This window comes from Rhodobacter sp. SY28-1, assembly GCF_005222785.1.
In the GTDB taxonomy this organism is placed as follows: Bacteria; Pseudomonadota; Alphaproteobacteria; order Rhodobacterales; family Rhodobacteraceae; genus Tabrizicola.
The window spans coordinates 1-54,152 of sequence record NZ_STGH01000005.1 but is presented as its reverse complement, the minus strand read 5'-3'; the positions used below and the strand labels follow the sequence as shown (position 1 = coordinate 54,152).

General features: G+C 65.3%; 57 protein-coding genes and 1 tRNA gene. 31 read left to right on the top strand and 27 right to left on the bottom strand.

The annotated features are described in order from the left end of the window. The first annotated feature begins 30 nt into the window (after nucleotides 1-30). The gene (locus tag E8M84_RS20290; RefSeq protein ID WP_137113074.1) at nucleotides 31-852 is read left to right on the top strand and encodes an LOG family protein; all 822 of its coding nucleotides are present in this window, start codon (nucleotides 31-33) and stop codon (nucleotides 850-852) included. Nucleotides 853-869: 17 nt separating this feature from the next. On the opposite strand, the gene E8M84_RS20285 is transcribed toward E8M84_RS20290, so the two are convergent. Both E8M84_RS20285 and E8M84_RS20280 read right to left on the bottom strand, forming a co-directional pair. Further along, entirely contained in the window at nucleotides 870-1,517 is a 648-nt protein-coding gene (locus E8M84_RS20285; protein ID WP_240790473.1) for a hypothetical protein, read from the bottom strand. A gap of 250 nt (nucleotides 1,518-1,767) precedes the next feature. Continuing rightward, the gene (locus tag E8M84_RS20280) at nucleotides 1,768-2,970 is read right to left on the bottom strand and encodes a winged helix-turn-helix domain-containing protein (RefSeq protein WP_137113073.1); all 1,203 of its coding nucleotides are present in this window, start codon (nucleotides 2,968-2,970) and stop codon (nucleotides 1,768-1,770) included. A gap of 182 nt (nucleotides 2,971-3,152) precedes the next feature. Here E8M84_RS20280 and E8M84_RS20275 point away from each other — a divergent pair, with 182 nt between their 5' ends. Further along, on the top strand, nucleotides 3,153-4,517 hold the full coding sequence (locus tag E8M84_RS20275; protein ID WP_137113072.1) for a cation:proton antiporter: 1,365 nt from the start codon (nucleotides 3,153-3,155) through the stop codon (nucleotides 4,515-4,517). On the opposite strand, the gene E8M84_RS20270 is transcribed toward E8M84_RS20275, so the two are convergent. After that, nucleotides 4,453-5,682, bottom strand: a complete 1,230-nt coding sequence (locus tag E8M84_RS20270; protein ID WP_137113071.1) for an FAD-dependent monooxygenase — start codon at nucleotides 5,680-5,682, stop codon at nucleotides 4,453-4,455. The two genes, E8M84_RS20275 and E8M84_RS20270, sit on opposite strands and share 65 nt — an antisense overlap. Before the next feature lie 77 nt (nucleotides 5,683-5,759). On the opposite strand from E8M84_RS20270, the gene E8M84_RS20265 reads away from it, so the two are divergent. Next, nucleotides 5,760-7,091: an amidase gene (locus E8M84_RS20265; protein WP_137113070.1), complete on the top strand. Its 1,332-nt coding sequence runs from the start codon at nucleotides 5,760-5,762 to the stop codon at nucleotides 7,089-7,091. On the opposite strand, the gene rlmH is transcribed toward E8M84_RS20265, so the two are convergent. From rlmH to E8M84_RS20250, 3 genes are all read right to left on the bottom strand, one after another. Then, nucleotides 7,088-7,558, bottom strand: coding sequence for a 23S rRNA (pseudouridine(1915)-N(3))-methyltransferase RlmH (gene rlmH, locus E8M84_RS20260; RefSeq protein ID WP_137113069.1), 471 nt, complete (start codon nucleotides 7,556-7,558; stop codon nucleotides 7,088-7,090). The two genes, E8M84_RS20265 and rlmH, sit on opposite strands and share 4 nt — an antisense overlap. Further along, nucleotides 7,558-8,013 (bottom strand): ribosome silencing factor, encoded by a 456-nt coding sequence (rsfS, locus tag E8M84_RS20255; protein WP_394347443.1) that lies wholly within the window; start codon nucleotides 8,011-8,013, stop codon nucleotides 7,558-7,560. The genes rlmH and rsfS overlap by 1 nt, the downstream gene beginning before the upstream one ends. Before the next feature lie 105 nt (nucleotides 8,014-8,118). Next, nucleotides 8,119-8,676: a hypothetical protein gene (locus E8M84_RS20250; RefSeq protein WP_137113068.1), complete on the bottom strand. Its 558-nt coding sequence runs from the start codon at nucleotides 8,674-8,676 to the stop codon at nucleotides 8,119-8,121. Between the two features lie 67 nt (nucleotides 8,677-8,743). On the opposite strand from E8M84_RS20250, the gene E8M84_RS20245 reads away from it, so the two are divergent. Both E8M84_RS20245 and E8M84_RS20240 read left to right on the top strand, forming a co-directional pair. Continuing rightward, nucleotides 8,744-9,274: a DUF2975 domain-containing protein gene (locus tag E8M84_RS20245; protein ID WP_137113067.1), complete on the top strand. Its 531-nt coding sequence runs from the start codon at nucleotides 8,744-8,746 to the stop codon at nucleotides 9,272-9,274. Then, nucleotides 9,274-9,492, top strand: a complete 219-nt coding sequence (locus E8M84_RS20240) for a helix-turn-helix transcriptional regulator (protein WP_240790471.1) — start codon at nucleotides 9,274-9,276, stop codon at nucleotides 9,490-9,492. The genes E8M84_RS20245 and E8M84_RS20240 overlap by 1 nt, the downstream gene beginning before the upstream one ends. Here the strand turns inward: E8M84_RS20240 and E8M84_RS20235 are convergent. From E8M84_RS20235 to E8M84_RS20225, 3 genes are read right to left on the bottom strand one after another with little or no spacing between them, the layout of a single operon-like run. Then, nucleotides 9,489-10,625, bottom strand: coding sequence for a CaiB/BaiF CoA-transferase family protein (locus E8M84_RS20235; RefSeq protein ID WP_137113066.1), 1,137 nt, complete (start codon nucleotides 10,623-10,625; stop codon nucleotides 9,489-9,491). The genes E8M84_RS20240 and E8M84_RS20235 overlap by 4 nt on opposite strands. A 1-nt stretch (nucleotide 10,626) precedes the next feature. Then, nucleotides 10,627-11,232 carry a DsbA family protein gene (locus tag E8M84_RS20230; protein ID WP_394347442.1) on the bottom strand — a complete coding sequence of 202 codons (606 nt, stop codon included), beginning with the start codon at nucleotides 11,230-11,232 and terminating at the stop codon, nucleotides 10,627-10,629. A 51-nt stretch (nucleotides 11,233-11,283) separates the two neighbouring features. Beyond that, nucleotides 11,284-11,808 (bottom strand): DUF721 domain-containing protein, encoded by a 525-nt coding sequence (locus E8M84_RS20225; RefSeq protein WP_240790470.1) that lies wholly within the window; start codon nucleotides 11,806-11,808, stop codon nucleotides 11,284-11,286. Between the two features lie 152 nt (nucleotides 11,809-11,960). On the opposite strand from E8M84_RS20225, the gene mutY reads away from it, so the two are divergent. From mutY to E8M84_RS20210, 3 genes are read left to right on the top strand one after another with little or no spacing between them, the layout of a single operon-like run. Next, entirely contained in the window at nucleotides 11,961-13,004 is a 1,044-nt protein-coding gene (mutY, locus tag E8M84_RS20220; RefSeq protein WP_137113064.1) for an A/G-specific adenine glycosylase, read from the top strand. A gap of 51 nt (nucleotides 13,005-13,055) precedes the next feature. Continuing rightward, nucleotides 13,056-14,189, top strand: coding sequence for an alkane 1-monooxygenase (locus E8M84_RS20215; protein ID WP_137113063.1), 1,134 nt, complete (start codon nucleotides 13,056-13,058; stop codon nucleotides 14,187-14,189). A 50-nt stretch (nucleotides 14,190-14,239) separates the two neighbouring features. Then, nucleotides 14,240-14,863: a glutathione S-transferase family protein gene (locus E8M84_RS20210; RefSeq protein ID WP_137113062.1), complete on the top strand. Its 624-nt coding sequence runs from the start codon at nucleotides 14,240-14,242 to the stop codon at nucleotides 14,861-14,863. Nucleotides 14,864-14,948: 85 nt separating this feature from the next. On the opposite strand, the gene E8M84_RS20205 is transcribed toward E8M84_RS20210, so the two are convergent. From E8M84_RS20205 to E8M84_RS20185, 5 genes are all read right to left on the bottom strand, one after another. Continuing rightward, nucleotides 14,949-15,392: a DUF3291 domain-containing protein gene (locus E8M84_RS20205; RefSeq protein ID WP_137113061.1), complete on the bottom strand. Its 444-nt coding sequence runs from the start codon at nucleotides 15,390-15,392 to the stop codon at nucleotides 14,949-14,951. 73 nt (nucleotides 15,393-15,465) lie between these two features. Beyond that, complete coding sequence (locus tag E8M84_RS20200) at nucleotides 15,466-17,010, bottom strand: acetolactate synthase large subunit (RefSeq protein ID WP_137113060.1); 1,545 nt, start codon at nucleotides 17,008-17,010, stop codon at nucleotides 15,466-15,468. Between the two features lie 231 nt (nucleotides 17,011-17,241). Further along, nucleotides 17,242-18,363 carry a site-specific DNA-methyltransferase gene (locus E8M84_RS20195; RefSeq protein WP_137113059.1) on the bottom strand — a complete coding sequence of 374 codons (1,122 nt, stop codon included), beginning with the start codon at nucleotides 18,361-18,363 and terminating at the stop codon, nucleotides 17,242-17,244. A gap of 88 nt (nucleotides 18,364-18,451) precedes the next feature. Further along, nucleotides 18,452-19,084, bottom strand: a complete 633-nt coding sequence (locus E8M84_RS20190) for a ribonuclease HII (RefSeq protein WP_137113058.1) — start codon at nucleotides 19,082-19,084, stop codon at nucleotides 18,452-18,454. A gap of 141 nt (nucleotides 19,085-19,225) precedes the next feature. Continuing rightward, complete coding sequence (locus E8M84_RS20185) at nucleotides 19,226-19,708, bottom strand: hypothetical protein (protein WP_137113057.1); 483 nt, start codon at nucleotides 19,706-19,708, stop codon at nucleotides 19,226-19,228. A gap of 249 nt (nucleotides 19,709-19,957) precedes the next feature. Between E8M84_RS20185 and E8M84_RS20180 the strand changes: the two genes are divergently transcribed. The 8 genes from E8M84_RS20180 to E8M84_RS20145 all read left to right on the top strand — a co-directional run bounded on the left by E8M84_RS20180 (nucleotide 19,958) and on the right by E8M84_RS20145 (nucleotide 27,610). Next, nucleotides 19,958-20,242 (top strand): hypothetical protein, encoded by a 285-nt coding sequence (locus tag E8M84_RS20180; protein WP_137113056.1) that lies wholly within the window; start codon nucleotides 19,958-19,960, stop codon nucleotides 20,240-20,242. Continuing rightward, nucleotides 20,214-20,918 (top strand): response regulator transcription factor, encoded by a 705-nt coding sequence (locus E8M84_RS20175; protein WP_137113055.1) that lies wholly within the window; start codon nucleotides 20,214-20,216, stop codon nucleotides 20,916-20,918. Before E8M84_RS20180 ends, E8M84_RS20175 begins: the two co-directional genes overlap by 29 nt. 227 nt (nucleotides 20,919-21,145) lie before the next feature. After that, nucleotides 21,146-22,234 (top strand): LacI family DNA-binding transcriptional regulator, encoded by a 1,089-nt coding sequence (locus tag E8M84_RS20170; protein WP_137113054.1) that lies wholly within the window; start codon nucleotides 21,146-21,148, stop codon nucleotides 22,232-22,234. Then, nucleotides 22,231-23,481 carry an extracellular solute-binding protein gene (locus E8M84_RS20165; RefSeq protein WP_137113053.1) on the top strand — a complete coding sequence of 417 codons (1,251 nt, stop codon included), beginning with the start codon at nucleotides 22,231-22,233 and terminating at the stop codon, nucleotides 23,479-23,481. Before E8M84_RS20170 ends, E8M84_RS20165 begins: the two co-directional genes overlap by 4 nt. A 102-nt stretch (nucleotides 23,482-23,583) precedes the next feature. Continuing rightward, nucleotides 23,584-24,657, top strand: a complete 1,074-nt coding sequence (locus tag E8M84_RS20160; RefSeq protein ID WP_137113052.1) for a carbohydrate ABC transporter permease — start codon at nucleotides 23,584-23,586, stop codon at nucleotides 24,655-24,657. Continuing rightward, nucleotides 24,657-25,535: a carbohydrate ABC transporter permease gene (locus E8M84_RS20155; protein ID WP_137113051.1), complete on the top strand. Its 879-nt coding sequence runs from the start codon at nucleotides 24,657-24,659 to the stop codon at nucleotides 25,533-25,535. The genes E8M84_RS20160 and E8M84_RS20155 overlap by 1 nt, the downstream gene beginning before the upstream one ends. An 11-nt stretch (nucleotides 25,536-25,546) precedes the next feature. Beyond that, entirely contained in the window at nucleotides 25,547-26,542 is a 996-nt protein-coding gene (locus E8M84_RS20150) for a levansucrase (protein ID WP_137113050.1), read from the top strand. Nucleotides 26,543-26,545: 3 nt separating this feature from the next. Then, nucleotides 26,546-27,610, top strand: coding sequence for an ABC transporter ATP-binding protein (locus E8M84_RS20145; protein WP_137113049.1), 1,065 nt, complete (start codon nucleotides 26,546-26,548; stop codon nucleotides 27,608-27,610). Between the two features lie 33 nt (nucleotides 27,611-27,643). On the opposite strand, the gene E8M84_RS20140 is transcribed toward E8M84_RS20145, so the two are convergent. Next, a complete protein-coding gene (locus E8M84_RS20140) occupies nucleotides 27,644-28,270 on the bottom strand; it encodes a TetR/AcrR family transcriptional regulator (protein ID WP_137113048.1) in 627 nt (208 codons plus the stop codon). A gap of 107 nt (nucleotides 28,271-28,377) precedes the next feature. Here E8M84_RS20140 and E8M84_RS20135 point away from each other — a divergent pair, with 107 nt between their 5' ends. From E8M84_RS20135 to E8M84_RS20115, 5 genes are all read left to right on the top strand, one after another. Then, on the top strand, nucleotides 28,378-29,427 hold the full coding sequence (locus E8M84_RS20135) for a spermidine/putrescine ABC transporter substrate-binding protein (protein WP_240790469.1): 1,050 nt from the start codon (nucleotides 28,378-28,380) through the stop codon (nucleotides 29,425-29,427). Nucleotide 29,428: 1 nt separating this feature from the next. Beyond that, nucleotides 29,429-30,283 carry an ABC transporter permease gene (locus tag E8M84_RS20130; protein ID WP_240790468.1) on the top strand — a complete coding sequence of 285 codons (855 nt, stop codon included), beginning with the start codon at nucleotides 29,429-29,431 and terminating at the stop codon, nucleotides 30,281-30,283. A gap of 82 nt (nucleotides 30,284-30,365) precedes the next feature. Next, a complete protein-coding gene (locus E8M84_RS20125; protein WP_137113045.1) occupies nucleotides 30,366-31,136 on the top strand; it encodes an ABC transporter permease in 771 nt (256 codons plus the stop codon). Then, a complete protein-coding gene (locus E8M84_RS21900) occupies nucleotides 31,133-32,131 on the top strand; it encodes an ABC transporter ATP-binding protein (protein WP_137113044.1) in 999 nt (332 codons plus the stop codon). Before E8M84_RS20125 ends, E8M84_RS21900 begins: the two co-directional genes overlap by 4 nt. Then, nucleotides 32,128-32,853: an MBL fold metallo-hydrolase gene (locus E8M84_RS20115; RefSeq protein ID WP_137113043.1), complete on the top strand. Its 726-nt coding sequence runs from the start codon at nucleotides 32,128-32,130 to the stop codon at nucleotides 32,851-32,853. The genes E8M84_RS21900 and E8M84_RS20115 overlap by 4 nt, the downstream gene beginning before the upstream one ends. 94 nt (nucleotides 32,854-32,947) lie before the next feature. On the opposite strand, the gene E8M84_RS20110 is transcribed toward E8M84_RS20115, so the two are convergent. After that, nucleotides 32,948-33,023, bottom strand: a tRNA-Lys gene (locus E8M84_RS20110). Nucleotides 33,024-33,118: 95 nt separating this feature from the next. Between E8M84_RS20110 and dapF the strand changes: the two genes are divergently transcribed. Both dapF and mtaB read left to right on the top strand, forming a co-directional pair. Then, nucleotides 33,119-33,958 carry a diaminopimelate epimerase gene (gene dapF / locus E8M84_RS20105; protein ID WP_137113042.1) on the top strand — a complete coding sequence of 280 codons (840 nt, stop codon included), beginning with the start codon at nucleotides 33,119-33,121 and terminating at the stop codon, nucleotides 33,956-33,958. Further along, complete coding sequence (gene mtaB, locus E8M84_RS20100) at nucleotides 33,955-35,217, top strand: tRNA (N(6)-L-threonylcarbamoyladenosine(37)-C(2))-methylthiotransferase MtaB (RefSeq protein ID WP_137113041.1); 1,263 nt, start codon at nucleotides 33,955-33,957, stop codon at nucleotides 35,215-35,217. The genes dapF and mtaB overlap by 4 nt, the downstream gene beginning before the upstream one ends. Nucleotides 35,218-35,461: 244 nt before the next feature. Here the strand turns inward: mtaB and E8M84_RS20095 are convergent, their stop codons facing one another. From E8M84_RS20095 to pyrF, 8 genes are all read right to left on the bottom strand, one after another. Further along, nucleotides 35,462-36,511 carry a DUF1513 domain-containing protein gene (locus E8M84_RS20095; RefSeq protein ID WP_137113040.1) on the bottom strand — a complete coding sequence of 350 codons (1,050 nt, stop codon included), beginning with the start codon at nucleotides 36,509-36,511 and terminating at the stop codon, nucleotides 35,462-35,464. Then, a complete protein-coding gene (locus E8M84_RS20090) occupies nucleotides 36,508-37,545 on the bottom strand; it encodes an imelysin family protein (protein WP_137113039.1) in 1,038 nt (345 codons plus the stop codon). Before E8M84_RS20090 ends, E8M84_RS20095 begins: the two co-directional genes overlap by 4 nt. Continuing rightward, nucleotides 37,545-39,050, bottom strand: a complete 1,506-nt coding sequence (locus tag E8M84_RS20085; protein ID WP_137113038.1) for a di-heme oxidoredictase family protein — start codon at nucleotides 39,048-39,050, stop codon at nucleotides 37,545-37,547. Before E8M84_RS20085 ends, E8M84_RS20090 begins: the two co-directional genes overlap by 1 nt. 297 nt (nucleotides 39,051-39,347) lie before the next feature. Continuing rightward, nucleotides 39,348-40,364 carry a LacI family DNA-binding transcriptional regulator gene (locus E8M84_RS20080; RefSeq protein ID WP_137113037.1) on the bottom strand — a complete coding sequence of 339 codons (1,017 nt, stop codon included), beginning with the start codon at nucleotides 40,362-40,364 and terminating at the stop codon, nucleotides 39,348-39,350. A 151-nt stretch (nucleotides 40,365-40,515) separates the two neighbouring features. Next, complete coding sequence (bfr, locus tag E8M84_RS20075; RefSeq protein WP_137113036.1) at nucleotides 40,516-41,001, bottom strand: bacterioferritin; 486 nt, start codon at nucleotides 40,999-41,001, stop codon at nucleotides 40,516-40,518. Nucleotides 41,002-41,058: 57 nt separating this feature from the next. Beyond that, nucleotides 41,059-41,286 (bottom strand): bacterioferritin-associated ferredoxin, encoded by a 228-nt coding sequence (locus tag E8M84_RS20070; RefSeq protein ID WP_137113035.1) that lies wholly within the window; start codon nucleotides 41,284-41,286, stop codon nucleotides 41,059-41,061. Nucleotides 41,287-41,290: 4 nt separating this feature from the next. Next, on the bottom strand, nucleotides 41,291-42,541 hold the full coding sequence (locus E8M84_RS20065; RefSeq protein ID WP_137113034.1) for an imelysin family protein: 1,251 nt from the start codon (nucleotides 42,539-42,541) through the stop codon (nucleotides 41,291-41,293). A 71-nt stretch (nucleotides 42,542-42,612) separates the two neighbouring features. Next, complete coding sequence (gene pyrF / locus E8M84_RS20060) at nucleotides 42,613-43,350, bottom strand: orotidine-5'-phosphate decarboxylase (protein WP_137113033.1); 738 nt, start codon at nucleotides 43,348-43,350, stop codon at nucleotides 42,613-42,615. A gap of 88 nt (nucleotides 43,351-43,438) precedes the next feature. Between pyrF and E8M84_RS20055 the strand changes: the two genes are divergently transcribed. From E8M84_RS20055 to E8M84_RS20040, 4 genes are all read left to right on the top strand, one after another. Continuing rightward, nucleotides 43,439-44,308 (top strand): ROK family protein, encoded by an 870-nt coding sequence (locus E8M84_RS20055; protein ID WP_137113032.1) that lies wholly within the window; start codon nucleotides 43,439-43,441, stop codon nucleotides 44,306-44,308. Beyond that, nucleotides 44,299-45,009 (top strand): copper homeostasis protein CutC, encoded by a 711-nt coding sequence (locus E8M84_RS20050; RefSeq protein ID WP_137113031.1) that lies wholly within the window; start codon nucleotides 44,299-44,301, stop codon nucleotides 45,007-45,009. The genes E8M84_RS20055 and E8M84_RS20050 overlap by 10 nt, the downstream gene beginning before the upstream one ends. Before the next feature lie 9 nt (nucleotides 45,010-45,018). Next, a complete protein-coding gene (locus E8M84_RS20045) occupies nucleotides 45,019-45,792 on the top strand; it encodes a hypothetical protein (protein ID WP_137113030.1) in 774 nt (257 codons plus the stop codon). Nucleotides 45,793-45,910: 118 nt separating this feature from the next. Next, nucleotides 45,911-46,735 carry a TolB family protein gene (locus E8M84_RS20040; RefSeq protein ID WP_137113029.1) on the top strand — a complete coding sequence of 275 codons (825 nt, stop codon included), beginning with the start codon at nucleotides 45,911-45,913 and terminating at the stop codon, nucleotides 46,733-46,735. Here E8M84_RS20040 and E8M84_RS20035 read toward each other — a convergent pair. Continuing rightward, entirely contained in the window at nucleotides 46,732-47,172 is a 441-nt protein-coding gene (locus tag E8M84_RS20035; RefSeq protein WP_137113028.1) for a hypothetical protein, read from the bottom strand. The genes E8M84_RS20040 and E8M84_RS20035 overlap by 4 nt on opposite strands. 295 nt (nucleotides 47,173-47,467) lie before the next feature. Between E8M84_RS20035 and clpB the strand changes: the two genes are divergently transcribed. Then, complete coding sequence (clpB, locus tag E8M84_RS20030; RefSeq protein WP_137113027.1) at nucleotides 47,468-50,083, top strand: ATP-dependent chaperone ClpB; 2,616 nt, start codon at nucleotides 47,468-47,470, stop codon at nucleotides 50,081-50,083. A 205-nt stretch (nucleotides 50,084-50,288) separates the two neighbouring features. Beyond that, nucleotides 50,289-50,819, top strand: coding sequence for a pyridoxamine 5'-phosphate oxidase family protein (locus E8M84_RS20025; RefSeq protein WP_137113026.1), 531 nt, complete (start codon nucleotides 50,289-50,291; stop codon nucleotides 50,817-50,819). A gap of 78 nt (nucleotides 50,820-50,897) precedes the next feature. Here the strand turns inward: E8M84_RS20025 and E8M84_RS20020 are convergent, their stop codons facing one another. Together E8M84_RS20020 and E8M84_RS20015 are read right to left on the bottom strand one after the other, a co-directional pair. Continuing rightward, nucleotides 50,898-51,389, bottom strand: a complete 492-nt coding sequence (locus E8M84_RS20020; RefSeq protein ID WP_137113025.1) for a fasciclin domain-containing protein — start codon at nucleotides 51,387-51,389, stop codon at nucleotides 50,898-50,900. 64 nt (nucleotides 51,390-51,453) lie between these two features. Then, nucleotides 51,454-51,933: a fasciclin domain-containing protein gene (locus tag E8M84_RS20015; protein ID WP_137113024.1), complete on the bottom strand. Its 480-nt coding sequence runs from the start codon at nucleotides 51,931-51,933 to the stop codon at nucleotides 51,454-51,456. Nucleotides 51,934-52,218: 285 nt separating this feature from the next. Here E8M84_RS20015 and msrP point away from each other — a divergent pair, with 285 nt between their 5' ends. Both msrP and msrQ read left to right on the top strand, forming a co-directional pair. After that, nucleotides 52,219-53,118: a protein-methionine-sulfoxide reductase catalytic subunit MsrP gene (msrP, locus tag E8M84_RS20010; RefSeq protein WP_137113023.1), complete on the top strand. Its 900-nt coding sequence runs from the start codon at nucleotides 52,219-52,221 to the stop codon at nucleotides 53,116-53,118. After that, nucleotides 53,118-53,726, top strand: coding sequence for a protein-methionine-sulfoxide reductase heme-binding subunit MsrQ (gene msrQ / locus E8M84_RS20005; protein ID WP_137113022.1), 609 nt, complete (start codon nucleotides 53,118-53,120; stop codon nucleotides 53,724-53,726). Before msrP ends, msrQ begins: the two co-directional genes overlap by 1 nt. The last annotated feature ends 426 nt before the right edge of the window (nucleotides 53,727-54,152 follow it).

Here is a 54,152-nt window from a genome sequence, read left to right as displayed (position 1 = left end):
CCAAGACCCACGCAATTCCCGAGTGCCCCGATGAAAGACGAACCCCGCAGCCATCCCTTCCGCGATTCAGTCGAGGATATCGCCGCCGCCAAGCGCATCCCCGATACGCCGCAGACCCGTGCGCCGGCCTATCGCCTTGCCTTCGCCGACCGCGATTTCATGACCCGGGACGAACTGCGCCCTGTCCGCCTGCAGCTGGAACTTCTGAAACCCCAGCTCATCATGGACGAACGCGGCATCGAATCCACCATCGTCATGTTCGGCGGCGCCCGCATCCCCGCGCCCGAACACCGCGACACCGCCCGGACCAAGACGCTGGCCGACCTGTCGCACTACTATGACGAGGCGCGGCGCTTTGCGAAGATGATGACCGAACGGTCCCTGGCCAGCTACGGGCGCGAGGACGTGATCTGCACCGGCGGCGGCCCCGGCGTGATGGAGGCCGGCAACCGCGGCGCGGACGAGGCCGGGGGACAAAGCATCGGTCTCAACATCGTCCTGCCGCATGAACAGGCCCCGAACGCCTATGTCACCCCGGACCTGTCGTTCAACTTCCACTACTTCGCGATCCGCAAAATGCACTTCCTGATGCGCGCCAAGGCCGTCTGCGTCTTCCCCGGCGGTTTCGGCACGATGGACGAGATGTTTGAATCGCTCACCCTGATCCAGACCGGCCGGATGAAGCAGATTCCCTTCCTCCTCTTCGGGCGGGACTGGTGGGAAAAGGTGGTGAACTGGAACCATCTGGCAGAGGCCGGGGTCATCAGCCCCGAGGACCTGTCCCTGTTCGCAATGGTCGAAACGGCGGAAGAGGCGGTGTCGGTGATCGACGGCTGGACAGTCCCCGCCTGACGCTGGCGCAGGGTGTGTTACAGCGCACCATCCTTCGCCGTCATGCCCTTCAACCACACCCTGCCGTCCCGCATCTCGCCCGTGACCAGCTTGTCAGGCGTTGCCACGTCGGGAAACTGGTCGGTCCAGTCACGAAAGCGGTCATTCGTGACGATGCGCGCCTTCAAATCGCGCGCGGTCTCCAGCAGGAAAGGGTCAGCTTGCTTGCCCGTCGGCACGACCAGGATCTGATCCAGGGGCAGGGACAACAGCCGCGACAGGTCCCGTTCGCCCATGAACTTGCCCATAAGCTTGTAGCCGACATTGGCATCGAAGACGACGCCGGGCTTCATCCCGCGCCGCGACAGGTCATGCACGACCTGCAACAGCGGGTTCAACTGCGGCGTGTTGTCCATCCAGTGCATCACGTTCGACCCGTCGATCAACACGATCTGCCGGTCGTCACCCGCCTGCGGCGCAGCCAAGGCCCGCCGCTGTCGATTCCCGCCACGCTTGCCGCGCGGGGGCGTGCGGGGCGGTTGCCTCAGTACTATGACACCAAGCACCAGAAGGCCCAGCACCAGCAGCGCTACAACGATGCCGATCGACATGGAGTCCACCATCAGCTCCTGCGCCGGGGCTTTCGGTGCTGAAATGAACTGTTGCAAAAGCGGAAGACCGAACATGCGGCCAGTTTTCCCGAAACTTTGCGCGAAGGCAAAGCCGATTTGCGAAGGGTTGAAAACATCGCCTCACCCCCCGCCGAACACCTCCGCCGCCGAAACCAGCGCGATCTCACGCATCACGTGCCCCCGATTCGCACCCTTTGGTTAACGCCACCCGAGCCATCCCGACGTCGGGACAGATACCTGACGCATGCCCGACGGATGCCATACCGTTAACCTGTTCGAAATGTCCTGAATTAGCCCAGCGTTCTCAGGGGTTTGCGGTCTCCCGCTCCCATCCGTCCAGGAACTCCACCCTGTCACACCCGGCAAACACCGCCAGACGCCCCAACTCCGCCTCCAGCTTTGCCCGTCTGCCCTTGGTCAGTTTCACCCCAACCTCCGGCCAGAACCCCTTGACCCGAAGCGCACCCACATCGCGGAAGGCCTTCACGTCAATGCGGCCCACCAGCCGGTCCCCCTCCATCACCGGGAAGACATAGTAGCCCCAGACCCGTTTCGGTTCAGGCACGAAGACCTCGATCCGGTAGAAGAAGCCGAACAGGAATTCCGCCCGGTTCCGGTCGCGCAGCGCAGGATCGAAGGGCGACAGGATGCGCAGGCGGGGGGTCGGCTCGGGCGGCTCCTCCTCCAGAATTTCGGGGAAGATGAAGACCTTGCGGCGCTGGCCCAGCACGCCTTCGACCTCGGCTTCGATAATCTCTCCCCGCGCCAAAGCCGTCCGGCACCAGTCCTTCGCCGCTTCCGGCCCGACCGCCTTCCAATAGGCTGCGATCTCGCCCGAGGTTCCGAAACCCAGATGCCGCAGGGCCGTGCGGCAAGCCCAGTCGCTGACCTCAGCCTCCGGCACGGGCGCCCGGTGAACCTCGGGGATCACCCGTTCTGTCAAGTCGTAGATCTTGGCGAACCCGTCCCGCCGCGTGATGGCCAGCTTGCCCGTCCGCCACAGCCATTCCAGCGCGGTCTTCGACGGATGCCAGTCCCACCAGCCCCCCTTGCCCCGCACCTCGCCCTCGCCGACATCTGCGGTGCCCACCGGGCCGTCCTTGGCTATCCGGTTGAGAATGCTGTCGAATTGATCGACATACCCATCCCTGAACCAGCTGCGCCAGTTCGCCTCCAACCGCACCGCGTCGCGCTGGAACCGGTGCTGCCAGACCCCGTGCAACCGCGTCGGCAGGATCGAGGCGTCATGCGTCCAATGCTCCCAAAGGCTCCGGTCCCGCTCCAGAAGCCGCTTCAGCGCCGGGGGCCGATAGGACTGCCGCCGCGACCACAGGATCATGTCATGCGCCCGGGCGACCGTGTTGATGCTGTCCACCTGCACGAAGCCGATCCGCTCGATCAGGTCGTGCAAGGCCTGCCCCGAGGCCGGGCCGACCGGGGCTTCGGCAAGGGCGTGGCGGTCAAGAAACAGGCGGCGGGCGCGGGGGTTCGGGATCAGCGGAAGCATCCCCAACCCCTAACATTGCAAAGTATTTCGGCAAATGGAGGATTTGTGACCACAGAACGCCGCTGCGGCGATTGCAGCGGGCGAATCGGTGAATACTATCGTTCAGTCTCCTCACAGATGACACCGAAACACCTTGGCGACGCCCGGACCTCCGGACGTGTGCCGGAAAGGACTGTAGAGCATTGGTTCACGACACGCCCCTGATCACCACGCTGGTAACCGGCTTCGGGCTTGCCTTCGTCTTCGGACTTCTGGCGCAGCGCCTGAAGCTGCCGCTGATTGCCGGTTACCTACTTGCCGGTGTGGTGATCGGTCCGTTCACCCCGGGCTATGTCGCGGACATGGGGCTGGCCACCGAACTGGCCGAACTCGGCGTGATCCTCCTGATGTTCGGCGTCGGGCTGCATTTCTCGCCGCGCGATCTGATGGCCGTCAAGGCGATCGCGGTGCCCGGGGCGATTGGCCAGATAGCGGTTGCGACCCTTTTCGGGACGGCGATGGGCTGGGCCATGAGCTGGGGCCTCGGTGCCTCCTTGATCTTCGGTCTGGCGCTGTCGGTCGCCTCCACCGTCGTGCTGCTGCGCGCGCTGCAGGACCGCGATCTTGTCACCACCGACAAGGGCAAGGTTGCCGTCGGCTGGCTGATTGTCGAGGACCTGGTGATGGTCATCTCGCTGGTTCTGATACCGCCGCTCGCTGGCCTGCTTGGTGGCACAGCAATGCCGGTGGCCGAAGAGGCCGAGGCGGTTGCCGAAGTGACCCGCAACATCGGCATCGGTCCGATTGCGGCCACCGTGCTGATAACGCTGGCAAAAGCTGCCGCCTTCGTGGCGCTGATGCTGGTCGTCGGACAAAGGGTGGTGCCCTGGATCCTGCACTTCGTGGCGCAGACGAAATCGCGCGAACTGTTCCGGTTGTCTGTGCTCGCCATCGCGCTGGGCGTCGCCTACGGGGCGACCTATTTCTTCGGCGTCTCCTTCGCGCTGGGCGCGTTTTTCGCCGGAATGGTGATGTCGTCCTCGACGCTTTCGCAGCAGGCCATGCGCGAGACACTGCCCCTGCGCGACGCCTTTGCCGTGCTGTTCTTCGTGTCGGTCGGCATGCTGTTCAACCCGGGTGTCATCCTGGCCTCGCCGTTGGCCCTGATCGGAACCGTCGTCATCATCGTCATCGTCAAATCGGTGGCCGCCTATTACATCGTGCGCGGGTTCGGGCACGGCCACGACAAGGCCCTGACCATCGCGGCCAGCCTTGCGCAGATCGGGGAATTCTCGTTCATCCTGATCAGTATGGGCGTCACGCTCGACATCGTCCCGACCGAGGCGCGCGATCTGGTGGTGGCAGGCGCGATGATCTCGATCCTCGCCAACCCGCTGTTGTTCCACCTTCTCGACCGGCGCGATGCGCGCAAGGCCGCCGCTCCGGTGGCACCCGCCAGCGAGGCAGGTCCGTCGAGCGACGCCAGCACAGGCGAGCCGTCGGTCAGATCGCCCGACCCTGCAGCAGTTTCGGCAGCTCTCCCGTCAAGCCCGCCGCCTGCCGGATGAAACCACGGCGCAGGCCAGGAAGGGCGTTGACCACGCCCATCCCAAGGTCGCGGCCCAGCCGGAGAATCGGGTTGTCGCTGGAAAACACCCGGTTGACCGTGTCCATCCCCAGAGCCAGCGCTGTGGCATCGAAGCGCCGCCAGCGCTGATACTCCTCAAGTGCTGTGGGGCTGCCAGGATCTTCGCCACGGCGGCGGGCCAGGATCAGCACCTCGGCAAGTGCCGCCACGTCGCGCAGACCAAGGTTCAGCCCTTGCCCGGCAATCGGGTGCACCCCATGCGCCGCATCCCCCACCAGCGCGACGCGCGGCGCGATGAACCGTTCCGCCAGCGACAGTGACAAGGGATAGGTGAACCGGTCCCCGGCCAGGGCAATCTCGCCCAGGAAATCGCCGAACCGGGGCCGCAGGGCCTCCAGATACTCGGCATCCGGCAGGGCCTGGATCGCCGCGGCGGTCTCATCCGTCTCGCTCCAGACGATGCTGGAATGGTGGCCGCCCTTCAGCGGCAGGATCGCGAGCGGCCCCGCAGGCATGAAGAACTGCTGCGCCACACCTTGGTGGTCCTTCTCATGCCGGATCGCCGTGACCAGCGCGGTCTGGCCATAACCCCAACCCACCCGCCGGATTCCGGCCCGCGCCGCCGTCGCAGACCCGCGCCCGTCGCAGCCGACAAGAAGCCCCGCCGTCAGGGTCTTGCCAGACGCCAGCGTGACCGTCACGTCCGACGGCCCGACCTCTTGCGCCACCACGGTCTCGCCGGACAGAAGCGTCACCCCCGGCGTGGCCGCCATCGCCTGCAGGAAGGCCGCATACAGGTGACGGTCCTCCAGCATGAAGCCCATCGGGCCTTCCTCGATCTCGGCATGGTCGAAATGCAGGAAGAAGGGCGCGGCCCCTTCGCCCGCCCGCCCGTCGCTGGCCTTGATCTCCAGCATCGGCTGCGCCTTGTCGGCCAGCCCGCCCCAGACCCCGATTGCGGTCAGCAGACGGACCGAGGCGATGGCCAGCGCATAGGCCCGCCCGTCGAACCCGGCCTCCGCACGCGCGGGCGCCGGTCGCGCATCCACCACCGTCACCCGGAATCCGCCCTGCGCCAGGGCCAGGGCCAGCGCGGGGCCGTTCAGCCCGCCGCCCACGATCAGAATATCCGCATCGCGTGTCATGCGCCTTACATACCCCGCGCGGGCGGATTGTCCATGCGTCGCCAAGCCGCTACCTTCCCTGCAACATGGGGGATCAGATGACCGGAACCTGGGCGCATATGACGGCCGCCGACCTTGGGCGCGAGATCGGCAAGGGCCGCATCCACCCCGTCGAACTGACCGAGTTCTTCCTGGACCGGATCGAGACGCATCCCCTCTCCCCCCGCATCTACGCGCGCGCCACCGCCGCCCGGGCGCGAGGCGAGGCGATGGCCGCCGCCGCCCGCGCCAAGGCGGGCCTGCGCAAGGGGTTGCTGGACGGGGTGCCGCTCAGCTGGAAGGACCTGTTCGACACGGCAGGCGTGGCAACCGAGGCGGGATCGGCCCTGCTGAAGGGTCGCACGCCCGACCGGGATGCGACGGTGCTGGAAACCGCGACGCTGCAGGGCCTCGTGTGCCTCGGCAAGACGCATATGTCAGAGCTGGCCTTCTCGGGCCTGGGTCTGAACCCGGTGACAGCCACCCCGCCGAACCTGAACGACGACAAGGCAGTGCCGGGCGGCTCGTCCTCAGGCGCTGCGGCCTCGGTTGCCTTCGGCCTCGCCCCTGCGGCCATCGGGTCGGATTCTGGGGGATCAGTTCGCATCCCGGCGGCATGGAACGACTTGGTCGGTCTCAAGACCACAGCGGGCAGCCTGCCTTTGACCGGCGTGGTCCCACTGTTCGAGGCGTTTGACACCATCGGGCCGCTGGCCCACTCGGTTGAGGACTGCAATCTCCTGTTTGCCGCGCTTGGCGGGCATCAGGCCGCCGACCTTGCCGGGGCCAGCCTGTCGGGTATGCGGCTAGCGATACTTGAGACGGTCGCACTGGAAGACGTTCGGGATCGGCCAGGTCAAGGCTTCGACGATTCCACCCAGCGGTTGGCACGTGCGGGGGCGCGGATTGAACGCGTTTCGGTCCCTGAAACGGCCGAGGCAGTGGCGCTTGCCGGGATCCTATGCACCGCGGAGGCCTACGGAACCTGGCGAGAAACCATTGAACGTGCGCCAGAAAAGATGTTCCCGCGTATTCTGGAGCGTTTCCGGTCAGGCGCGCAGATCAGCGCGGTGGACTATGTCGCGGGCTGGCGGCGGCTGCATGAGATTCGAGCTAACTGGGCTGATCGGGTCGCGGGCTACGATGCTGTGTTGCTGCCGACGTCACCCATTCTGCCGCCGGATGCGAACCGACTGATGACCGATGACGCCTATTACGTTTCGGAAAACCTGCTGGCGTTGCGCAATACCCGGATCGGCAACATGCTGGGGCTGTGTGCCCTGACCCTGCCGACATCGCAGCCGTCCTGCGGCATCACGCTGATGGCCCGGCCGGGCGAGGAAGCGCGGCTTCTGCGGCTGGGTGCGGCGGCGGAACGCGCGCTGCTCTAGACCCGGTGGTAGGGCAATCCTGCAAGGATCGTCGCGGCCCGGTAAAGCTGTTCGGCAAGCATCACTCGCACCAGCATGTGCGGCCAGACCATGCGGCCAAAGCTGATCGCCAGATCGGCCCGCGCGCGCAAGCTGGGGTCGATTCCGTCGGCCCCGCCGATGACAAAGGCCGCGTCCTGCCGCCCGCCATCGCGCCACTGCGCCAGGGTCTGAGCGAACTCGGGGCTGGAGAGTGTCTTGCCCCGTTCATCCAGCACGCACAGCGCGGCGCCTTCGGGAATCGCGCGGGACAGAAGCACCGCTTCCGCCACCATCCCGCCACCCTTCTTGTCCTCGACCTCATGTTCGGTCACCGGGCCAAGGCCCAAGGGTCGCCCGGTGCGGTCAAGCCGTTGCAGATAATCGTCGACCAGGTCGCGCTCGGGTCCCGCCCGCAGGCGGCCCACGGCGCAGAGGTGCAGTCGCATCAGGCCTTGGCAGTGCGGGCCGCGCCCGCCGCAGCGCCCATCGGCAGCCACATCTTTTCCAGCTGGTAGAAGTCGCGCACTTCGGGGCGGAAGACATGGACGATCACGTCGCCCGCGTCGATCAGCACCCAGTCGCCGGTCTCCTTGCCTTCCATGCGGACGGAAATCCGCATCTCCTGCTTCAGCCGGTCAGCGAGCTTTTCCGAGATGGCCGCCACCTGACGCGATGACCTGCCCGAGCAGATGACCATGTAATCGGCCACGTCCGACCGACCGCGCAGGTCGATCTCGACGATGTCCTCGGCCTTGTCGTCGTCGACCGATTTCAGGACAAGGTCCAGAACGGCTTGCGAACTGTGCGCTTCGGGACTGGCAGCGCCCTCGGCGGGCGTCGGGCGCGGACCGGTCGGCAGACCGGTGGCGGGATCAGAATGCGACAGGACCGGGTCCTCCAGAGACAAGCGCGGGCAGGAAGGCAGACGACAGGCCCCCGCGCCGGGCCATGGTCCCAGACTAGCACCCGGGCGGGGCAATCTCAACCGAAGGCGGGCGGGTACGCCTTATTCCGCGCCTTGGCAAGGCTTGATCGCGGCCAGGGTCTCGGGGCCAAGCAGGTCCGACAGCCTGCCGTCCGCGATCAAGGGCAGGAAGGGCGCATCCTTTGCCATGCGGATCAGCACCGACCCCCGCGCATCCGGTGCGGGACCCGCGCCTATGGCACAACCGCCAATGCCAAGCCCCAACGACCCCCTGGCGTTGCCCTCTTGCTTCCAGGCGGCAATCTCGGCCTGCACCTCCCGCATCCGCGCAACGTCGGGCTCGCCAAGCGCAAAATGCCGCGCCGTTGCGTCTTTGGGCAGGTCGATTCCGCTCGCCACCGGACGATCCTCAAGGCGGAAGGTCTCGCCCATTTGCTCCGCGCCCCGGCTGGCCCCCAGCTTCAGTTCCGCCTTCCCCGGGCTGATCGCAAGGCCGGGAGGCAATATCACCACCAGTTCGATCGCTGCAGGGTCGGCCGTCAGGGGGTCAAGCGTCGCCAGCCGCGCGGCTGTCGAGGGCATTATGGCGGAACAGGCGGCCAGCGCAAGGCTGGTCAGCAGGGCGGGGGTCGGGCGCATCTGATTCTCCTTTGACAACGATATTTGGCTGTAATACGATAAATTATCGTCGTGAAAAGAGGCAATCATGCAAGACCAATCCCGCCTGCAGTCCTTGTCCGGCATCCTCTACTGGGTGGCCCTTGTCCTGTCGGTCGCCCTGCCGCTTCTTGTCCTTGTCTACGCCGGGAAATGGGTGACCGACCCCGCCTCGCTCCTGCCCCGCGCGCCCGGCCTTCCGGCTGAGACAAGGGTAACCCCCACCCAGGCAGGCCTTGTTGCCGCCGTCGCCCTCGTCTCGGTCCTGCCGATGGTGTCCGCCCTGCGCGGCATGGTCCGGCTGTTCGCCCGCTATCGCGAGGGCGATGTCCTGTCCGCCGAGAACGCCGAGACGATCCTGCAGATCGGCCGCGCGCTGGTGCTGGTCGCGGTTTTCACCATCCTGACCCCCACCCTGCAGGCCCTGATCCTCAGCTGGAACGCGCCAGAACGGACCCTGTCTGTCGGCCTCGACAGCGGCACTCTCGGCTTCCTGATGGCGGCCGGGCTGATGACCGTCATCGGCTGGGCCATGCGCGAGGCCGCCGCCCTCAAGGCCGAGAACGCGGGGTTCGTCTGATGTCGACCCTGCAAATCGTGGTCCGCCTGGACGTCATGCTCGCCCGGCGCAAGATGCGGTCGCGTGAGTTGGCGGAACGGATCGGCATCACCGAACAGAACCTCAGCCTGTTGAAGTCGGGCAAGGTCAAGGGCATCCGATTCGACACCCTTGCTGCCATCTGCACCGCGCTGGACTGCCAACCCGGTGACATCCTGGAGGCGGAACCCGCCCCCTAACCCTTCGGGCCCAGAACTTCGTCCTGGTGCTGGCCCAGCCTCGGCGCGGGCCGGTCCAGCGCCAACTCGGCACCCGAGAAGGTCATCGGGCTGCGCACCCCCGGCACGCCTTCGGGCGCGATCTGCAACCCCCGCGCCACGACCTGCGGGTCGGCAAAGACCTCGGCCAGATTGTTGATCGGCCCGGCGGGAACGCCCTCGGCCTCGCAGGCCGCCAGAAGGTCCGCCTTGGCCCAGGTTTTCGTGGCCGCCGTCAGCCGTTCAGTCATCGCCGCCCGGTTCGCGATCCGGTCGGCGTTGGTCAGGAAGGCAGGCTCGGTCGCCATCGCCTCCAACCCCAGAATCTTGCACAGTCGCTGGTACTGCCCGTCATTCCCGGTGGCCAGGATCAGCCAGCCATCCTTGCAGTCGAACACCGCGTAAGGCGCCAGGTTCGGATGCGCGTTGCCCATCAGGCCAGGGGCCTTGCCCGAGGCCAGATAGTTCATCGCCTGGTTCGCCATCACGCTGGTCGCCACGTCCAGAAGCGCCATGTCGATCTGCTGGCCCTCGCCCGTCCTCCCGCGCTGCACCAGCGCCGCCAGAATCGCCGTGGCCGCATAGACCCCGGTAAAGATGTCCGTGACCGCCACGCCAACCTTCTGTGGCTGACCATCCGCAGGACCCGTGACCGACATCAAACCCGACATTCCCTGGATGATGAAGTCATACCCGGCGCGATGCGCATAAGGCCCGTCCTGCCCGAACCCTGTGATCGAACAATAGATCAGCCTGGGGTTCAGCTTGCGAAGCGACTCCCAGTCGAGACCATACTTCGCCAGCCCGCCGACCTTGAAGTTCTCGATCACCACATCGGCATCGGCCACCAGCCGTCGCACCGTCTCCTGCCCCTCGGCCGTGCGGAAATCGCAGGTGATCCCGCGCTTGCCCCGGTTCGCCGAATGGAAATAGGCGGCGGTCCGCTCGCCCCCCGCCTCGATGAACGGAGGCCCCCAGCGCCGCGTATCGTCGCCTTCGGGGGCCTCGACCTTGATCACATCGGCACCCAGATCAGCCAGCGTCTGACCGGCCCAGGGGCCCGCCAGAATCCGCGCCAGTTCGATGACGCGGATGCCGTCCAGCGGTGCAGCCATGTTACTTCGCCAGTTCGGCTTCGATGATGGTCTTCAGGTCCTCGAAGCCCATGTTGCCGTGTTTGGCCCCATTGATGAACAGGGTCGGAGTCCCCTCGACACCATCGGCTTCGAAGTTGGTCTGAAACTGCTTGATCAGCGCCTCGGCATTTGCCGTGTCGTTCAGGCAGGCATCCATCGCGGCATCCTCAAGTCCTGCCGCGCGACCGATGGTTTTCAGGTTCTCGACCACCTGTTGCGGATTCTCCGAAGCGGCCCATTCGGTCTGCTTGTCGAACAGCATGTCATGAATGCCGAAATACTTCATCTCGCCGCCGCAGCGGGCGATCAGCGCGGCCCACAGACCATAGCGGTCGAAATAGACCTCGCGCAGGGTGAAATGCACCTTGCCAGTGTCGATGTAGTCCCGCTTCAGATCCTTGAAGGTCGTGGCGTGGAAGTTCGCGCAGTGCGGGCAAGTAAAGCTTGCATACTCGACGATCTTCACCTTGGCATCGGCCGAGCCCATCGAATAGTCGGTCACCGCAGGCGCGGTCGTGGCCGTCGTGGTTTCCTGTGCCAGGGCGGGCGTCATCGCCGCAGTGGCGGCGGCGGCAAGGGCAATCATCGCCCGGCGGTTCAGTTTCATCATGGGTCGGCGTCCTTTGTCAGCCCGAATTCAAGATCGGGGGCGAGTTAAGATGTTTTGCGCCAGCTGTTCAAGCGCGCTGCGCAAGCTTGGGTCGGCCACGCTCTCGGCCACGGCCTGCGCCTTGGCGGTTGTGGCAGGATCGGGGGCCTTCGCGGCCTTGGGGGCCGGGGTGAACTCGGCCTGGCCCTCGGCAAAGCCGGTGGCCGCCGTCTGGGTCAGGTGGATATGGTTTACGGCGGCATAGCCGTAGACGGCGTTCACGCGTTCCTTCAGCACCGGCAGCGCCATCTGCACCATCGGCGCCTCACTGGCCTTGACCAGCAGCGTCAGCGTCGCGCCCATGCCGCCCTTGCCATAGCCGATCTTCACTGGCCGGGTCTTGCGGGCCATCTCCTCACCCGCGACTTCGGCCCAATGGGTCAAGAGCCGCGTCACGGCAAAGCCACGCGATTCCCCGGCGGTGCGGACCGCGTCCTTCATCAACCCGAACGCCGGTTCGAATCCGCGCATGCGGTGCTCGGCATTGGGTGAGGGAAGGGGTTTGCGCGCCATTTGCTCCTGTCCTTGCCGCTTATTCTATCGCAAGGGGCCGCACCCGCCAGTGGCTAGGCTGAAACAGGAATAAACATTGTGTTATGCCCTGGTTACCGGGTCATTTCTGCATTCTGCTGGCCACCGGCGGTGTGCCCGCTATCTTCGCCGCGATGCTGGACCCCGAATCCCTCTGTGCGCAGCTCTTGTTCTGGTATGACCGCCACGCCCGCGTCATGCCCTGGCGCGTGTCGCCGCAGGACCGGGTCGAGGGCGTCCGCCCCGACCCCTACCGCGTCTGGCTGTCCGAGGTGATGCTGCAGCAGACAACCGTGGCCGCCGTGAGGGACTACTTCCACCGCTTCACGGCCCGCTGGCCGACGGTTGCCGACCTCGCCGCCGCCGAGGACGCGCAAGTGATGGGCGAATGGGCGGGCCTCGGCTACTACGCCCGCGCCCGGAACCTGCTGAAATGCGCCCGCGCCGTTGTCGCCGACCATGGCGGCAAGTTCCCGACCAGCCGAGAGGGCCTCCTGACCCTCCCCGGCATTGGCCCCTACACTGCCAGCGCCATCGCCGCTATCGCCTTCGACGAACCCGCCACCGTGGTTGACGGCAACGTGGAGCGGGTGATCTCCCGCCTCCGCCTGGTCGAAACGCCCTTACCCGCTGCCAAGGCAGAGTTGACCGCGCTGGCCGCAGAACTGACCCCCACCCAGCGCCCCGGCGACTACGCCCAGGCGATCATGGACCTCGGCGCGACGATCTGCACTCCGCGCTCCCCGGCCTGCGGCATCTGCCCTTGGTCCCATGCATGCGCCGCGCGCGCCGAAGGCCTCCAGGCCGATCTCCCCCGCAAATCCCCCAAGCCTGACAAACCCACCCGCCGCGGCACACTCTGGCTTGGTCACAGCGACGGGGCGATTCTCCTTGAACGCCGTCCCGAGAAGGGCCTCCTCGGCGGCATGCTTGGCATCCCCGGCGACGGCTGGGACGGGCAGGGCGGCCCCGCCCCGGCGGTCGCCGCCTGGCAGGAGATCGGCGAGGTCCGCCACACCTTCACCCATTTCCACCTGGTCCTGACCGTCCTCACCGCCCGCCTTGACGGCCCGCCCACCCGGGGCGACCTCATCCCCCGCCAGCACTTCCGCCCCGCCGACCTGCCCACCGTCATGCGCAAGGCCTGGGACCTCGCCCGCCATACGCTCGGCGATTGAAGCCCCCCGGGTTCCACAGCATACTTCCGCCACCGTCAGCCATGGTGACCGATGCCCAACGCACCCACCAAGACCCTCGGGTTCCTGCAAGCTCTCCCCTTCTGGTTCGCGCTGGGCATGGTGCCCCTGGCGGTGATCGGAGCCACGCAAGGCGGCTGGTATACGGCACTGGTCCCCGGCTGCTCGATCATCTTCTACTCGATCCTCGACGCGGTGACCGGGCTGGATCAGGACAACGCCGACCCGCAGTCCACCGAAAGCCTGTTCTGGTACCGCCTTCTGACCCTGATCTGGTTCCCGATCCAGTTTGTCATCCTGTTCTGGACGATCTGGTACGCCACCCGCGCCGATCACCTTGGCACCCTGGAATTGGGAGTCCTCTTCTTCGGCATCGGCATCCTGACCGGGACCGTCGGCATCAACTACAGCCACGAACTCATGCACCAGAAATCGCGGCTGGAACGCTGGCTGGGCGATCTCCTCCTCGCCTCGGTCCTTTATTCCCACTTCCGGTCCGAGCACCTGCGAGTGCATCACCTGCATGTCGGCACCCCACGCGACCCGGTGACCGCGCGTTACAACGAAGGCTTCCACCGGTTCTTCCCCCGTGTCCTGTGCCAGTGCCCGCAATCCGCCTTCAGGGCCGAGGCCGCAATGCTGGCCCGCAAGGCCCTGCCCTGGTGGCACCTGTCGAACCCGTTCTGGCTTTATGCCGCGCTGCAGGCGGGGATGCTGGCACTGGCCGCAGCCCTTGGCGGCTGGCTTGGCCTTCTGCTCTTCCTCTACCAGGCGCTGGTCGCGATCTGGCAGCTAGAGGCGGTGAACTACGTCGAACACTACGGCCTGACCCGCCGCCACCTTGGCGACGGCAAATACGAACACGTCCGCCCGCATCACAGCTGGAACGCCGCGCATACCGCGTCAAACTGGCTTCTCATCAACCTGCAGCGCCACTCGGACCACCACTACAAGCCCGACCGCCGCTTCCCGCTGCTGCAGACCTATTCCCAGGACGAGGCGCCGCAACTGCCGCTCGGCTATCCGATCATGGTCTTCATCGCCATGGTCCCGCCCCTGTGGAAACGGGTGATGAACCGCCGGGTAAAGGACTGGCGGCGCTTCCACTATCCCGACATCACCGACTGGCACCCCTACAACAAGGCGCTGAACCCGGTCACAGCTTGACAAACATACCAAATGGTATGTAATTTCGGCCTCACCCACGGGAGGCCGCCATGAAGCTCTACTATTCGCCCAACCTGAATCCCCGGGTTGCCGTGGCTGTCGCGCGCCATCTGAAGTCGCCGGTCGACTATGTCGCTGCCTCACCGATGCACCCAGACCATCAGGAGGCCTTCCGCCCGATCAATCCGAACACCCGCGTGCCCGTCCTGACCACGGACGCCCGCAACTACTGGGAAGCCGACGCCATCGCCTGCAAGCTCTCGGCGCTGGCCGGGTCGGACTTCTGGCGCACCGGCGACAGCCAGCCCGAGATGGTGATGTGGATATCCTGGGCCACGCATCACCTGAACCGGGCAGGCGATGTCTTCTACTTCTGGAAACTGATCGCGCCGAGCTTCATGGACTTCCAGCCCGAACAGTCGGTCTTCGACGAGGCGATGGGCGACTGGCGGCAGTTCATGGGCGTTCTCGATGGGCAGCTGCAGGGGCGGACATGGCTGGTCGATGACCGCCTGTCCTATGCCGACTTCCGCGTCGCAACCTGCTTCCCCTTCGCCGAAGCCGCTGGTTTGCCGATCAGCGATTACCCGCAAGTTCAAAGGCTGGCGGATCAACTGAACCAGATCGAAGCTTGGCGCGATCCCTTCGCAGGGCTGACGAAGACAGCGGGCTAGCAGTAGCAAGGGTAACGGGTCCTGCTCGGAAAAGGTGGCAGAACCCTGCTTCAAGGATCATTGCCCCGAAGCTGCCGACCGGCGCTCATTGGCCCGTCCAGTGAAAACCATGTACCTCCGCCGAGTCTCCCTCGCGCTTCAACCTGTCCAACCGGGCCCAGCCCTCTGCCACTGTCGGAACTCCTTCCGAGTGCCAGGGCCAGATCACATAGTTCGGCCCGTCCCAAGGGCCGAACCATTCTTGGCGGCGACGCAGATAGGCACCAGGCACTGTGCGCTCTACGAAGAAGCGAAGCGCCTCGGTCGTTTCCCAGACTGAAAGGCTGATGGCCAGACAGGGATCGGCATCGGCTGCCTGATACCCACCGCTGCCTTCGACCGTGCTCCCCTCATCCGTCCAGCGCCAGACAAAACCCGGACTGCGGTCCGCAACAGCATTGACGCGAATGGTGTTGTTGGTGAACTCGGCAACCCTCGGATCGCCTGGTGGATGCAGAAGCCGGGCAACGTTGAAATGCGCGATTGTCATGACGAAGTCCTCCCCAGGCCCGGAAGGATTATCTCACAACTCCGGTCCTCCGTCGCCGGTCAAGAAATCGTCCTCAGCAGACCACTTCGATCAACCTCGGACCGCGTTGCCCCATCGCCTCGGCAAACGCCGCGTTGAACCCGGCCATATCTTTCACCTGCACCGCCTGAACGCCATGCCCCTGCGCCAATGCAACCCAGTCCAGGTTCGGCCCTTCCACGTCAAACATCCGCTGCGCATTGTGGCCGACCTCGTTCACCCCCATCGCCGCCAGCTCGTCGCGCAGGATCTGGTAGCCGCGGTTGGCGAAGATCACCGTGGTCACGTCCAGCCCTTCGCGGGCCATCGTCCACAACGACTGCAGCGTGTACATCCCCGACCCGTCGCCCTCCAGCACCACGACCTTGCGGTCCGGGCAGGCGACCGCCGCGCCCACCGCGTTCGGCAGGCCGAACCCGATGGACCCCCCCGTGATCGTCAGCGCGTCATGCCCCCGCGCCCGCTTCAGCCCCGGCGCCAGGTAGTAGGACGCTGAAATCCCCTCATCCACCACCACCGCGTTCTCGGGCATCAGCGCAGCAATCGCCTCGCCGACCTTGGTCACGGTCAAAGCGCCCTCGGGGAGGGCGGGCAAGTCGAGGCTGACGAAATCCTCGGGGCCAAGCTCCGCCTCGCCCAACTCCGCGGCCAGTGCCTGCAGGGTCCATTCGATGTCCATCTCGCGGCTGCACAGCTCGATCAGCCGCGTCTCCGGATCGTCGGGGGTCGAGGGCAGGCCGGGATAGGCGAAGAACCCCGCCGGTCGGGCAGTCCCGCACAGGACCAGCGATGGCACCCCGGCCAGAAGCTTGCGGTTGTCCTCGATCCTGTAGGCCATCCGTTCGATCTTCACCGAGCCCGCTCCGCGCCGGAAGCGGCTGACGAAGAAGGGCTGCATCAGCCGCGCGCCGCAGGCCTTGGTCAGGCGCGTGGCCAGATGCCCCAGATCGGTGAACAGCGCCGGTCCGTCGATCATCAGGATTGCCCCAGGCTGGCGCAGGGCATTGGCCGCCGCCGTGACCTCCTCCCGCGACGGACGCCGCAGGGCAGGGGGCGGGGCCGCGACGGCAAAGCTCGACGCCTCCTCCCAGGCCGTGTTGGCGGGCAGGATCAGCGTTGCGATCTGTCCGCCTTTGGCCCGCGCCGCCTGGATTGCCTCGGCCGCGTCGCCGCTGACCTTGGTCGAGGACGAGGAGACCCGCGTCCAATGGGACACAGCCTGGGCGATCCCCATCGTGTCGCCCTTCAGTGGGGCCTCGAACCGCAGATGGTAATCCGCATGGTCGCCCATGATGTTCAGGACGCCCGACTGCGCCTTTCGGGCATTGTGCAGGTTTGCAAAGGCATTGCCGAAGCCGGGGGCCAGGTGCAGAAGCGTCGCCGCCACCTCCCCTTTCATCCTGAAATACCCATCCGCCGCGCCGGACACGCCGCCCTCGAACAGGCAAAGGATACAGCGCATTTCCGGGTGCTGGTCGAGTGCATGGACAAAGTGCATCTCCGACGTGCCGGGATTGGCAAAGCAGACGGTCACGCCCGAGGCAAGGAGCGTCTCCACCAAAGTCTCTGCGCCGTTCATATCCGCCTCCGTCTTCTGGGGGTCCAGAAGACCGGATTCGGGGCTTGCGCACAACCCGAAAGGGCCAAAAACCGCGGGTAAAGAAACCCCTAACGTTCGCGGCCAAGCGATTGATTTCAAATGACCATCAGACTTTGTCCACCGTGGACACATGAAAAAAACCCGCCAGGACATCCCGGCGGGGTAAAGGTGTCCCCCAGGCGGTCCGGGGGACAGGCGTGTTCCTGAATCTCAGTGGGTGCGGCTTCCGTCAGCCTCCATCTCGGCCCGGATTTGCTGCCGCAGGATGTCGATGGGGACCATCTTCCCGTCCCGTTTGAAGTGCCAGTAGGTCCAGCCGTTGCAGGACGGCGCCCCCTCCAGCGCGGCCCCGACCTGGTGGATGCTCCCCTTCACGTCGTTCCCGATCAACGTCCCGTCAGCCCGGACCTTGGCCTTGAAGCGGTTGCCCAGGGAAAACAGCTCCTCCCCCGGCCGCAGCATGCCGCGTTCGACGACCTGCCCGAACGGCACCCGAGGCTCCGCCCGCTTGGACCCGCTGACCTCCAGGGCCGAGGCATCGAACCGCCGCACCCTCTCGATCCGCTCCGCTGCGGCTTTCCGATACGCCGCCTCCCGCTCGATCCCGATGAAGTCGCGGCCCAGCATCTTCGCCACCGCCCCCGTCGTCCCGGTCCCGAAGAACGGGTCCAGCACCACGTCCCCCGGGTTCGTCGTCGCCACGATCACCCGGTGAAGAAGCGCCTCCGGCTTCTGCGTCGGATGGGCCTTGTCGCCGTTTTCATCCTTCAACCGCTCATGCCCGGTGCACAGCGGGATCACCCAGTCCGACCGCATCTGCACGCCGTCATTCAGCGCCTTCAGCGCCTCGTAGTTGAAGGTATATTTCGCCGCCTCGTCGCGGCTGGCCCAGATCAGCGTCTCATGGGCGTTGGTCAGGCGTTTTCCTTTGAAGTTCGGCATCGGGTTCGACTTCCTCCAAACGACGTCGTTCAGAAGCCAGAACCCAAGATTCTGTAGTTCGGTTCCCAACCGGAACACATTGTGGTAGCTGCCGATCACCCAGATCGCACCGTTCGGCTTCAGAAGCCGCTTTGCAGCTGCCAGCCAGTCACGGGTGAAGGCATCATAGGCGGCAAAGCTGGAGAACTGGTCCCAGTGGTCGTCCACCGCGTCGACCTTGGAGTTGTCGGGCCGGTGCAGCTCGCCTTTGAGCTGCAGGTTGTAGGGGGGATCTGCGAAGATCAGGTCGACAGAGCCTGCGGGAAGTGAATTCATCACCTCGATGCAGTCACCCGCAAGGATCTGGTTCAGCGGAAGTGCCCCTTCCGCCGCGGTATTCCTGGTCGTCATTCTCTGCCTCTGCCCCCGGCATCATTGGTGTACCGGTGTTGTCAGAATCATGAGTCAGAGCCGATTCGCCGTCAAATTCTTTTTTGAATCAAGAGCTTATAGAATTCCCTTGATACAATATGTTGTGGACAGGTTTGAAGGAACGTCTATGCCAAGGGGTCACGCCTAGATTTTGCAGTGCCTCAAGATGTGCCTTTGTCGGGTAGCCTGCATTGGCTTCCCAGCCGTAGCCGGGGTGCTGTTGCGCCAAATCCACCATGATCCGGTCCCGCGTGACCTTGGCAACGATGGACGCCGCAGCGATCGACAGGCACTTTGCGTCGCCTTTCACGATTGGGGTCGCAGCGCAGCCAAGTCCGCGGGGAATGAGATTTCCGTCGATCAGCGCATGGTCGGCCCGTAGCCCGGCCACAGCGCGCTCCATCGCAAGGTGGCTGGCGCGGAGGATGTTCAGCGTGTCGATCTCCTCGACTGTCGCATGCGCGACTGACACCTCGGCGAGGTCCATGATCTCATCAAACAAGGCGTCGCGCCGCGCGGCGCTCAGCATCTTTGAATCGCGCAATCCTTTTGGGATCCGGTCCGGAGACAAAAGCGCCGCACAGGCCGTCACCGGGCCTGCCAGTGGCCCACGGCCGACTTCATCGACCCCGACCACGCGAAGTTCGCCGCGGTCGAACGCGGCCTGCTCATGCCAGAAGTCGGGAAGGATGCCTGTCATGCGCCCCGGACTACCCCGGATATGCCGACGGAAAAAGGGGGTGGGAGCTGCTCACCCTCCCACCCCCTCAGCGGAAGCGGGTCAGGGCGAACCCGCTTCGGTCAGGGCTGCCTTGGCGGCCCTTGCCTGTAGACTGTTGTCTTAACGGCCGGTCACCCGGAAACCGGCGTCGCGCAGGCATTGCGCCGAATAGACACGGTCGCGTTCGCCGAAGATCGTGGCGCTGTTCGCGCAGCCGCGCGGCAGGCGGTAGTCGAAGCCTTCCTCGCGCAGGCAGCCTTCGGAATAGAGCGTCACCGAACGGTCCGCCCCGTCGATCGAGATCGCGCAGACCGAAGGGACGCGCTTGGATCTGACCGGCTCGGGTTCAGGCAGAGGGGCCGGGGCAGGTTTCTTGTTGTCCTTCAACTCGTGGGCAATAGCGCCCACGACCAGCGCAGCGATCAGGGCCTTTGCCAGGTCGTCCTTCTTGTCGGCCTTGGCCGGGATTGCGGTGGCCAGCACCAGGGCCAAGGCCGCGGCCCCACCGGTCAGCATGGCCGCGAACCGGCGGCCCGAGAGGTTGGTTTCCGAAATTCCCTGCGAGCTGATGCGACGCGACTGGCTTCTGAATTCGACGGTCATGGCTGCCTCCTGGAGCGGATGTCTTGATCTTGTCGGGCCGCCGTTCCGTGCCTTGCGACCCCGATGACCAACCCTCGCCGCCAGCCCGTGGCGTAAGCAATATCGCCTGCCTGCTAGGGTATAGCGGTGCGGGAAAACTGACTTGCTATCCGATAACAATGCGCCAGAATCCCGGATGATATTGAATAGCAACGCGCGCATGCGCATTGTCCGACAGCAATCGAGCAGCCTCCTTTCCGGAGCAGGAAAATGAAAAGACTGATCACCTCTGCCGCCCTTGCGCTGGCCCTCGCGGGACCGGCTGCGGCGGAGTGCTATGCGGACTACAAGGCCAAGCGTGACGAACCGCTGCAACTGCACTACGGTGTCGCGCAGGTGTCGGATGGCAACTGCAGCCCCGGCGCGGCCGAAGGCGAATTGGCGCCGAGACTGGCGGCCGATGGCTGGACGCTGTTGAACGTTCTGTCCACATTCGGGCCCGAAGGTCTCGAGGAAAGGAAAGCGAGTGCCGGAGACTACTTCCTCCGTTACTGAAAGCCTGAAAGCCGGCAACCGCGTCGTCGCCTTCGGAATTGCTGCCATCGTCCTCATCCTGCTGGGTGCGGCGCTGTTCTTGTTCCTGAACCTGCCGGATGCAAACGCGTTTAACGCGCGGGTCGAGCGGATCTTTGTCGAGAACAACGATCTGACGTCGAATACGCAGATCAAGCTTCTGGAAATCCTTGCCCAGTCGGGGACGTCGTTTTCAGAGGTTCTGACCAGCTACCGGTCGGTGATCTTCGTCCTTCTGGTCTTTTCGACCGCCCTGCTGATCGCCGCGCTGGTCTTTCTGGTGATGATTATCGCGCTGAACCGCCGCATCTCGGCGATCCAGCGGTCGGGCATCCAGGTCGCCAGCCTGATGATCAGCCGCGAGGCGCGGGCGGTCTACATCAACGACCTTGAATTCCAGCTGACCGAGGCCGCGCTTGAGACCCTGTCGGTGCTTGCCGAGGCGCGGATGGACGACGAAGTGCTGACCGGCGCGCAGATCGAAGCGGTGATTTCCGGTCGGAACGAGGCCGACTGCGACGAAGCCGCCGGGGCGACCCGGGTCAAGCGGCTGCGGGATACGCTGGGCAACCAGTTGGTATCCGAACTTCTGGTCAAGACCATTGCCCGCCGGGGCTACATGCTGGCTGTGGGCAAGGACACGATCCGGATGATCTGACCGGCCTGCCGGATGGCACGGCTTCACGGTCAGGCCAGGCAGCGTCCTTGGCGCGGCATAGCTACGTTTTCAATCGATGACACACGGCTTGCGTCTGCGCGGCACCATGTGACGCGAAAGCGGTCTTGACCGAATCGCAAGCTTGTGACATCGGTGACATGACACCGATGTCATGACGTAGAGGGGCGTTGCGGCATGGGACGGGACTGCGGCAGCAGGGTGGGGGAATGTCGACAATCTACGATGTGGCCCGGCGCGCCGGGGTCTCTCCGAAAACCGTAAGCCGTGTGCTGAACGGCGACGGCCCCGTCGGTGAGCAGACCCGCCAGCACGTCGAAGAGGCGATGCGTGAGCTTGGCTATGTCCGCTCGAACGCGGCGCGGATGATGCGGGCGCAGAAGTCGGGGATAGTGGGCCTTATCACCGGCGCGATCTCGACGAAGAACCAGCCCTCGACCCAGCAGGGCCTGCCAGACCTCTTCATCGTGCAAGGCATCCAGCGAGCGCTGGAATCCTCCGGCATGACGCTGATGATCGCGGACACGGCCGGTCGTCAGGATCGGGTGCCGCACCTCTTCAGCACCTTCCTGTCGCACCGGGTCGAGGGGCTGATCTATGTGGCCGAATACCATCAGGAAGTGACGCTGCCACGGATTCAGGACAATACGCCCCTGGTCCTGGCCAACTGTTACGATGCGCATGGCACGCCGTCGGTCGTTCCGGATGATCGCCGCCTGCAGGCAGACCTCGTGCGCAGGCTGATCGCCGCGGGACACAGACGGATCGCCTATCTGTCGCTGCGGCCGGACATGGTGGCGGGCCGGTTGCGACCGCTGGGCTATCGCGATGCGCTGCAAGAGGCGGGGCTGCCCTTCGATCCGGCGCTGCTGCAGCATGTCGACTTTGACCAGCCCGAGATCGGCCCCCAGCTTCTGTGGGACAGCATCGACCGGATGCTGCAGCTTGACGCGCCGCCGACGGTTCTGTGCTGCGGCAACGACCAGATGGCGATGATGGTCTACGGCATCCTGCGCAGCATGGGTCGCAAGGTCCCGGACGAGATCGGGGTGGCGGGCTTCGACAACTACCGCGCCATCGCCGAAACGCTGTACCCGCCATTGACGACAGTAGACCTGCCCTACAACGCCATCGGCGCCCGTGCGGGCGAGCGACTGTTGCAACTGATTTCCGGCGAAGGCCGGGATGACCACAGCCCGGTCCGCGTGGCCGGGCCTGTCCACTGGCGCGCCTCGGTCAACGAAGTGCGACCGGAGAATGTGCTGAGCTTCAAACCCTTGAGGGAGGAAACCAAATGAAGATGTTCACCTTCGCGGCATCCGCCGCGATCCTGAGCTGGGCCTCGGTCGCCCAGGCGCAGGAAACGCTGACCATGTGGTATCATGGCGCGGGCAATGAAGTTGAGCTGAAGCTCATCAACGAGCTGATTACCGACTTCAATGGCAGCCAGGCCGACTGGAAGGTCGAGCTGCAGAGCTTCCCGCAAGCCGCCTACAACGATTCCGTCGTCGCAGGCGCTCTGGCCGGCAACCTGCCCGACATTCTGGACGTCGACGGGCCGAACATGCCGAACTGGGCCTGGGCGGGCTACATGCAGCCCCTGAAGATCGACGAATCGAAGATCGAGGGCTTCCTGCCCGGCACCAAGGGCGTCTGGAACGGCCAGCTTTACTCCATCGGTCTCTGGGATGCCGCCGTCGCGCTGGTCACCCGTCAGTCGACCCTGGACGAACTGGGCCTGCGTACCCCCACGGTCGACCAGCCCTGGACCAAGGACGAATTCATGGCGGCGCTTGACGCGGCGAAGGCCAGCGGCAAGTGGGAATTCCCGCTTGACCTGGGCATGGCCTGGACCGGGGAATGGTACCCCTACGCCTTCTCGCCCTTCCTGCAGTCCTTCGGCGGCGACATCGTTGACCGGACGACCTACAAGACCGCGGAAGGCGCCCTGAACGGCGAGGCGGCGATTGCTTTCGGCGAATGGTGGCAGGGCCTCTTCACCAACGGCTACGCCCAGGCGACGCAGGACCCCGCTGACCGCGATGGCGGCTTTGCGGCCGGCAAGTACGCCTTCTCGTGGAACGGCAACTGGGCTGCGCTCGGTGCTCTGTCGGCCTTCCCGGACACCGTCTTCCTGCCGCCGCCGGATTTCGGCGCGGGTCCGAAGATCGGCGGCGCAAGCTGGCAGTTCGGCGTCTCGGCCACCTCGAAGCACCCGGAAGGGGCGGCGGCCTTCATCGAGTTCGCGCTGCAGGACAAGTACCTGGCCGCCTTCTCGAACGGTATCGGCCTGATCCCGGCCACCGCTTCGGCCTCTGAAATGGTCGACAACTACAAGGCCGGCGGCCCGCTTGCGGTGTACGGCGAGTATTCGTCGAAACTGGCGCTCGTCCGTCCGGTGACCCCGGGCTACGTCGTGCAGGCCAAAGTGTTCGAAAAGGCCTTGGCCGACATCGCAAACGGCGCCGACGTGGCGGCAACGCTGGACGCGGCTGTCGACGAGATCAACGCCGACATCGAGAAGAACGGCGGCTACGGCCACTAAGGCTGTCTGGCCCCGGGGTCCGCTCCGGGGCCAGGTTCTCCCCAGAACCTTCGGCTGGCGGTCACTGCCGCCAGTCCTTTCCTTCCCGCGAGCGAGGCGATCATGGCGTCGAAGTTCACCGTGTCCAACCGGACGGGCTGGCTGATGGCGGGACCTGCGGTCCTGCTGATCGCCGGGTTCGTGATCCTGCCCTTCTTCCTGGCTTTCTACTTCTCCTTCACAAACCAACGCCTCGTCAGCCCCAATGCGACCGAGTTCGTGGGCATGTCGAACTACCGCCAGCTTCTGGGCGTGACGACGCTGACGCTCGATCCCGTACGCGACGATAGCGGGGCGGTGGTGATGAAGGATGGCGAGCCGGAGTATCCCTCGCTTCGCACAATCACCCGCAACAACCCCGACCGGCCTGACCTTGCCGGGATGCGCGAATGGTTCAGCTTCTCGCTTGGCGGGGACAGCAAGACCTTCGTCCTGGCCCGCGACGTGGTGTTCATGAAGGCCGTGGTCAACACCTTCATCTTCGTCCTGATCGTCGCCCCGGTGCAGGCGGGCCTCGCCCTTGGCCTCGCCCTTCTCATCAACCAGCGCCTGAAAGGCATCAACGTCTTCCGCGCGATCTACTTCATGCCGGTCGTCGTCTCGATCGTCGTCGTCTCCCTTTTGTGGCGGCTAATCTATGACGGACAGTCCGGCCTTCTGAACAATCTCCTCGGCGCGATCAGCTTCGGCCTGATTCCGCCCATAGACTGGCTGGGGAACCCCTCGACAGCGTTGGGGTCGATCATCGCGATGTCGATCTGGCAGGCGGTGGGTTTCCACATGGTCATCTGGCTTTCCGGCCTGCAGACCATCTCCCCCACCCTCTATGAGGCCGCCGCCATCGAGGGCGCGTCGAAGTGGCAGGTCTTCCGATACATCACCTGGCCGGGGCTGCGGAACACCGCCGTCCTGATCCTGATCGTCATCACCATGCAGGCCTTCGGGCTGTTCGCCCAGATCGACGTGATGACGAACGGCGGGCCTTTGGACAGCACCCAGACCATCGTGTTCCAGGCCATCGAGCGCGGCTATGGCAAGCAGGACATCTCGGGCGGCTCGGCGATTTCGGTGATCCTGTTCATCATCGTCCTTTCGATATCCCTGATCCAACGCTGGCTGACGCGGGAGAAGACCTGATGGCCATGATTTCCGCCGAGAACCGCGGCCTGCGACTGGCGACCCGCTACGCCGTCCTGGTCCTGATCGCCATCATCTTCGTCTTCCCGCTGGTCTTCATGCTGATGTCTAGCCTGAAGCCCGACCAGCAGCTTCTGGAGGATTCGGGCAACCTCCGCGCGTTCCTGCCGGTGGGTGACATCAGCCTGCAGAACTACTGGGACGCTTTCAAGCGCGCGCCCGTGGCGACCTTCGTCTTCAACTCGGTCCTTGTCACCGGGGTGACCGTGGTGCTGTCGCTCCTCCTCTGCTCGGCCGCAGGCTTCGCCTTCGTCTTCGTGAACTGGAAGGGCCGCAACACGCTCCTCGCGCTCCTCCTCGCCACACTGATCCTCCCGTTCGAGACCATCGCCATCCCGCTTCTGATGATGGTCGCGTACCTGCCCTGGCTGGGGATGGAGGGTCTGATCTGGGGCTGGCTGAATAGCTATCATGTCCAGATCATCCCCTTCATCGCCGACGGCCTGACGGTCTTCCTGTTCGTGCAGTACTTCAAGGATCTGCCGGGCGAGCTGATCGAAGCCGCCCGGGTCGAGGGTGCCAGCTGGTTCCAGATCTACCGCAAGATCGTCATGCCGCTCTCGGGCCCGATCTTCGCCACGGCGGCGATCCTGAAGTTCCTGGTGATGTACAACCAGTACCTCTGGCCGCTGATGGTCACGCAGGAAGAAGGCTACCGCCCGGTCATGGTCGGCCTGCAGTACTTCTTCCAGCTCAACGTCGCCTGGGGCGAGGTGATGGCCTACCTGAGCCTCATCACCGTCCCCGTCCTCGCCTTCTACCTTTACCTGCAGAAAGCCTTCATCGCGTCGATCGCCTCGACCGGCGTGAAGGGCTAACGGAGACCAAAATGTCGTTCAAACACAAAGACCTCTGGTTCTGGGACAGCTGGTATGTCCAGGATGGCGACATCTGGCACGGCTATTTCCTGCAGGCCCCGAAATCGCTGATCGACCCCGACGCGCGGCACCTGAACGCGACGCAGCGCCATGCGACCTCGAAGGACCTGGTCAACTGGACTGACATGGGCACGACGTTCGAGCCGCAGCGCAATGGCGCGGCCTGGGACGACAGCACGACCTGGACCGGGTCGGTCCTGAAGGGCGACGACGGGCTGTGGCATCTGTTCTACACTGGCACCACGCTTTCTGAGCAGTCGCTGTATCAACGCATCGGTCATGCGACCTCGCGCGACCTGCACAACTGGACCCGCGTCGGTGACGGGCTGGCGCTGGACATGACCGGCCCGAACGCCGACTGCTACGAGAAGGACCATGCCATCGGCCACTGGCACGACCGGGCCATGCGCGACCCTTGGGTGATGAAGGACCCGGACGGCAATGGCTGGCTGATGTATTTTACCGCCCGCGTGCCGGGCGTTCCGGAGCCCAACGCCGGCGGGGCCATTGGCTTTGCCACCTCGCCCGACCTGATGACCTGGACCCTGCAGCCCCCGGTCTTCCACGGCGGCTTTGGTCAGCTGGAAGTGCCGCAGGTCTTCCAAGTGGGCCAACACTGGTACTGCCTGTTCTGCACCTCCTCCCACCACTGGTCGGAGCAATATCGTCGCGACAACCCGGAGACCCCGGTGACCGGCACCCACTACCTGATCGCCGACCATCCTCGCGGCCCCTGGCGCATCGCGCCGGGTCCCTTCCTTGACGGCGCCGAGCCCTGCCGCCGCTACGCCGCCCGCATCGTTGACGGACCCCAGGGTCTTGTGATCCTCGGCTTCGCCGACAGCGGCAAGGCCACCTTCGGCGGCTATGTCATGGACCCCGAACCGGTCGTGATCGACCGCGACGGTCTCCTTCACGTTCAACCCCTCGCACAGGCGGCAGAGTAACGCATGGCACGGATTTCGCTGAAGAACGTCAAGAAAAGCTACGGCGCCACCCATGTCATCAAGGGCGTCGACATCGAGATCGAGGACGGTGAGTTCTGCGTCTTCGTCGGTCCCTCCGGCTGCGGGAAATCCACCCTGCTGCGCATGATCGCGGGGCTGGAGGACATCACCTCGGGTCAGCTTCAGATCGGCGAGACGGTGGTCAACGACCTGCCACCGAAAGACCGGGGCGTGGCGATGGTGTTCCAGTCCTACGCGATCTTCCCGCACATGACGGTGCGCGAGAACGTGGCCTTCGGGCTGACGATCTCTGGCGCGTCGAAAGAGGAAAAGGACGCCAAGGTCGCAGAGGCCGCGCGCATCCTGCAGATGGAGCATCTTCTGGACCGCCGTCCCTCGCAGCTCTCAGGCGGCCAGCGCCAGCGTGTCGCCATCGGCCGCGCCATCGTCCGAAAGCCGCAGGTGTTCCTGTTCGACGAACCGCTGTCGAACCTCGACGCCGCGCTGCGGATGGACATGCGGATGGAGATCGGCAAGCTGCACCAGCAACTGGGTGCAACGATGATCTACGTCACCCACGACCAGGTCGAGGCGATGACGCTCGCCGACAAGATCGTCGTGCTGAAGGACGGTCAGGTCATGCAGATCGGAGCGCCGATGGACCTGTATCACGATCCGGCGAACCTGTTCGTCGCGGGCTTCCTGGGGGCGCCCTCGATGAACTTTCTCAAGGTCACCGTGCAGGGCGTGAATGGCGGCAAGGTGCTGGTATCGAACGGTGCCCTGGACCCGGTGGAGGTTTCGGGCAAGCGTGGGCCGTTCCGGGTGGGCGATCAGGCGATCCTTGGCCTGCGTCCGCAGTATCTTTCGGTGGCACCAGGCAGCGGCAAGCTGCACGGCACGGTCGCGCTGACCGAACGGCTTGGGGCTGAGACAGTCGTAGAGGTCACGTTGAAGGACGGGAACCCGCTGATTGCCGCCCTTGCCCACGATGCCGTCTTCGATGTCGGCTCGCAGGTGCACCTCGACTTCGATCCCGATCGCGTCCACCTCTTTCCGGTAACCTGAACCTCGCGTCGGCCAGCAACAATTGCTTCGCTTTCACTCCGCGGCCACGCGGGGTGAGAGCAGGCGGGCCAGCTGCGCGGTCATCTGCCCGCTTTCCGCGCGCAACGTTTCCAGCGACATCGCTTCATCCTTACAGAAGTCGATGAAGGCCTGGTTCAATTGGTTGAAGATGACCCTTCCGATCAATCCGGGATCGAAGTCCGCACGGACCCGGCCACGGTGCTGCAAGGCAACCAACAGATCGCCGACCTGGGCAGCAAGCTTTGCATCCAGACCCGAATAGCGCTGCGAAAAGGGTGTTTCCGGGGCCGAGATGGTCAGCGAGATCGCGATGCGCCACATCGCTTTCGACAGGTACATCAGCGAATGGTCGTAGTAGATGTGGATCAGCCCATCCAGCGCCGAAGCCACGTCTTCCGGTGGGCGGGCAACCACCGCGCGTCCAGCGTCGATGACCTCCTCCACTTCCAGTGTCACGATCGAAAGCAGAATGTCGCCCTTGGTCGTGAAGTAGTTGTAGCAGGTCCCGGCCGAGACATCGGCCTGCGCGGCGATGTCCTCGATCCGTACGGCGTCATATCCCTGCGCGCGAAACAGGGCGGATGCTGCCTGCAAAATACGCAGCCGCCGGTCTTCCTTGTGCCGTTCCCGCAGTCCCACTCTCAGCCCCTGCCGTTTCTTGAATTTGACGTTGACTTCAAAAATGAATGAACTCAATCCTTTTGTTCAGGGCCCAGCAGAGGCCACCACCCGACATGGAGATTTCGATGACCGCGAACCGTCTTTCCGCCACCTCGCTTGCCCTGCTGCTGACCGCCACCCCGGGCCTTGCGCAGGAACTGAACGCCCTTGTCTGGTGCGACCACACCGACCCGGCGCTGATCGAACCGTTCGAGGAAAAGTTCGGGGTCAAGGTGAACCTCAAGGAATACGAAGGCACCGCAGCAGGTCTGGCGATCCTTGACCAGTCGCAGCCGGGAGACTGGGACGTGCTGGTGATCGACGCGGTCGACGTGAAGCGGGCCGTGGAGGCTGGACACATGGCAGAGCTCCCGGCCGACAAGCTGGCGACTGCGGATTTCTTCCCCGAGTTGGTGATGGCCGAGAACAACGTGATCGACGGCAAGACCTACGCCGTGTCCGAGAAGTTCGGCTACAACACGATCAGCTACGACAAGACCAAGGTCGACCCGGCGGACATGGAGGACATGGCCGCGCTGACCGGCGGCAAGTATGACGGTCGGATCGGCATCTACGACTACTACCTGCCGGTCCTCGGGTTGGTGGCGCTGGGGCAGGGGACCAACACTGCCGACATCACTGCCGAGAACCTGCCCGCGCTGCGCGACCCGCTGATGGCGCTGCGCAAGGCGTCGAAGCAGGTATCCGACGTGGTCTCGGCCCAGACGGCGCTGGCGACGGGAGAGGTCGACATCGTCGTCGGCGGGGGCGAATGGCTGACGGCGGTGCTGGCCGCCGAGAACCCGAACCTCGACTGGACGATCCCCAAGCAGGGCGGCCTTCGCTGGGCGCAATCTATTGGCGTGGTGGCGGGATCGACGCAGCCCGACCTCGCGCTGGAGTTCGTGAACTACATCACCTCTCCCGAAGGTCAGGCGCGGCTGGCGACCTCGTCCTGCTACTGGGGGATGCCCGCGAATGCCAAGGCAGGCGACGCGCTGACGCCCGAACAGAAGGCTGTGCTGCGCTGGGATCAGCAGCCAGATTTCCTGAAGCGCGCGCAGCTGTATCCGATCCCGGATGCCGCGCTGGATACCGCGATGCAGGACCTCTGGACCGAGATGCTGGCGCAATAGCGTGAGCCTCGCGGCAAAGGACCGCCGCCAGGCCTGGGGCCTTCTGGCCCCGGCCCTGGTCTGGACGGCGGCCTTTTTCATCCTGCCCTTTTTCGCGATGATCGCGCTTTCGTTCGCGCACATGGAAGGGCGCGAGATCGTCCGCGGTTTCGACCCCGGTAATTACACCCGCATCTTCACCGACCCTGTGATGCTTGAGGCGCTGCGGAACAGCCTGGAGATCACGGTCGTCGTCACGGTGATTTCCATCGTCCTCGCCTACCCCCTGGCCGCGATCATCGCCTTCCGGGTTCCTGCCTGTTGGCAACGGCTTGCGCTTCTGCTGGCAGTGCTGCCGTTCTGGACCTCCTATGTCGTGCGGTCCTATTCATGGCTTCTGGTGCTGGGACAGAACGGGGTGGTGAACAAGACGCTTTTGGGCCTGGGCCTTATCGCCGAGCCGTTGGAGATCGCCTCGACCCGGGCAGCCACGGTGATCGGCTTCGTCCACTTCTTTGTCATGCTGTTGACTTTGACGATCTATGCGAACCTGATCCAGTTGTCCCCGAACTACGCCCGCGCGGCGCAGGACCTCGGCGCAAGCCGCTGGCAGTGCTTCACCCATGTCATCCTGCCCCTGACCCTGCCGGGCGTCATCACCGGGGCCTTCCTGACGTTTGTTCTCTGCATCGGCGACTACATCACGCCGCAGATCCTGGGCGGGAACACCGAACTGACCTTGCCGCAACTCATCATGCTGCAACTGGGCCGCAGCGGAAATTTTCCGCTCGCCTCGGCCCTGTCGGTGGTGTTGATGGCCGTGGTGACGCTGGCCTATTTCGCCAGCAGCCGCTGGCTTCGGCTGGACCGGGTGTGAGGGGGCGCTTGTCGATGACTGCGTCATTCCTCGCTTCGCCACCACCGACGAGAAGCCGACGGCGCACGGGGAGGCCATCCGGATGATACGCACTCTTTCCTGGGCATACCTTGCCGTCGCCTATGCCTTCGTCTTCCTCCCCGTCGCCGTGTTGGTCGCCTTCAGCTTTCAGGACGGGCGACTGCCGGTACCGCCCTTCAAGGGCGTGACGCTGGACTGGTATGCCAAGGTGCTGGGGAATGACGACCTGACGGCGGCCCTCCTGAACTCGCTCCTCGTCGCCGTCGTCTCCTCGCTTGTCGCGCTGATTCTCGGCTTCCTCGCCGCCCATGCGCTGGCGCGGGTCCGCCTCCCCGGGTCGGCCCTGATGCGTGGCGTGCTCATCGCGCCCATGACCGTCAGCTACCTGATTGTCGCGCTTGGTCTGCTGAACCTCTTCAACCTGACTGGCCTCCGCCTCTCGCTTCTCACCGCAGGCATTGGCCATGTCGTCGTCAACCTCCCGCTCTGCTTTGCCATCACCTACGCCGCCATGGGCGACCACCAGCGATCCGCCGAACGCGCCGCCCGCGATCTTGGCGCGCCCGAATGGAAGGTGGTGACCCTCATCTCCGCGCCGATGCTCGCCGTCCCCCTTGCCGCTGCCTTCTTCCTGTCCGTCACCTTCTCCTGGGACGAGTTCATCATCGCCTTCCTCCTCACCCGCTTCGACGTCACCCTGCCCGTGGAAATCTGGTCGATGCTGAAATCCGGCCTCTCGCCCGCCACCAATGCCGTGGGCTCGCTGGTCTTCCTCGTTTCGGTCACCCTCGTCATCCTCCTTGAACTCACCGTCTTCCGGAAACGCCCATGACCGCCGCTGTGTCGATCCAAGCCGTCTCACAACGCTACGGGCAGGCCACCGCGCTGGACCGGGTCAGCCTGGAGATCGAGGCGGGCGAGTTCGTCGTCCTCCTCGGCCCCTCGGGCTGTGGGAAGACCACGCTTCTGAACCTGATCGGCGGGTTCACCGAACCGACGGAGGGCGCGATCCTGATCGGGGGCCGCGACATGGCGGGCGTCGCGCCGAAGGACCGGCCTACGACAACCGTGTTTCAGGACTATGCCCTATTCCCCCACATGTCGCTGCGCGACAACGTGGCCTTCGGGCTGCGGATGCGAGGGATTGATCGCGGCAAGCGCGCTGCGAAGGCCGACCAGATGCTGGCACTCGTGGGCCTTGAAGGCCGGGGCGACCGCCGTCCGCATGAGCTTTCCGGCGGTCAGCGCCAACGTGTCGCCTTGGCCCGTGCGCTTGCCGTCGAACCCGATGTCCTTCTCCTCGACGAACCATTGGGTGCGCTGGACCTCAAGCTTCGCCGCCAGATGCAGGACGAGTTGAAGGCGATCCAGCGCCGGGTCGGGACGACTTTCGTGCATGTCACCCATGACCAGGAGGAAGCCATGGCCATCGCCGACCGAATCGTGGTGATGAACGCAGGCCACATCGAACATGTTGGCCCGCCGCGTGAGGTCTACCTGCAGCCGAAAACCCTTTTCACCGCAGGCTTCATGGGTGAGATCAACCGCATTCCGGTCGCCGGGGGGCGCGCGCCCTTTGGACCGGTCGATGTCCCGGACGGCACGCTCTGCATCCGGCCCGAGGCGATCACCCCGGCCGGGGCGCTTCGCATCGGCCCGTGCAAGGTAGAAGATGCAGCGTTCTTCGGCGCCCACATCCGCGTGCACGTCTCGCCCCTGGCAGCCACGGACTTGCGCTTGATTGTGCATCTGCCGCAGTCTCAATCGGTAGAGCATGGCGGGGTGCTGGATCTTGGAGCCGAAACCTGGGTGGTGCTGACCGAATGAGAGCAAAGCCCGAAGACTGGTGGCGTGTCCGCAGCGTGGGCGACGGCGTCACCCATATCGACGAGCCGCACATCCGCGAATTCTACCGTTGCAACGTCTGGCATGTCCGGGGCCGCGACACCGACATGCTGGTCGACAGCGGCATGGGCGTGGTCAGCCTGCGCGACCAGGTACCGCTGGTGACCGAACGCCCGCTGCAGGCTGTGGCAAGCCACACCCATTTTGACCATGTCGGTCTGCACCACGAATTCCCCTGCCGCCTTTGTCACGCTGCCGAAGCGCATCTCCTCCGCGCTCCCACGCGCGAAAACACCTTCGCCGACAAATACGTCACCGATGACATCTTCACCACCCTGCCACCCGAGCCTTACCAATCCGAGACCTACACCGTCCACGCCGCGCCGGTGAGCCGTCTCCTCTGGGATGCCGACATCATCGACCTTGGCGATCGGCAGTTCGAGGTGATCCACACCCCGGGCCATTCCCCCGGTGGCATCGCGCTATGGGAGGCCGCGACGGGAATCCTGTTTTCCGGGGATATCGTTTACGATGGTGAGTTGATCGAGGGCACCAGCGATCTGGAACGCTGGCAGTACATCGTGTCGATGGAACGGCTCTTGCGTCTTCCGGTGCGGGTTGTCCATGGCGGGCACTTTCCAAGCTATTCGGGCGCGCGCCATCGCGAGATCATCGAGGATTGGCTGCGCGCGAAAGGTCGGTAGCGCCGCCTGTCGTGCCGAACCCGGCTTGGCGCACCGATAAGTCAAATCCAGCCCGGAGGGCTGCTTGTGCCTGCGTCTGCATTTGACGGAATTGTGGTGAGCCGGACAGGATTCGAACCTGTGACCCGCTGATTAAAAGTCAGCTGCTCTACCAACTGAGCTACCGGCCCCACGAGGCGGCTGATTAGGCAAGCCGCAGGCGGGGGTCAAGGGCAAAAACGTGTGGTACTGGCAAATCTTGGGTCAGGGGCGTATATGCCTTCCGATGATGGATACCCAGGCGCAAACCGGCCTTCCGTTCATGAAAATGCACGGCGCGGGCAATGATTTCGTGGTGATCGACTCGCGCGGGCGCGGGCCGGTGATGACGGCTGGCCTGGCGCAGGCGCTGGGCGACCGGAATCGCGGCGTTGGATTTGACCAGTTGGCCGAGATCACCAGTTCCACGGACGCCGATTTCGCGCTGACCTTCTGGAACAGCGACGGATCGCAGGCCGGGGCATGCGGCAACGCGACCCGCTGTGTCTCGGACTATGTGATGCAGGATCTGGGTTTGGACCAGGTCTCATTGGTGACGGCGCGCGGCGGCCTGCGGGCAGAGCGGGCAGCGGATGGGCGCATCTGGGTCAACATGGGCCTGCCGCAGCTGACCTGGCAGTCGATCCCTCTTGCGCGCGAGGTTGACCATCTGCATCTGCCTCTGCCCGGCGATCCTGTGGCCATCGGGATGGGCAATCCGCACTGCGTGCATTTCGTGCCGGATGCCGAGGCATTGGATCTGGCGACACTCGGGCAGCAGATCGAACATGACCCCCTGTTTCCCCAGCGCACGAACGTGGAGTTCGCGTCCCTTCTCTCGCCCTGCCGGATGCGGATGCGTGTCTGGGAACGCGGAACGGGCATCACGCTCGCCTGCGGCTCTGGGGCTTGCGCCACGGCGGTGGCGGCACATCTGCGGGGAATGATCGGGCCTCGGGTCGCGCTGGAAGTTGACGGCGGGGTGCTGGAAGTCGACTGGCGTGAGGACGGCGTCTGGCTGACTGGCCCTGTGGCGCGGGTCTTTGACGGGATTCTGACACCCGACTATCTCGCGGCGCACAGATGAACGTTGTGCAGAAACCCCCGGTCTTTGCGACGCTGGGTTGTCGCCTGAACGCCTACGAGACCGAGGCAATGAAAGAGCTTGCCGCGGCGGCCGGCCTGTCGGGTGCGGTGATCGTCAACACCTGCGCCGTGACGGGCGAGGCGGTGCGCAAAGCCAAGCAGGAGATCCGGCGGCTCTCGCGGGAAAATCCGTGCGCGGCGATCATCGTGACCGGCTGCGCGGCGCAGACAGAACCCGAGACCTTCGCGGCGATGCCCGAGGTCGCCCGGGTCGTGGGCAACCACGAGAAGATGCAAGCCGAGACCTGGCAGGGCATTGCGGCCCCGGACCTGATCGGAGTGACCGAGAAGGTTCATGTCGACGACATCATGTCGGTCCGCGAAACGGCGGGGCACCTGATCGACGGGTTTGGGCGGCACCGGGCCTATGTGCAGGTCCAGAACGGCTGCGACCACCGCTGCACGTTTTGTATCATTCCTTACGGCCGGGGGAATTCCCGCTCGGTCCCGGCGGGGGTGGTGGTCGAGCAGATCAACCGGCTGGTGGAGCGCGGGTTCAACGAGGTCGTGCTGACCGGGGTGGACCTGACCTCATGGGGCGCGGACCTGCCGGGGGAGCCGCGCTTGGGCGATCTGGTGCGGCGGATCTTGAAGCTGACCAGCGTGCCCCGGCTGCGGATATCGTCCATCGATTCCATCGAGGCCGACCCGGCGCTGATCGAGGCGATTGCGACGCAGGCGCGGTTGATGCCCCACCTGCACCTGTCGCTGCAGGCGGGGGATGACCTAATCCTGAAACGGATGAAGCGTCGCCATCTGCGGGATGATGCGATCCGGTTCTGTGAGGAAGTCCGGGCGTCGCGGCCGGAGATGGTCTTCGGGGCCGACATCATCGCGGGGTTTCCGACCGAAACGGAGGCGATGTTCCAGCGGTCGCTGGACTTGGTCGAGGACTGTGGGCTGACCTTCCTGCACGTCTTCCCGTTCAGCCCCCGCAAGGGGACCCCGGCGGCGCGGATGCCGCAGGTCCGGGGGCCGGAAATCAAGGAACGCGCGGCGCGGCTGCGGGCCTTGGGGGACCGGGTTCTGAGGGAGCATCTGGCGGCGCAAGTGGGCCGGGTCCACCGGGTGCTGACCGAAGGAGCGCGGGTCGGGCGGACGGAAGGCTTCGCCGAGGTGGCCTTCGCGGCGGACCAGCCCGAGGGGGCGATCCTGGAGGTTCGGGTCACCGGGCAGGATGGAACGCGGCTTCTGGCGTGAGAGTGTCCACGGTGGACAAAACCAAGAATGACAATGAAAGCAATGACTTGGTCGCGGGCGTTAGGGGTTTCTTAATCTCTGAATTCTGCGCGGATTGGGGCGGTTTTCCAATTGAGCGCTGACGCGCGAACACCTTTTGTCTCGTCGCCGGCCTTCGCCTCCTCCTCGGGCAATGGGGGCGCTTCGCCCCCCAAACCCCCAGAGGATACTTGTCGAAGGGAAAGACCAAAGGTTTCGATGCAGGTCAGCCAAGCGCGACGAGGTGGTTGTCCCATTGGGTTTTATCGGTGGCAAGCGAGGTGAGGCCATCGTCGCTGGCGGACCAGACCGCGCCCTGACCGTCCGTGACGGTGAAGCCAGCGCCTGCGGTCGCCGCGCCGCAAAGGTCGGGGCGGTGATGAGTGGCAATGTGCGCTCCGCCCGCGTCGAACAGCATCAGCGCGCCGCCCTTGGGTGAGGTGATGAGGAAGCGGTCGCCTGTTGCGGCGACGGACCCTGCATAGCCCTGCATCGTGAAGGCCTGCGCCTCGGGCGGCGTGCAGAGGATCGGGGCGGAGCCGGGGGTCCAGAGGCCGAGTTGCGGGACGGGCTCGGCCGGGTCGCCTTCCCATTGCATGGCGAAGGCGATCCGGTCGCCCGACAGCGCGAGGTGGCGGATAGAATTCTGGTGCAGGTCGGGAAGTTCGATCTGGTCGAGTAGGGTACCGTCTTCGGCCAGCAGCGTCAGATTGGGTCGCATGTCGGGGATGTTGAGCTTGGTCCGGTCGACAGGGTCAGTCCGGATGCCGCCGTTCGCCACGGCCAGGCGGCCATCTTGCAGGCGCTTGATTTCATGGGGGCCGATGCCGTGGCTGGGCCAGTCGGTAAGTCGGGAGTAGCGCGCGGTGTCCCACAGGCCGACGCGGCCTTCGGAGGTTTCGGCCACGACCTCGGAGGTCATCAGCAGGCTGCCGTCCGCGGAATATGCGCCGTGCCCGTTGAACTGCATCCCTTCGGGCGGGGTCAGCCGGTGGCGGATCGCTCCTCTGGCGCAGTCGATCACCAGCGCGAAAGTGCCGGGGCGACGGGCAAAGGCCACGGCCTCGGCCCGCATGGGATGGGCGGCGGCAGCGTGGCCGCGTCCCGGGAGAGGGATGCGGAAGAGGCTGGTGCCAGTGGTGGTGAGGCCATGGAGGAAGAACTCCTCTCCCCGCTTTCCGGCAGCAAGGAAGGCGGGGGCGCCGACATCGGCCCAGGTCAGGCGCGGGGCGAGGCTTGCGGCCAGACTGGCCAGAAACGTCCGGCGCTGCATCAGTCCCCGTCCTGCGAGTTGAAGCCGAGTTCCACGCCAAGGGCCGGGCCAAGCTCGGCCACGACGGTATCGCGGGTGCTGCGGACAGCCTGCTGCAGGATTTCCAGCTTCAGCCAGCCTTGCGGGTCGGTGATGCGGTCGATGTCGGGGTCCAGGCCTTCGGCCAGCGCGATGGCATGGTCGAATGCGGCCAGAGTTTTGGGGCTGTCGGGGTCGAGGGTGAGTGCAAGGTCCCGCAGCGCGGCAAGCGACAGGGCGATGTTGCGGACTGAGCGGGCAGAGGCATGGGCCTCGGCCAGGTCGGGGCGCGGCTTATCGAAGGTGCCCAAGGGGCGGCCGATGCGGCGGTCTGCCAAAGCCTCAAGCCCGGTGGCGAGTTGGGTGAACAGGGCCTGGGTGGCCTCTTCGGGCTTCAGGAAACGGGTGTTACCGGGCTGTCCCGCGGTGAGGAGAAGGTCGCCGTAGGGGCCCCAGGCGGCGTTGAGCGCAGTGGCAGTGGTGGCGAGGTCGTCGGCGGTGACTCGGATCAGCGGGCAGGGGTCGGTTGCCAGCGTCTCGATCGGGTAGAGCAGGCGTTCGAGGGCTGGCAGGCCGCGGGCGGCAACGGAGTGCTGGGCCATGTCTTCAGCCGTCGGGGGGGAGTCGAGAAGCGCGCGCTGCGCTTTCCAGCCAGAGCCTTTCGGGTCGGGCCAGAACAGGACGGCAAGGCCGCGTCCGTCTTCCTCGGCGGGGCCGAGTGTGAGGTGGGCGACCTGCATCCAGGCGTCAAAGGTAGCGTTGAACGCGGGGCGGAGGGCGGCGGGGTCGCAGCTTTCAATGGCGGCGAGGGACTGGGCGGCCTCGGCAAAGGCGGCGAAGCCGGGTCGGCTGTGGTCCTGCACGACGGAGGCGGTGTCGGCGGTAGCGGGAGCCGTGAGGAGCGCCACGAGCGTCGAGAGTATCTTGGGCAGGTGGCCCCCCTCCCTGGCGCTTGCCCCGGCAGGGGGAGGGGAGGCGGGGTGGAGGGCAGAGTTCCGTTTGGTCGGGTGCGCGGTCATCAGAGGCTTCCCAGGAAGGCGAGGAGGGCCTCGCGGTCTTCGGTGGACATGGCGGCGACGGCGTCGCGTTGGGATTGCGCCTCGCCACCGTGCCAGAGGATCGCCTCCAGGAGGCTGCGGGCGCGGCCGTCATGCAGGTATTCGGTGTGGCCTGAGACCTGGGCGGTCAGGCCGATGCCCCAGAGGGGAGGGGTCTTCCATTCGCTGCCCGTGGCGCGGCCCTCGGGGCGGTTGTCGGCAAGGCCCGGCCCCATGTCGTGCAGGAGCAGGTCGGTGTAGGGCCAGATCAGCTGGAAGCTCTGCTCCGGCTGGCCGTCGAGTCGGTGAGTGACGTGTTTTGGCGTGTGGCAGCCGGTGCAGTTCAGGCTGTGGAACAGCTCCTTGCCGCGCAGGACCTGGGGGTCGTCGATGTTGCGCCGTTCGGGCACGCCGAGATTGCGGGAATAGAAGCTGACAAGGTCAAGGCTTGGGCCGTCGACCTCCAGACCGTCGCGGGTGCCGGGCTCTTGCCCGTGCGGGGCGTCGCGGCAAGCGGCCTGGCCGGTGGTGCAATCGCCCCAGGGGTCCGGGTGGAGTGGGGTGGACAAGCCCATATCTCCCGCGAAAGCCCCGGCGGATTGTTCGCGGACGGTGGGGGCGCCGGCCTTGAGGCCGAAGCGACCCAACATGGGGGTGCCGAACTCGACGGAAGGGACAATCTGCGGGCGACCGGAGATGCCGTCGCCGTTGGCATCGTCCTCGTCGGCAAGGGCAAGGATGTCGGCGGTGGGGATCGCCTCCAGCAGGCCGAGGCCGATCATCTGGGGGGCGACACGGGGGGAGAGCATAAGGCCGTCGCTGGGGGGGCCGTAGGCGGGGTCATTGAGGCTGTAGGCAGGGGCGCGGAGGGAGACGGTGGTGCCGTCGGGAAGGGTGACGGGGGTCTCGGTCCAGGTGATGTTCATCCGGCCCTCGGCGGCATGGCCGGGGGCGGCGAGGTCCTGGAGCTGGCCGCCGTAGGTGGGATCGGGCTGGGTGGCGATCCAGTCGGCGATGCCCTCGGGCGAGGGGCCGCCGGGGACGGAGAGGCGGAGGAACATCGACACGCGGGAGGCGTCGGCATCGGGGGGCGTGTGGCCGCGGCCGTCCTTCAGGTGGCAGTCCTGGCAGGCGCGCGCGTTGTAGAGAGGGCCAAGGCCGTCGGAGGCCTTGGTGGAGGCTGGGGCGGCGACCCAGGTCTTGCGGAACAGCGCATTGCCCAGCTTGAAGTCCATCTCGCGGTTGAAGGGCATGTTGGCGGAGTGCTGCGAGAAGGCGTCGGCGGTGGCGATGGCGCGGACGGTGGCGGCCCCGGCGGATTTGGCCTCGAAGGGTTCAGGTTTGGAGAAGTCGGTGGGCGGGGCGAGGACGGTGTCGATCTTGGCCTGGTCTTCGGGCGTGCGGGGGATTACGGGCAGGTGGCGGTCGTCCAGGGCCTGGGCGAAGGCGGGCGCGGCAGCAAGGACAAGGAGAAGGGCGAGACGCATGGCTGACTCCGGTTGACGGAGTCATACTCCTGCAATGTTGACTGTTTCAATCGGAAAATGACGGGCGTGGTGTCGGACGACCAATCGACGCAGCACGGCGGGCGCGGGCACAGGGAGGGCTTTGCGGCTTTGTCCTAGGGTGCAGGTCAAGGTTTTGATCGGGCTCACGAAAACGATTGCGCCTTTCCGCGCCAAACTGCAAACATGAAGGCCTGTGCGGTGCGCGTGGTGAGTTTCCAGGTTGATCCCTGCACCCTGGTCCGGCTGCGATTGCGGCCGGACCAGTCAGGCGCGGGCTTACAGAAATCCCGAGAAGTCCGGCTGCTCGACGTCTTGCAGGGGCGGCAGGTCCGGGGTGCGGACCGCCTGCAAAACCGCCCGGGCCAGGAAATCGGCCCCGCGCTGGGTGTCCTCATCGATCACGATGATACCGGGGTTCACCATCCCAAGAAGGCGGCGCGAACCCTTGACGATTACGTCGAAATCCCTGCCGATCACGCGACCCGCCTCGGTCATGGCCGAGGTCACGGCAAGCGCGGCCATGTCGGACGAGCAGACAAAGCCGTCGCAGGCCGGTCGTGCGGCCACATGGCGCCGTGCGGCGGCCTGCAGGCCCTCAAGCGAGCTGCTGATTGTCGCCTCGCCGATTTCCTCGAAGTTCAGGTCCAGCGCGCGGGCCGCTTCGGCCGCCTTCTGGAACGTGTCGAGGCCGTAGTATCGGTCATGTGGCGGGCCAAACAGCGTCAGCCCCCGACGCCCCCGGTGCTGCAGAAGCTGCGCCGCCTGCTCGGCAAAGGCGCCGTTGTCGAAATCGTAGTACGGGTGCAGATGCGAAAGCCTGCTGCGCCCGTGCGTGGCGAAGGGAAAGCGGCGATCCAGCAGATAGGCGGTGCGCGGGTCGTCGATCAGGGTTTCATTGAAGATCACCGCATCGGCCATGCGCCCTTCGACCACCTGCCGAATCGCCTGCAGCCCGTCCTCATGCGACAGGGCGGGAGTGATGGTGATCTGGAAGCCTGTCGACAGCAGCGCCCGCGCAATCGAAGGGATCAACCGGCTCATCTGGTCGTCGGGCGAGATGCGGAAGACGAGGCTGATGGTGAAGGTGCGCCCGGTGCGCAGGCGCAAGCCGGCACGGTCGGGGACATACCCCACTTCCTCGGCGATCTGGCGAACCCGGCGCTTGGTTTCCTCGCCGATCTCGGGCGAATCGTTCAGCGCACGGCTGACCGAGGGCACCCCCAGACCGCAAAGGTCGGCGATGGTCTTCAGCGTCGGTCGCGGTGACGCAGCTTTCGGATCCCTTCCGCCCATCCTGGTCGCCCTTCAAGTGTCGATGCGAACCGGATGTCGCGCCGACCTGAAGGATTTGACTATATGGTCAAAGGCGCCCTGGATAAATGAAGAAGTTCCCGACCCGCGGGATCGGGGCGGGAACTTGCAGAGGATCCGGACCGGAGCTGGATCACTCGGCCTTGCTGGCGGGCTTGGCGTTCAGAAGGCTGTACTTGTCGGCACCCAGCGTGTCGAACAGGCCCAGCTGGGTTTCGAGAAAGTCGATGTGACCTTCCTCGTCGGCGAGAAGGTCGTCGAACAGCGCGCGAGTCACGAAATCGCCGACCTGATCGCAATGCTTGCGGGCCTCGATGTAGAGGGTGCGTGCGTCATGCTCGGCGGCAAGGTCTGCCTCCAGCGTCTCGCGCACCGTCTGGCCGATCCGCAGCGAGTCGAGCTTCTGCAGGTTCGGATGGCCTTCCAGGAAGATGATCCGTGCGATCAGCTTGTCGGCGTGATGCATCTCCTCGATCGACTCGGCCCGGGACTTGTCGGCAAGGTGGCCGACCCCCCAGTCTTCCTGCAGCCGGTAATGCAGCCAGTACTGGCTGACGGCGGTCAGTTCGGACCGCAGCGCTGCGTTGAGGTAGTCGATGACTTTTGCATCACCCTTCATGTCGGTTCCTTTCGTGCCTTGGGCCGAATCAACGGCCAGGTGCGGGGGGCGGTTCCCTTAGCCGACCTTGCGGACCGGATCGGGCGAAGCGGGGATTCGGAAGGCCGGTACCTGCCGCAGCGTATCAAGAAACAGGGGCATGCACCCCCCGCAATCGGCCCGTTTGCCAAGCGCGCGGTAGACCTTCCCGGGGGTAATCAGCGTTTGCGGATCGGCGGCGCGCATCCAGGCCACCGCCGCGCGGATGTCGTGGTCAGAGATGGACTGGCAGTGGCAGACGATCATGATTTCACTGGAAAACCGCGTTGGGGTTGTCGAGGCTGTCTGAGCCTTCGAAGTCGACCTTCGACAGGCCAAGCGCGGTAACGGCCCGGTCAATCGAAGCGGTCTGGGTCACCAATGCGTTGACCGCGGCCATGACCAGCGCCTCGCCTTCGGTATTGCCGGGGGCAATGAGGGTGTCGAAGGTCTTGCCGTTGTCCCCGGCGTCCTTGACCGCCTGAAGGGCCGCGACCGAGGCGCCAAGCTCGGCCTTAAGCTGGGTGTCGACTGCGGGGTCGGCGGCAGCGACCAAGTCCGCCAGCGATGGGCCTGCGACGGTGCTGCCATCGACCCGGGTGTAGCTGCCCAGATAGACGTTCCGGATGCCAAGGCCATCGTAGTAATGGCTGTTGTGGGTGTTGTCGGAAAAGCAGTCATGCTCTTCCTCGGGGTCGTTCAGCATCAGGCCAAGCTTCATCCGCTCACCGCCAAGCTCGCCATAGGACAGGCTGCCCATCCCGGTCAGCATCGCCAGGAGCCCCGCCTGCGGATCGGCGGTGACAGCGGCGCGTGCGGCTCCGCCTTCGTTCCAGTTGGCGGTCATTTCCTGCAGGTCTGCGACCAGAAGGTCGGTCGCTGCCTGCAAATAGGCGGCGCGGCGGTCACAATTGCCGCCGGTGCAGCCCTCACCCGACAGGTAGTCGGTGTAGGGCCGCGCGCCAGCCCCCGGGCCGGTGCCGTTCAGGTCCTGCCCCCAGAGCAGGAACTCGATGGCGTGGTAGCCGGAAGCCACGTTCGCTTCGATGCCGTCAGCTTCGTGCAGGGTCTCGGCAATCAGGGCGGGGGTGATCGTGGTGGCGTCGATCTCGCTGCCCGACAGGGTGAAGGTCGGGGTGGCGATGACGTTCAGGGTGGCCAGCGCGTTCTCCTCGTTGCCGTAATCGGCCGAGACATAGTCGATCAGGCCTTCGTCCAGCGGCCAGGCGTTCACCCGACCCTCCCAGTCGTCGACGATGGCGTTGCCGAAGCGGAAGGCCTCGGTCTGCTGATAGGGGACGCGGGCGGCAATCCAGGCGGTGCGGGCGGCCCGCAGGGTATCGTCGGACGGGGTCGCGATCAGCGCCGCGACGGCGACTTGCAAGGCCTGGGCGGTGGTCAGGCTGTCCTGGTAGCCCGCAAGTGCGAGGTCGGCGTAGGTCTTGGTGACCTCCTCGGGCGTGGCGGCGATGGCCGGAGCGGTCAGGGCGGTCGACAGGGCCAGGGCGGCAAGGAAGCGCATCGGGAAACCTTTTCAGTCAGGATTTCCAGATTGTCTGACTAAATTGGTCGCCTTTGTAAAGGCTGATTCTTTTACTTGGCTTTTCGCAGCGTGTTGTGACCGCGGTCTTCGTGCGCTGCTGGAAGTTCGGCAATGATCGCGCGGGCGGCGGCGGCCGGGTCCTTGGCTTGCCAGACAGGACGGCCGACGACGATGTGATCGGCCCCGTCGGCGATGGCCTGGTGCGGGGTGGCGATGCGCTTCTGGTCGCCGGTGGCGCTGCCGGACGGGCGGACACCGGGGGTGACGATGAGTTTGCCTGCTGCCTCGGGGAGGGCGCGGATCATCGCGGCCTCTTGCGGGCTGGCGATGACGCCATCGGCCCCGGCTTGCAGGGCGCGGGCGGCGCGTTCAAGGGTGATGTCGTGGATGTCGCCGGGCCTGATGAGGTTGGCGTCCAGATCGGCGCGGTCAAGCGAGGTGAGGATGGTGACGGCAAGGATCTTGAGGTCCGTCGCGCCTTTGCCGGTTGCGGCGGCGCTCACGACCTGCGGGTCGCCGTGGACGGTCAGGAAGTCGAGGTCGTATTGCGCAAGGCCCCGGACGGCGGCCTCGATCGTGGCGCCGATGTCGAACAGCTTCATGTCCAGGAAGATGCGCTTGCCCTGTTCGTGCTTCAGCTCGTTGGCCAGCGCCAGCCCCCCGCCGGTCAGCATGCCGAGGCCGATCTTGTAGAAGCTGGCGGCGTCACCGATCCGGGCGACGAGGTCGAGACCCTGCACCACGTTCGGGACGTCGAGGGCGACGATCAGGCGGTCATCTGCGGGCATCGGGGGCTCCTGTCCGGGACAGGCGGCGGTTTGACGGGGCGGGGAAGGGCTGTCAAGACTGGCGGAAAAGGGGCGGGACGGGGACGTGATGATCCTGGCATTCGACATCGGCGGCAGCCGGATCAAGGCGGCGCTGTGGGACGGCACGTTGCGGCCACTTGGGGAGGTGCCGACACCCCTTGGCGACAGGACGGCCTTCCAGACGGCCATCGCGGGTTTCGTCACGGGAAAGGAAACGGGGATTGCGATTTCCATCGCCGGGGTGGTCGATCCGGCGACGGGCGTGGGCAAGGTAGCGAACATTCCGGCGATTGACGGTCTGTCGCTGGCCCCTGCGCTGGAAGCGGCAACCGGCCTGCCGGTGCTGGTGCTGAACGACGCCGACTGTTTTGCGCTGGCCGAAGCCATGCAGGGCGCGGGGCGGGGGCATCACTCGGTGTTCGGGGTGATCCTTGGCTCGGGCGTCGGCGGCGGGCTGGTGCGCGACGGACAGGTCGTCACCGGCGCGGGCGGCTATGCCGGGGAATGGGGGCATGGCCCGGTGATCCGGGGTGAGTTCGCCTTCCAGTGTGGCTGCGGTCAGGTGGGGTGCGTGGACACCGTGGGCTCTGCGCGCGGGCTGGAGCGGCTGCACCGCAAGCGGACAGCGGAACTTCTGGGGTCGGAAGCGATCATCGCGGGCTGGATGGCGGGCGAGGCCGAGGCGGGCGAGACGATGGCGCTGTGGCGCGACCTGGTCGCGGGGCCACTGGCGATGGTGGTGAACGTGGTGGGCGCGGAGGTGGTGCCGGTGGGCGGCGGCCTGTCCCGCGCGCCGGGGCTGGTGGCCTATCTGGACGAGGCGGTGCGGGTCCGCATCCTGCGCAAGACCCGCAGCCCGCTGCTGGTCCCGGCGGAATGTGGGGCGGATGCGGGGTTGCTGGGCGCGGCGATGGCAGGGGTTGCGGCATGGGCGTGACGCTGGAGGTCTGCGTCGACACGGCGGAAGGACTGGCCCAGGCCGTGGCAGGCGGGGCAGACCGGATCGAATTGTGCGCGGCTTTGGCGGTGGGCGGGCTCACACCCTCGGCCGGGTTGATGGCTCTGGCGGCGGGCTGCGGGGTGCCAGTGGCGGCGATGATCCGGCCACGGGCGGGGGATTTCGTCTGGTCCGAGGTCGAAGTCGCGATGATGGAGGCAGAGATTGCGGCTGTCCGGGCGGCCGGGTTGGCGGGGGTGGTGCTGGGCGCCTCGCTGCCCGACGGACGGCTGGACGTGCCGGTGCTGCGGCAACTGGCGGCGGCGGCACATGGCATGGAACTGGTTCTGCACCGTTGCATCGACCTGACCCCCGACATGAGCGAGGCGCTGGAAGAGGCGGTGAGGCTGGGGTTCCAGCGCATCCTGACATCGGGAGGCGAAACCACGGCAGAGGCCGGGGCAGCGCGGATCGCGGCGCTGGTCGCCCAGGCAGCGGGGCGGATCACGGTGATGCCGGGATCGGGGGTCGGCCCGAAGAATGCCGCGATGTTGAAGGGGCTTGGCATCACCGAGATTCACGCGTCATGTTCGGCGGCAACCCCACTTGGCGGTCGGGTGGTGGAAATGGGCTTTGCGCCGCAAGTGATGCGGCAGACCGATGCAGATGCGGTGCGGGCCTTGCGACGGGCCCTGGAATAGGAGCGGGAGATGGACATCACCCTGAGTTTCGAACGCCCCGAGGATGGGCCGGAGGCGGGCCCGCTGACGGTCGGCTGGTTCCTGGCCGCCGACAAGGGTGCGGTGATGTATGACCCCCCCGAGCGGGTGATGATCCGCCCGCCGAACAAGGCGCATGCCAAATCGGCCAGCCGTTGCCCGGCGGTGATCCAGCTGGAAAGCCGGTATTTCATGGTGAAATGCCCATTCGACCTGCACATCGGGTTTCAGCGCGATGAAAAGGGCAAGGCGGTGCTGGTGAACAAGGCTGGGGCGGCCTCGCCCATCCGGTCGTCCAAGCTGAACGAGGTGCTGACCTTGGTCAGCGAGGCAGAGTGGCGCTTTCCCGACCGGCCCACGGTGCAGCTGCACCTGCCGTATTATTTCATCGCCGACGAGATGGTCTACATGAGCCAGCTGTCGGCCTTTGCGCATTACCGGCCCGATCCCCTGCCCGGCACGATCTTTGGCGGGCGGTTCCCGATCTCGATCTGGCCGCGCCCGTTGATGTGGGCGTTCGAGTGGCATGAGCCGCAGAAGGACCTGATCCTGCGCCGGGGCGAGCCGTTGTTCTATGTGCAGTTCGAGGGGATGGACCCCGCGCGGTCCGTGCAGGTGGTGGAGGCCGAGCGGACGGCAGAGTTGCAGGCCTATCTGGAAAAGGTCTCGGGCGTGGTCAATTACGTCAACCAGACGTTTTCGCTCTTCAAGGCGGCCGAGGCTTTGCGGCCGAAGAAGCTGCTGGTCGCCAAGGACCGGGGGTAGCGCCCAGGTCCTGCCCCCACGTCCACGGTTTCTTGAACCGATGGCGCAATCGCGGACGCACCCGGAGTATTTGCGACATGGGCAAAGAGAATTTGAATCGAGTTGGAGGGGTTGGGCCATGCGCAGCATCATCGAGATCTACGAAATTGCGACGGGCCGGGTGCGTGAGGTGCTGGCGGTCGAGGGGCGGATCGAGGCGCCGAACTGGGCTCCGTCCGGGGACTGGTTGCTGGTTAACGGCGACGGGTTGTTGTTCCGGGTGCCGCTCGACAAGCCCGTGCTGGTGCCGGTGCCTTCGGGTGCTGCGGTCAAGTGCAACAACGACCACGGGATCAGCCCGGATGGGGCATTGATCATCCTGTCCTCGCATCACGAAGGGGCCGGAAGCCAAGTCTATCTGATGCCGGTCCAGGGCGGCGAGCCAGTGAAGGTGTCGCCGGAAAGCCCGAGCTGGTGGCACGGCATTTCGCCGGATGGGCGGACCCTGACCTATGTCGCAGCGCGGGGCGGGAGCCGGGTGATCGACGTCTATACTTTGGTGCCGGGAGCTGAGGAGAAGCGGCTGACCCATGGCGAGGGGCATTGCGACGGGCCGGATTTCAGCCCGGACGGCAGCCGCATCTATTACAACTGCGACCGGACGGGTCATGCCCAGATCTGGGTGATGGCGGCGAATGGGGCAGGGCAGCGGCAGCTGTTCGAGGACGGGTTCGTCAACTGGTTCCCGCATCCTTCGCCGGACGGGAAGCGGCTTCTCTACCTCGCCTATCCTTCGAGGACCACGGGGCATCCGGCCGATCTGCAGGTGGCGCTGGTGCTGTGCGACCCCGAGGGCGGCAACCGTAGGCGGGTGCGGGAGTTCACCGGGGGGCAGGGGTCGATCAACGTGCCGTGCTGGGCGCCCGACAGCAGCGCCTTTGCCTATGTCCGGTACGAGCCCTAGGCCGGGCGCAACCCGCTGAGGCCCTTCGGCGTCCGGGCCTTCGGTTCGGGTACTGGCTGCGGCAGGTCCACGGCGGCGAGGATCGGCTGCAGGTGGCGCGGGTCGCCCCAGACCGAGATGTAGACTTCGGGCGGGTAGCCGTTGGCCAGATGCTCCGGCGTCAGGTCGATGATCCTTACCCGCAGGTCGTCGCCATGGGCGAGGCTGGGCGAAATGATCTCCTCGGCCACCGGGCCAAGATGGCCGACAAGGCCCTCGCGGTGATGGGGGATCAGGCCGAGGATCGGCTTCCGCAGCCGTGCGAAGACGCCGATGCGACCGTCTGACAACCGGTCCAGCCGGGCGCTGTCGCCGATGGCAAGGCCGGTGCGGGCGACGTGGATTTCCAGTCCCTCGACAGGGGCCTTGTGGATCAGGGGGAGTTTGGCGTCGCTCATGGGCTTGGGCCTTTCGTTCGGAAGCCACAAGGATGGGGAGGCCGGGTCGCCCTGTGCAAGGGAAGGTTGAGCCGTGGCGGCGGGGCAGGCCCGATACCGCCGATGACCCGAAGCGGGATCGGCAAGGAAAGGCCGACAGGCCAAGCCTGCGACAGGTTTTCCGGGGCTGTGGTTTTTGCGCAAGCGGGGATTGCAAAGTTTTCGGGGTCTGCCCAGATGAATGGCAAGGCCTTCACGGGGTGTGCTGGAGAACCGGGCACTGCAGGCAGGGCGCTTCACATGAGGAGAATGACCGATGAATTTGGAGAAATTCACGGAACGGTCGCGCGGTTTCCTTCAGGCCGCCCAGACCATCGCGATGCGGGAAAGCCACCAGCGCGTGCTGCCCGACCATCTGCTGAAGGCTTTGATGGATGATGACCAGGGCCTGGCGGCGAACCTGATCCGCAAGGCGGGTGGGTCGCCCGAACAGGTCAACGCTGCGGTGAATGCGGCGATTGCCAAGCTGCCCAAGGTCACGGGCGGCGATGCGCAGACCTATGTCGATCCTCAGCTTGTCCGGGTGCTGGACGAGGCGGAGGCGGTGGCGAAGAAGGCCGGGGACTCGTTCGTTCCAGTGGAGCGTCTGCTGACCGCACTGGCCCTGGTCAACACGCGGGCCAAGGATGCGCTGACGGCGGGGGCGGTGACGGCCCAGGGGCTGAACACGGCGATCAACGAGGTTCGCAAGGGTCGGACGGCGGATTCGGCTTCCAGCGAAGATACGATGGAGGCGCTGAAGAAATACGCCCGCGACCTGACCGAGGCGGCGCGGGACGGGAAGATCGACCCGATCATCGGCCGGGACGAAGAGATTCGCCGCGCGATGCAGGTGCTCTCCCGCCGGACCAAGAACAACCCGGTGCTGATCGGCGAGCCGGGGGTGGGCAAGACCGCGATTGCCGAGGGTCTTGCCCTGCGCATCGTCAATGGCGACGTGCCGGAGAGCCTGAAGAACAAGAAGCTGATGGCGCTGGACATGGGCTCCCTGATCGCGGGCGCGAAGTATCGCGGCGAGTTCGAGGAGCGGCTTAAGGCGATCCTGAAAGAGATCGAGGCGGCCTCGGGCGAGATTATCCTGTTCATCGACGAGATGCATACGCTGGTCGGCGCGGGCAAATCCGAAGGCGCGATGGATGCGGCGAACCTCATCAAGCCGGCCTTGGCTCGCGGTGAACTGCACTGCGTTGGTGCCACGACGCTGGATGAATACCGCAAGCATGTGGAGAAGGACGCGGCCTTGGCCCGTCGCTTCCAGCCGGTGTTTGTCGAGGAGCCGACGGTCGAGGATTCGATCTCGATCCTCCGGGGCATCAAGGAGAAGTATGAGCTGCACCACGGGGTGCGGATCACCGACGCCGCGTTGGTGGCGGCGGCAACCTTGTCGCATCGGTACATCACCGACCGGTTCCTGCCGGACAAGGCCATCGACCTGATGGACGAAGCCGCCAGCCGTCTGCGGATGGAGGTGGATTCGAAGCCCGAGGAGCTGGACGCGCTGGACCGGCAGGTGCTGCAGTTCCAGATCGAGGCCGAGGCCTTGAAGAAGGAAGACGACGCGGCGTCGAAGGATCGGCTGGAGAAGCTGGAACGCGAGTTGGCCGATCTGCAGCAGAAATCGGCGGAACTGACGGCGAAGTGGCAGAACGAGCGCGCCTCGCTGGAGGCGGCGCGGACGCTGAAAGAACAGCTGGACCACGCAAGGGCCGAATTGGAACAGGCCAAGCGCGAGGGCAACTTCGCCAAGGCGGGTGAGCTGCAGTATGGCCGCATCCCGCAGCTGGAAAAGGAACTGGCCGAGGCGGAAGCCAAGGAAGGGCAGGCCTTGGTTGCGGAAGCGGTCCGGCCGGAGCAGATTGCCGAGGTTGTGGAACGCTGGACCGGCATCCCGACCACGAAGATGCTGGAAGGCGAGAAGGAGAAGCTTCTCAAGATGGAAGAGGAGCTTGGGAAGCGCGTCGTGGGGCAGCGGGCGGCGGTGGAAGCCGTCAGCCGTGCGGTCCGCCGGTCGCGTGCCGGGCTGTCGGACGAGAACCGGCCGCTGGGGTCGTTCCTGTTCCTGGGGCCCACCGGCGTCGGCAAGACGGAACTGACCAAGGCGCTGGCGGCGTATCTGTTCGACGACGACCAGGCGATGGTCCGCATCGACATGTCGGAGTTCATGGAGAAGCATTCCGTCTCGCGTCTGATCGGGGCGCCGCCCGGCTATGTCGGTTATGACGAGGGCGGGGTGCTGACTGAGGCTGTGCGGCGGCGGCCCTATCAGGTCGTGCTGTTCGACGAGGTCGAGAAGGCGCATCCGGACGTGTTCAACGTGCTGTTGCAAGTGCTGGACGACGGGCGGTTGACCGATGGCCAGGGCCGGACGGTGGACTTCAAGCAGACGCTGATCATCCTGACCTCGAACCTCGGGGCGCGGGCGCTGTCGGAGTTGCCGGAAGGCGTGGATGCCAGCGGGGCGAAGGCAGAGGTGATGGAGGCCGTTCGCCAGCACTTCCGGCCCGAGTTCCTGAACCGACTGGACGAGCAGATCATCTTCGACCGGCTGAACCGGGCGGATATGAGCGGGATCGTCGATATCCAGCTGGAGCGGCTGGAGGCCCGTCTGGCAGCGCGGAAGATCACGCTGGATCTGGATGCGACGGCCAAGGCCTGGCTGGCCGACGAAGGCTATGATCCGGTCTTCGGCGCGCGGCCCCTAAAGCGGGTGATCCAGCGGCAGCTGCAGGACCCGCTGGCCGAGATGCTGCTGGCCGGGGACATCCTGGACGGGTCGGTCATCAAGGTCACGACCGGGGCGGAGGGCCTTATCATCGGCGACCGGGTCGTGCAAAGTCGGCGTGAGCGGCCGCAGTCGGCGGTCGTCCACTGACGTCCGGCGTGGACAGAATCGCGGGGCCAGGTTTTTCAACGGCTTGGCCCCGCCGAGTCATGGACGGTTAACCCTATCTGCACCTTGCGCCGCCCCTGATCCGGGCGGCGCAAGTCTTTCCACGACATGGAACCGGCTGGCCGGGCGGGGCGTTTGAACCCTGCAACCGCGGACCCGATCCGCCCCATGACCCAAGGACAGCCCCATGACCCTTGTCAGCGATCACATGGATACCCCGAACCCGACGCCGTCCGACCCCGTGGGAGAGCCCGTCTCGGCCGACCGCGTCTGGGAGATCATCACCGCCATCGACATCGCCATGCTGGTGACCCGCTGGTCGGATGGCCTGCGCGGGCGGCCAATGTCGACGATCCCCACGCCCGAAAAGGGCCTTATCTACATCCTGACCGAGACAGATTCGGCCGCTGCCAAGGACATCCGCGTCGATGGCTCGGTCTTCCTGTCCTATCAGGGGCGGGGCGACCACGTTGCATTGCAAGGCAAGGCGCGCGTCAACCCGGACAAGGGTCTGGTGAAGGACCTGTGGAACCCCGGTGCGCAGCTGTTCTGGCCGGATGGTCCCGAGGCGCATGACGTCGTCGTGCTGGAAATCGATCCGGGCCATGCCGATGTCTGGGACGGTCCGGGCCTGCTGGGCGGGATTGCAAGCATCGTGTCGGCGGCGGTGAAGGGCCGGTCGCCGGATCTTGGTGCGCGCGGCGAGGTCGATCTCTGACACTGCCGAGCGTCTGAAAGCAAAGGGCCCCTGCACTGTCCGTGCAGGGGCCCTTCGTCCTGTCAGGGTGCGCCGGGATCACTTCGGCAGGAGGACCCTGTCGATGACATGGATCACCCCGTTCGAGGCCATGATGTCCGCCGTGGTCACCCGCGACTTGTTGACCTTGACGTCATTGCGGCCGTCGATGTGGACGGTCTGGCCCTGCACGGTGGCGACGTCCATGCGCTTGCCCGCCAGCTGGTCCGAGGTCACTTCGCCCGGAACGACATGGTAGGTCAGGATCTTGATAAGCTGGTCCTTGTTTTCCGGCTTGAGCAGATTCTCGACCGTTCCCGCAGGCAGAGCGGCGAAAGCCGCGTTGGTGGGGGCGAAGACGGTGAAGGGGCCATCGCCCTTCAGCGTGTCGACCAGGCCGGCGGCGCTGACGGCAGCGACGAGGGTCGAGAAATCTTCATTCGAGGAGGCGATGTCGACGATATCGGGTTCGGTTTCGGCAGGCACGCAGGCGGCGATAAGGCTGGCGAGCGAAACGGCCCCGGCGAGGCGGAAGAGAGAGCGGCGGTTCATGTTGATTGTCCCTGTTGGATGAAAGGAAAAGGGGGCGCGAATTGCGCCCCCTTGCCTTGGTTCCTTAGCCTTCCGGCGGCAGGATGACCGAGTCGATGACGTGGATCACGCCGTTCGAGGCGGCAACGTCCGGCCCCGAGATCACGGCGCCGTTCACTTTCGGCCCGCCGTCGAGGGTGATGGTCACGTTCGCGCCCTGCACGGTGGCGGCGGTCATGCCTTCGGTCAGGTCGGTCGACATGACCTTGCCCGGGACAACGTGGTAGGTGAGGATCGCGGTCAGCTTGTCCTTGTTCTCGGGCTTCAGCAGGTCCTCGACGGTGCCAGCGGGCAGCGCGGCGAAGGCGGCGTCAGTCGGCGCGAAGACGGTGAACGGGCCTTCGCCCTTCAGCGTCTCGACCAGGCCCGCGGCCGTCAGCGCGGCGGCGAGGGTGTTGAACGAACCGGCCGCGACAGCGGTGTCGACGATGTCTTTGTCCTGCGCGAAGGCAGGCATCGCAAAGGCGGTGGCGGCGGTCAGAGCCAGGAAAGTTCTGCGGATCATTGGTGTCACTCCCGTTATGATCGGTGTGCCGTCATTGGCAAAGGTGATAGGGGTGGGATGCGACAATGGATCAGACCTAAAATCGCGTGATCCACGCTTGACGGAAAGGGCGGCCGCACTAAGCCACCGGGTCTTTCGATTTCCAGTAAACCCTATGTGAGCAAAGTTCAGACGACGTGACCGGATTGACGCAATGTTTCAGGGCCTTGGCGCACACGTGACGCGCATTTCATTGCGATTCATGCAGTATGGCGCATGTTGAACGGCATCCAGAGGAAGGTTGCGATGAAACTGCATTGGTCCGATGTGACGCCCAAGCCCCTGTGGCTGAACCGCCGTCAGTTGCTTGCCGGGGCTGCGGCCCTGACGGCGACCCCCGCGCTGGCCCGGATCGAGGCTGCGCCCAGCACCTATTCCACCACGGAAGAGCCGAACAGCCTGGAAGACATCACCAGCTACAACAACTTTTACGAGTTCGGCACCGGCAAGGGCGATCCGGCGGCATATGCCGGAGGGCTGACGGTGGATCCCTGGTCGATCGTGATCGACGGGCTGGTCGACAAGCCCGGAACCTATGATCTGGCGGACGTGATGCAGGGCCAGCCGCTGGAGGAACGCATCTACCGGTTCCGCTGCGTCGAGGCCTGGTCGATGGTCATACCCTGGATCGGGTTTGAACTCGCCGGTCTGTTGAACCGGGTTGGCGTGCAGCCGTCCGCGAAGTTCGTGGCCTTCGAGACTCTGGTCCGCCCCGAGGAGATGCCCGGCGTGGCCTCGCCCTTCATTGAGTGGCCCTATCGTGAGGGGTTGCGCCTGGACGAGGCGATGCATCCGCTGACGATCCTGGCGACGGGGTTGTATGGCGAGCCGATGCCCAAGCAGAACGGCGCGCCGATCCGGCTGGTGGTGCCGTGGAAATACGGGTTCAAGTCGATCAAGAGCATCGTGAAGATCAGCCTGGTCGACGCGATGCCGCAGACGACTTGGAACATGCTGCAGCCGAACGAGTACGGCTTCTATTCCAACGTGAACCCCAAGGTGGACCATCCGCGCTGGAGCCAGGCGTCCGAACGCCGGATCGGTTCGGGCCTGTTCGGCGGGCGGCAGGACACGCTGATGTTCAACGGCTATGAGGCCGAGGTGGCGTCGATGTACGCGGGGCAGGATCTGGCGAAGGACTATTGATGGACCGGGTGAACGCGCTGGCCCGAAAGGTTCCGACCTGGGTGGTTTATCTTCTGGGGCTGGTGCCACTGGGGTTTCTGGTCTGGGGCGCGATCTTCGGCGGACTGGGCCCGGACCCGGTGAAGGCGATCGAGCGGGGCCTGGGCGAACGCGGGCTACAGTTCCTGCTGGCCTCGCTGGCGATCACGCCGCTGCGGCGGGTGGGGCTGAACCTGCTGCGGTTCCGGCGGGCGCTGGGTTTGCTGTCCTTTATATACGTCACGCTGCATCTGGTGGCCTGGGTCTGGCTGGACATGGGCCTGCGCTGGGGCGAGATGCTGGCCGACCTGACGAAGCGGCCCTTCGTGATCGTCGGCATGATCGGTTTCCTGGTGATGATTCCCCTGGCGGCGACCTCGTGGAACGGCGCGATCCGTCGGCTGGGCGCGGCGGCATGGAATCGGCTGCACAAGCTGGCCTATGTGGCGATTCTGGCCGGGGCGGTGCATCTGGCGCTGTTGTCGAAGGTCTGGACTACGGAAGTTCTGGTCTATCTGGGCCTGACGCTGGGCCTTCTGGCGGTGCGCTTGATCCCGAGGGGAGGTTTGCGGCGTCCAGCCGCGGCCTGACCCCGGGTCAGTGGATGCTGCATCCGCAAGAAAATTGCCGCAATGCCGCATCCGTAGTGGGGTTTCTTGCGCCAACCACCAGATTTTGCGGCGTTTTCGGATAACTGCAAAAATTTTACGACAGAGGTGTTTTTTGCTCTTGCGGGTTCCGCGCCCCATCCGTAAACACCCCCTCACCGAAGCGGAACAGCGACGGTGACGGACGGAAGCGGACGGGAACGGAAGCGAAAGTTCGGAAAATCTGAAGGCAAGGCGCGAAGGGATACGCCAAGAAGTTGGCGGATCGCACGTTTTTTGTCTGACGATGGCTCTTTGACATTGATGGAAGATGAAGGGATATGCGGGCGGTTTGGGCGCATCGGCGTCGTAATCGCAGCATATCGGCCTAGTAGGGTGTCTATCGAGAGATGGTGCCCGATGATCTAG

Excerpts from the sequence above, each read along its gene's own strand:
- E8M84_RS20290 (WP_137113074.1), top strand. The coding sequence starts at position 31 with ATGAAAGACGAACCCCGCAGCCATCCCTTCCGCGATTCAGTCGAGGAT.
- E8M84_RS20285 (WP_240790473.1), bottom strand. The coding sequence starts at position 1,517 with ATGTTCGGTCTTCCGCTTTTGCAACAGTTCATTTCAGCACCGAAAGCC.
- E8M84_RS20280 (WP_137113073.1), bottom strand. The coding sequence starts at position 2,970 with ATGCTTCCGCTGATCCCGAACCCCCGCGCCCGCCGCCTGTTTCTTGAC.
- E8M84_RS20270 (WP_137113071.1), bottom strand. The coding sequence starts at position 5,682 with ATGACACGCGATGCGGATATTCTGATCGTGGGCGGCGGGCTGAACGGC.
- E8M84_RS20265 (WP_137113070.1), top strand. The coding sequence starts at position 5,760 with ATGACCGGAACCTGGGCGCATATGACGGCCGCCGACCTTGGGCGCGAG.
- rlmH (WP_137113069.1), bottom strand. The coding sequence starts at position 7,558 with ATGCGACTGCACCTCTGCGCCGTGGGCCGCCTGCGGGCGGGACCCGAG.
- E8M84_RS20250 (WP_137113068.1), bottom strand. The coding sequence starts at position 8,676 with ATGCGCCCGACCCCCGCCCTGCTGACCAGCCTTGCGCTGGCCGCCTGT.
- E8M84_RS20245 (WP_137113067.1), top strand. The coding sequence starts at position 8,744 with ATGCAAGACCAATCCCGCCTGCAGTCCTTGTCCGGCATCCTCTACTGG.
- E8M84_RS20240 (WP_240790471.1), top strand. The coding sequence starts at position 9,274 with ATGTCGACCCTGCAAATCGTGGTCCGCCTGGACGTCATGCTCGCCCGG.
- E8M84_RS20235 (WP_137113066.1), bottom strand. The coding sequence starts at position 10,625 with ATGGCTGCACCGCTGGACGGCATCCGCGTCATCGAACTGGCGCGGATT.
- E8M84_RS20230 (WP_394347442.1), bottom strand. The coding sequence starts at position 11,232 with ATGATTGCCCTTGCCGCCGCCGCCACTGCGGCGATGACGCCCGCCCTG.
- E8M84_RS20225 (WP_240790470.1), bottom strand. The coding sequence starts at position 11,808 with ATGGCGCGCAAACCCCTTCCCTCACCCAATGCCGAGCACCGCATGCGC.
- mutY (WP_137113064.1), top strand. The coding sequence starts at position 11,961 with ATGCTGGACCCCGAATCCCTCTGTGCGCAGCTCTTGTTCTGGTATGAC.
- E8M84_RS20215 (WP_137113063.1), top strand. The coding sequence starts at position 13,056 with ATGCCCAACGCACCCACCAAGACCCTCGGGTTCCTGCAAGCTCTCCCC.
- E8M84_RS20210 (WP_137113062.1), top strand. The coding sequence starts at position 14,240 with ATGAAGCTCTACTATTCGCCCAACCTGAATCCCCGGGTTGCCGTGGCT.
- E8M84_RS20205 (WP_137113061.1), bottom strand. The coding sequence starts at position 15,392 with ATGACAATCGCGCATTTCAACGTTGCCCGGCTTCTGCATCCACCAGGC.
- E8M84_RS20200 (WP_137113060.1), bottom strand. The coding sequence starts at position 17,010 with ATGAACGGCGCAGAGACTTTGGTGGAGACGCTCCTTGCCTCGGGCGTG.
- E8M84_RS20195 (WP_137113059.1), bottom strand. The coding sequence starts at position 18,363 with ATGACGACCAGGAATACCGCGGCGGAAGGGGCACTTCCGCTGAACCAG.
- E8M84_RS20190 (WP_137113058.1), bottom strand. The coding sequence starts at position 19,084 with ATGACAGGCATCCTTCCCGACTTCTGGCATGAGCAGGCCGCGTTCGAC.
- E8M84_RS20185 (WP_137113057.1), bottom strand. The coding sequence starts at position 19,708 with ATGACCGTCGAATTCAGAAGCCAGTCGCGTCGCATCAGCTCGCAGGGA.
- E8M84_RS20180 (WP_137113056.1), top strand. The coding sequence starts at position 19,958 with ATGAAAAGACTGATCACCTCTGCCGCCCTTGCGCTGGCCCTCGCGGGA.
- E8M84_RS20170 (WP_137113054.1), top strand. The coding sequence starts at position 21,146 with ATGTCGACAATCTACGATGTGGCCCGGCGCGCCGGGGTCTCTCCGAAA.
- E8M84_RS20165 (WP_137113053.1), top strand. The coding sequence starts at position 22,231 with ATGAAGATGTTCACCTTCGCGGCATCCGCCGCGATCCTGAGCTGGGCC.
- E8M84_RS20160 (WP_137113052.1), top strand. The coding sequence starts at position 23,584 with ATGGCGTCGAAGTTCACCGTGTCCAACCGGACGGGCTGGCTGATGGCG.
- E8M84_RS20155 (WP_137113051.1), top strand. The coding sequence starts at position 24,657 with ATGGCCATGATTTCCGCCGAGAACCGCGGCCTGCGACTGGCGACCCGC.
- E8M84_RS20150 (WP_137113050.1), top strand. The coding sequence starts at position 25,547 with ATGTCGTTCAAACACAAAGACCTCTGGTTCTGGGACAGCTGGTATGTC.
- E8M84_RS20145 (WP_137113049.1), top strand. The coding sequence starts at position 26,546 with ATGGCACGGATTTCGCTGAAGAACGTCAAGAAAAGCTACGGCGCCACC.
- E8M84_RS20135 (WP_240790469.1), top strand. The coding sequence starts at position 28,378 with ATGACCGCGAACCGTCTTTCCGCCACCTCGCTTGCCCTGCTGCTGACC.
- E8M84_RS20125 (WP_137113045.1), top strand. The coding sequence starts at position 30,366 with ATGATACGCACTCTTTCCTGGGCATACCTTGCCGTCGCCTATGCCTTC.
- E8M84_RS21900 (WP_137113044.1), top strand. The coding sequence starts at position 31,133 with ATGACCGCCGCTGTGTCGATCCAAGCCGTCTCACAACGCTACGGGCAG.
- E8M84_RS20115 (WP_137113043.1), top strand. The coding sequence starts at position 32,128 with ATGAGAGCAAAGCCCGAAGACTGGTGGCGTGTCCGCAGCGTGGGCGAC.
- dapF (WP_137113042.1), top strand. The coding sequence starts at position 33,119 with ATGATGGATACCCAGGCGCAAACCGGCCTTCCGTTCATGAAAATGCAC.
- mtaB (WP_137113041.1), top strand. The coding sequence starts at position 33,955 with ATGAACGTTGTGCAGAAACCCCCGGTCTTTGCGACGCTGGGTTGTCGC.
- E8M84_RS20090 (WP_137113039.1), bottom strand. The coding sequence starts at position 37,545 with ATGACCGCGCACCCGACCAAACGGAACTCTGCCCTCCACCCCGCCTCC.
- E8M84_RS20085 (WP_137113038.1), bottom strand. The coding sequence starts at position 39,050 with ATGCGTCTCGCCCTTCTCCTTGTCCTTGCTGCCGCGCCCGCCTTCGCC.
- E8M84_RS20080 (WP_137113037.1), bottom strand. The coding sequence starts at position 40,364 with ATGGGCGGAAGGGATCCGAAAGCTGCGTCACCGCGACCGACGCTGAAG.
- bfr (WP_137113036.1), bottom strand. The coding sequence starts at position 41,001 with ATGAAGGGTGATGCAAAAGTCATCGACTACCTCAACGCAGCGCTGCGG.
- E8M84_RS20070 (WP_137113035.1), bottom strand. The coding sequence starts at position 41,286 with ATGATCGTCTGCCACTGCCAGTCCATCTCTGACCACGACATCCGCGCG.
- E8M84_RS20065 (WP_137113034.1), bottom strand. The coding sequence starts at position 42,541 with ATGCGCTTCCTTGCCGCCCTGGCCCTGTCGACCGCCCTGACCGCTCCG.
- pyrF (WP_137113033.1), bottom strand. The coding sequence starts at position 43,350 with ATGCCCGCAGATGACCGCCTGATCGTCGCCCTCGACGTCCCGAACGTG.
- E8M84_RS20055 (WP_137113032.1), top strand. The coding sequence starts at position 43,439 with ATGATCCTGGCATTCGACATCGGCGGCAGCCGGATCAAGGCGGCGCTG.
- E8M84_RS20050 (WP_137113031.1), top strand. The coding sequence starts at position 44,299 with ATGGGCGTGACGCTGGAGGTCTGCGTCGACACGGCGGAAGGACTGGCC.
- E8M84_RS20045 (WP_137113030.1), top strand. The coding sequence starts at position 45,019 with ATGGACATCACCCTGAGTTTCGAACGCCCCGAGGATGGGCCGGAGGCG.
- E8M84_RS20040 (WP_137113029.1), top strand. The coding sequence starts at position 45,911 with ATGCGCAGCATCATCGAGATCTACGAAATTGCGACGGGCCGGGTGCGT.
- E8M84_RS20035 (WP_137113028.1), bottom strand. The coding sequence starts at position 47,172 with ATGAGCGACGCCAAACTCCCCCTGATCCACAAGGCCCCTGTCGAGGGA.
- clpB (WP_137113027.1), top strand. The coding sequence starts at position 47,468 with ATGAATTTGGAGAAATTCACGGAACGGTCGCGCGGTTTCCTTCAGGCC.
- E8M84_RS20025 (WP_137113026.1), top strand. The coding sequence starts at position 50,289 with ATGACCCTTGTCAGCGATCACATGGATACCCCGAACCCGACGCCGTCC.
- E8M84_RS20020 (WP_137113025.1), bottom strand. The coding sequence starts at position 51,389 with ATGAACCGCCGCTCTCTCTTCCGCCTCGCCGGGGCCGTTTCGCTCGCC.
- E8M84_RS20015 (WP_137113024.1), bottom strand. The coding sequence starts at position 51,933 with ATGATCCGCAGAACTTTCCTGGCTCTGACCGCCGCCACCGCCTTTGCG.
- msrP (WP_137113023.1), top strand. The coding sequence starts at position 52,219 with ATGAAACTGCATTGGTCCGATGTGACGCCCAAGCCCCTGTGGCTGAAC.
- msrQ (WP_137113022.1), top strand. The coding sequence starts at position 53,118 with ATGGACCGGGTGAACGCGCTGGCCCGAAAGGTTCCGACCTGGGTGGTT.